We start from the raw sequence: 57,671 nt of genomic DNA, 5'->3' as shown, positions 1-57,671 counted from the left end.
GACTGCTCATCGGTGCCGTCGCGCTGACGGCCGTCGCCAGCCCCTGGAACCTCGACTGGTCGGTGCTCGCGGGGCGCGCGGACATGCATGGTGCGCGGATTCCCGCCATCCTGCTCCTCGCCTGGGTGGTCCTGGTCGCGACGGTTGTCGCCTATCTCACCGGCGTGCTCTCCATCCGCCGCCTCTCGCCACAGGTCGCGGGGGTCGTGGCGTGCCTGGAAGCGGTCATCGCCACCGTGCTCGCCTGGGTGCTGCTCGGCGAACACCTGGGCACGGCGCAGATCGTCGGCGGTGCGGTGGTGCTCGGCGGCGCGTTCATCGCCCAGACCTCGGCGCCGAAGGCCGCCCCGGACGAGCCGGTGGCCACCTCCGTGCCCGCCGCGGCGGACACGGACGCGCGGGCCTTGGGCGGGCCCCGGCGCGGGTGATCCCGGCGCCGGTGGACCCGGCGGTCGGAAGCCGGGCGTGCGGGCTGGACGGTTGAGCGTACGGACTGGACGACTGAGCGTACGGGTCGGACAGTTGAGCGTGCGGGCCGGACATGCGAGGCCGAAGAGCCCCGCTCAGCGGTGGGGTAATGTGATCACCATGCCGATGACCGTTCTTCCGCCTCCCGCTGCCTGACGCGGGCAGTCACCGCCGTCACCCGGCCTTCAGTGGCCCGGTGACGAGATCCCGGTCCCGGACGGCGCTCCGGCGAACCGTCACTTCAGCGACCGCTGTTCCCGGCCGCTGCCCGCACACGGATGACGCGAACCCTTCATGTCTTCCCGCGGGAGAACACTCGTGCTCACTTCCCTTTCCCCGGCGCTGTCCGTCGGCCGGGGCCTGCTCTACGTCACCGTCGCGGCCACTGCCTGGGGCACCGCGGGCGCGGTGGCCGCACTGCTCTACGGCGGCAGCGGTCTCGGCCCGCTGGCCCTGACCTTCTGGCGCATCGTCGGCGGGCTCGTCCTGCTGCTCGCCGCGCGCGCCGTCCGCCGCGGCACCGCCCCCCGTGTCGCCGCCCGTGCGACCGTCCCGCGCCCGTACGAGTCGCCACTGCGGCGCGCGGAACGGATCCTGGTCACCGGGGTGGGGCTGATGGTCTTTCAGGCCGCGTACTTCGGCGCGGTCGAGGCGACCGGGCTCGCGGTCGGCACCATCGTCACGCTGGGCGCGGCGCCGGTGATGGTCGCCCTGTGCGGGCGGCTGTTCCTGGGAGAGCGGCTCGGCGCGGGCGGTGTGCTCGCGGTCGCGGGCGCGCTGACCGGGCTGGCGGTGCTGGTCCTGGGCAGCGACGGCGCCGGCACCGTACGGCCGGCGGGCCTGGCCCTGGCGCTGCTCTCCGCGGTCGGCTACTCCACCGTCACCGTCTACGGCCGCCATCTGGAGCGGACCGGCCGCGCGACCGACCCGTACACCACCACGCTGACGGCCTTCGCCGTGTGCGCGGCCGGTCTGCTGCCGCTCGCCGCCGCCGAGGGGCTGTGGCCCCACGCGCACGATCTCGGCCGCACGCTGGTGCTGCTGGGCTACATCGCGTCGGTGCCCACCGCGCTCGCGTACGCCCTGTACTTCGCGGGCCTGGCGGTCGTACGCGGTACCACGGTCACCGTCATCACGCTCATCGAGCCGGTCACGGCCGCGGTCATCGCGGTCGCGCTGCTCGGCGAGCACCTGACCGCGGCGACGGTGCTGGGCACCGCGGTGCTGCTGGGCGCGGTCGCGGCCCTGGCCGCGACCGAGGCGCGCGCCGCCGCTCCCGCGGGCTAGGCCCCGGCTACGTCCTCAGAGTTATGTCCTCAGGGGCGGACGGGTGCGCTGCCGGGCCCGTCCGCCCCTGAGAGCCGGGCCTGTCCCCCCTCTTGGGGTGCCGGGCCTGTCCCGGTCCTGAGGCGTTGGGCCCGTCCAGCCCCCGGGGTGTGAGGCCCGGGATGGCGGGAGGTCAGCCGAGCTCTGTGACGTACTCGGGCACGGAGGTGCCCGGGGCCAGGTCGTCGGAGGGGACCGGTGCGCCGTAGCGGCGGGCGACCGGCACCACGCCGCTCCAGTAGGGCAGGGCGAGGTCTTCCGGATCGTCGTTCGGCCCGCCGGTGCGCAGCTTGGCCGAGACCTCGTCCAGGTCGAGCCGGAGGACGGCGGTGGCGGCCAGTTCCTTGGCGTTGGCCGGCCGGGAGTCGGCGGAGCGGCCCGGTACGACGTGATCCACCAAAGTGTCGAGAGCGGCGCGCTTCTCGGCCTCGTCGGTCACCTGGCGGGCCGTGCCGTGCACCACCACGGACCGGTAGTTCATGGAGTGGTGGAACGCCGAGCGCGCCAGCACCAGCCCGTCGACATGGGTGACGGTCACGCACACCGGCAGCCCCGGGTCGCTCTGGCCGGCCGCGCGCAGCGGACGGGAACCGGTGGACCCGTGCAGATAGAGGCGCTCGCCGATCCGGCCGTACAGCGTGGGCAGGACGACGGGCGCGCCGTCGCGGACGAATCCGAGGTGGCAGACGTAGTCGGCGTCGAGTATCGCGTGCACCAGCTCGCGGTCGTAGGAGGCGCGGTCCCGGGACCGGGTGGGGATGGTCCGCTCGGTCGGCTGGTACGCGGCGGCCGGGGACTCGTGCGCGGCAGTCGACGACTCGTGCGCGGCGGGCGGAGGCGATGCGGTCACTGGCCATCTCCATTGCACTAGTGCATACTTTTGTTTGTGCTAGGAGAATATCGGATCGAAGGGCGTCGCGCAGCCGAAATCGCGGCGAGCGTGGAGCGCGCGGTCGGCTCCGGTGCGCTGCTCCCCGGCCAACTGCTGCCGCCTATGAGGGAGTTGGCGGGCGGCCTGGGAGTCAACGCCAATACCGTCGCCGCCGCGTACCGCACGCTGCGCGACCGCGGGGTCATCGAGACGGCTGGCCGCCGGGGCAGCCGGGTGCGGGAGCGGCCGGCCAGTACGTGGCGCGAGCTGATCCGCGTCGAGCCTCCGGAGGGGGGTCGCGACATCGCCACGGGCAATCCCGACCCCGCGCTGCTGCCCCCGTTGGGCGACGCGCTGGCGGCCGCGGCCGCGCGGCACGCCGCTCGGCCCGCGCTGTACGGCGCCCCGGACATCACCCCCGAGCTGGCTCGGCTGGCCCGCGCCGGCTTCGACGCCGAGGGGGTGCCGGACGGCCCCGTGGCCGTCACCTCCGGAGCGCTCGACGCGATCGAGCGGGTGCTCACGGCCCACCTGCGCCCCGGTGACACCGTCGCGGTCGAGGATCCCGGCTGGGGCAGCATCCTGGACCTCGTCCCGGCGCTGGGGCTGCGCGCCGTCCCCGTCGCCGTCGACGACGACGGGCCGCTGCCGGGGCCGGTGGAGGACGCGCTGCGGCGCGGCGCGCGGGCGCTGGCGATCACCACCCGTGGCCAGAACCCGACCGGGGCCGCGGTGAGTGCGGCGCGCGCCGGGGAGCTGCGCGCGGTGCTCGCCGCGCATCCGCGGACGCTGGTGATCGAGGACGATCACCTGCACGGCATCACGGACCTGCCGTTGTGCCCGCTCGCGGGCAGCACCGAGCACTGGGTGCTGATCCGCGCCACAGCCAAGGGGTACGGACCGGATCTGCGGCTCGCGGTGCTCACGGGGGACGCGGTCACCGTGGACCGGGTGCGCGGCCGGCAGCGGCTGGGGCCCGGCTGGGTCAGCCACCTCCTCCAGGACGCGGTGGCGTACCTGTGGCGGACCGGTGCGCTGGACTCCGCGGCGGTCTCCCGCTCTTACGGCGCGCGACGCGACGCGCTGGTACGGGCCCTTCGGGCGCGGGGCATGGCCGCGCACGGCCGCAGTGGGATGAACGTGTGGGTGCCGGTCCCCGACGAGACCGGTGCGGTGGCCCGGATGCTGCGGGCCGGCTGGGCGGTCGCGCCCGGTACGCGCTTCCGGCTGGCCTCGCCGCCGGGGGTGCGGCTGACCGTCTCCCCGCTGACCCTGGACGACATCGAGCCGGTTGCCGACGCCATGGTGTCGGCAACCGGCTCCGCTCCGTCGGGGCGCCTTGACTGAACCGGGCGCGCCCAGGCTGGACCGGGGGCGCCTTGGCTGGGCCGCGTGGGCGGAGCAGGTCGCGTGGGCAGAGGGGCCGCGCGGGTTGGGCTGAACCGCGCGGGCTAGGCCGCCGACCTGCCGCGCGGCCGGCTCTGCGTCAGGGCCGCGCCCACGAGGACGACCAGCGCGCCGACCGGCGTGTTCCAGCTCAGATGCTCGCCGAGGATCGCCACGCCGGCGCCGGTGGCGATGACGGGGATGAAGTACGTGACCATCATCGCGGTCGTCGGGCCGACCTCGGCGACCATCGCGTACTGCAGCAGGAACGCGACCCCCGTGCCCAGCGCGCCCAACGCCACCACCGACAGCACCGGCAGGACGGGGAAGGAATCCGGCGCCGGGGCGAACAGCGGGGCCACGACGGCGAGCTGGGCGGTGCCGAGCAGCAGCTGTGCGCCGGACATCGCCAGGTGCGAGTCGCCGGTGCCGCTGATGTTGCGGCGCACGTACTGCCAGCCGACGGCATAGCTGAGCGAGGCGACCAGCGCCATCACGGTGCCCGCCGGGTCCTGGCCGGAGAAGCCCTCCCACGCTCCGAGCACCATCAGTACGCCGACAAAGCCCAGTCCGAGCCCGGCCACGCGCTGCCGGGTCGGCCGGTCGTCGGAGGCCGCGACCACTGCCAGCACCATGCCCCACAGCGGCGAGGTCGCGTTGCAGATGCCCGCCAGCGTCGAGGAGATGGTCAGCTCCGCGTACGCGAACAGGGAGAATGGGAGCGCGTTGAGGAAGAAGGCCGCGACCATCAGATGCGCCCAGGTGCGCCCGCTGCGCGGCAGCCGCTCCCGCTTCCAGACCAGGACCGCGACCAGGACGGCGGTGCCGAAGGCCATCCGCCCCAGCGCGACGTAGAGCGGGGCGAACGCCTCGTTGCCGACCTTGATGAACAGGAAGCTGAAGCCCCAGACCAGGGCGAGCACGCCGAAGCGGATCCGCCAGTCGAGGCCGGTGCGGCCGCCTGATGGGGTGGGAGGGGAAGTGGTGCGGGCTGTGGTGCCGCGGGAGGCGGTCGCGGTGGTCATGACCATCACTCTGATGGGTGAAACCTCTTAGAACAAGCGAGAATTCGTACGCGTTATCGCGTAGTATCTCTTACATGTTGAACCTGGATCGCCTGCGGACCTTGCACGCCGTGGCCCGGCACGGCTCCGTGAGTGGTGCCGCCGAGGGGCTGCACGTCACGACCTCCGCCGTCTCCCAGCAGCTGTCCAAGCTGGAGCGCGAGACGGGCCAGCAGCTGCTGGCCAAGAACGGCCGGGGGGTGCGCCTCACCGATGCCGGGCGGCTGCTCGCCGAGCACGCGTCGCGGATCCTCTCCCAGGTCGAGCTGGCCTGGTCCGACCTGGAGGCACAGCGTGGCCAGGCCGTCGGTGAGCTGCTGCTGGGCGCGTTCCCCACCGCCGCCCGCGGCCTGGTGCCGGACGCGCTGGCCGTGCTGCGCGCCGAGCACCCCCAGCTGCGCGCCCGGCTGATGGAGATGGAGCCGGACGCGTCCGTGCCCGCGGTGGTGCGCGGTGACGTCGACCTCGCCGTCGTCCTGGACTGGTACAACAAGCCGCTGCCCATGCCCGGCGGGCTGGTCAAGGCCGCTCTGCTGGACGATCCGGCGGATGTGGCCATGCCCGCGGACCACCCGCTCGCCGACCGGGCCGAGGTCGACCTGGAGGACTTCGCCCACGACGAGTGGATCGCCTGGCCGAACGGCTTCTGCTACGACTGGCTGATGTTCACCCTGCGCGGCAAGGGCATCGAGCCGCGGATCGGCCACAGCGCGGAGGAGCATCCGACCCAGATGGCGCTGATCGCCGCCGGGCTCGGCGTCGCCGTCGCGCCACGGCTGGGGCGCGGGCCGGTGCCGGAGGGGGTGCGGGTGGTGCCCGTCCGGCACCAGACCATGCAGCGCCACATCTACGCGATCTGGCGGGCTGACGCCGACCGCAGGCCTTCCATTCGGGCGGCGGTGGACGCGCTGCGCGGCACGGGCGAGCGAATATCGGCGGCGGAGCCCGGCGCGGGCTTGTGAGCGGCTGACGCGTGTGGCGGGCCCCCGCGCCGTACCCCGGTGCGCTTCAGCTGCGCGGGAGTTTGCGGAAGTCCCAGGACGCCGTCGTCGCGGGCGTCAGCCGCAGCCAGGCGTGCCGGCCGTCATGGGGCATGGCGTCCAGGTCGAAGTACTTCGCCGCGAACATCCGCTCCGGCGCGGCGAGTGCCGGGCACGGCTCACCGGTGCGCGGTGCCTCCCCGACCACCTCGACCGCGCCGCAGAGCTCCACGCCGCGCAGTTCGCCGTAGCCGTCACCGTCGTCCACGATCACGGCGACCCGCGGGTCCCGGAGCGTCTGCGCCCATCGGCGGCTGCGTACCAGGGAGTACAGCCACAGCGCGGTGCCGTCCCAGACGAACCACAAGGCGCTGACATGCGGCCGCCCGTCCGCGCCGACCGTGGCCACCCGGCAGGTGCGCCGGCCGGCGAGATAGGCGTCCCGTTCCTCGGGCGTCATCATGATGCGGCGACCCCGCCGCTGGGTGACCGTCATGTCCCGGCGCCTCCCGTACGCTGCCCACTCAATCTGACCATCCGTCAGAGGATGGTGGTTCTTCCCGGCACGCGCAATGGCGCGCTACCCTCGCCCGCCCGGTCCGTCGGCCCGTATGGCACAGGGAGGGAACCATGTCGCCGGACGAGTCCGACCACCTCGCCGGACCGCTGCACCCCGCTGCGTGCGCGCTGCTGACCGTCGAGTGCCAGGACGGCGTCGTCGGCCCGGACAGCGCGCTGCCGGAACTGGCCGCCGAAGCCCGCCGGTCCGGAGCGCTGGCGAATGTCGCCCGGCTGGTCCTGGCCGCACACGAGTCCGGTGTCCAGGTGCTGCACGCGGTCGCCGAGCGGCGCCCCGACGGCCGTGGCCGCAACCGCAACGCACCCTTGTTCTACGCCGCCGAGCGGCTGCCCGTTCGGCAGCTCACCGGCAGCACGGCGGTACGGATCGCCGAGCCGGTACCCGTGTCCGGCGACGACCTGGTGGTGCGGCGGCTGCACGGGCTGTCCCCGCTGGCCGGGACCGGGGTGGACGCGCTGCTGCGCAACCTGGGCTGCCGCACTCTGGTGGTCACCGGCGTCTCGGCGAACGTCGCCATCCCCAACACCGTCTTCGACGCGGTCAACCTCGGCTACAGGGCCGTCGTTCCGGCGGACGCCATCGCCGGGGTGCCCGCCGACTACACCCCGGCGATGGTCCGGCACACCCTCGCCCTCGTCGCCACCGTCACCACCACCGACCGGATACGCGCCCAGTGGAGGCGCGCCCGTCTCAGGCCAGAGTGATGGTGTCCCCCTTCACGGTGACCTTGGCCGGAGGAAGCGGGCGCCGGGCGGGCCCGTCCTGCACGCTGCCGTCCGCGATGGAGAACTTGCTGCCGTGGCACGGGCAGTTGATGGTGCCGCCGGTGACCTCCGTGACCGGGCACTGGGAGTGTGTGCACTCCGCGGAGAACGCCTTGAACTCGCCCTTGGACGGCTGCGTCACCACGACCATCTGATCCTTGAAGATCTTGCCGCCGCCCTCCGGGATCTCACCGGTCCTGCCGAGTTCGCCGCCGGCGTCCTTCGACCCGCCGCCGCCGTCGCCGTCGTCGCCGCAAGCGGCGAGCGCGGCGGCCAGCCCGGCCGCTCCCACCGCGGCGACGACGGTACGCCGGGTGGGGCCCTGCTCGCTCCGAACCTTTTCCGCCATGCTGCTGCCTCCGATCCGGGGACGTCTCTGCTGATCCGGGATCCTCCGGGGACGTCTCTGTGCGCTCCATACGGATCCCGCGGGCGGCCCGTTCAACCGGTCAGCGACCGGTTGAGGAAATCGAGCTGGAAGAGCAGCAGGTTCTCCGCGACGGTCTCGTCGGAGGGCAGATGGGTGGTGCCCGGCAGCGGCAGCACGGTGTGCGGGCGCCCGGCCGCCAGCAGCTCTGCCGAGAAGCGCAGCATGTGCGCCGGGGCCACGTTGTCGTCCGCCAGGCCGTGGATGAGGAGCAGCGGACGGCGCAACTTGTGGGCATGGCCGAGCAGCGACGAGCGGGCGTAGTTCTCCGGCTCCTCGTCGGGGTGGCCCAGGAACCGCTCCTCCCAGTGCGTGTCGTACAGCGTCCGGTCGGTCGGCGCGGCCCCGGCCACGGCCGCGTGGAAGACCTCCGGGTGGTGCAGCACGGCGGCCGCGGCGAGCGCCCCGCCGAACGACCACCCGCGGATCCCCACCCGCGTCAGATCCAGGTCCGGCCACTGCTCGGCGGCCGCGTGCAGGGCGTCGATCTGGTCCTCCAGCGGCGGGCCGAGCCGATCACCGCGGATCTCCTTCTCCCAGGCCGGGCCCCGGCCCGGCGTGCCGCGCCCGTCGGTGACCAGCACGGCGTAACCCTGCTCGGCGAACCACTGGGACAGGCACGTCGTCCAGCCCCGGGCCCGCAGGACGAGCTGGGTGCCCGCGCCGCCGTACGGATCCAGCAGGACCGGCAGCGGCCCCGCCCCCTGCTCGTACCAGGACGGCAGATAGAGCGCGGACCGCAGCTCGCGCGCGCCGAGCCGCAGATGGCGCGGGCGCGGGGTGACCAGCGGGCGCTCCGCGCGGCAGGCGATCCGGGCGGTCTCGGCGCCCGCCCGCACCACCGTCGCCTCCGGGCCGTCCGGGGTGAGGCTGTCCAGGACGACCGTGCCGCCGCCCGCGGCCGAGCGGTGCACCCCCGGCCCGTCGCTGAGCCGCACGAAGCCGCGCTCCGGTTCGTGGCACCACACATGTGCCTCGGTCGGCTCCTCGCTCGCCAGGAACAGCACCCGCTCGCCATCGACGCCCAGCACCTCGCGCACCTGGAGCCCGGCCGGGGTGCGCACCTCGCCGATCCGCAGCCCACGCGTGCCGCCGTCCTCCCACGGGCGCACCAGCGCACCGGACGCGGTGCGCGCCGGGGTGCCGGGGACGATCGCCACCCACGCGGGGTCCGTCCGCTCGGCCACCGGCGTCGTCTCCCCGGTGGCCGGGTCCACCGCCAGGGTGCGCAGCGTGCGCTGGTCGCGGCTCTGGACGTCGATCAGCAGACCGTGCGCGTCCCAGACCGCGGCCACCAGGTACTCGAACGCCGCCCGGTCCCACCGGACCTCGGTGCGCCCGCCGTCGACCGCCACCACGGACAGCGAGACCTCGGCGTTGGCGGTGCCCGCGACCGGATAGCGCAGCCGGCGGGGCGGCTTCGCGGGGTCCGCGGGATCGCTGAGGTACCACAGCCGTATCGGCGTCGGGTCCACCCGTGCGACCAGCAGTGCGCCGCCGTCCGGTGCCCACCAATAGCCGCGCGACCGGCCTATCTCCTCTGCCGCCACGAACTCCGCCAGGCCGTATGTCACCTCCGGCCCCTCCGGCGACGCCAGCCGCCGGTCCGTCCCGCCCAGCTCGGTGACATGCAGCGCGCCACCGGTGACGTACGCGATGCGGCGCCCGTCGGGGGAGGGGCGCGGATCGGTCACCGGTCCCGCCGTCGGGACGGGGAACGGCTCGCCGCCGTCGGTACGCACCGCCCACAGCGCGCCGCCGAGAGCGAACACCGCGAGCCGGGCATCCCGGTCGGTCGCGTACGCCAACACCCCCTCCGAGACCTCACGGGCCCGTTCCCGGCGGTCGAGCTCCGCCTGCGGGGCCGCGCCGCCGCCCGGCAGCCGGTGCGGATCGGCGAGTATCCGCTCGGCGCCGTCCTCGTGAACCCACAGCGCGCTCAGCGGGTCGCCGCCGCCTCCGGTGCGCAGGAACAGGACCCGCGCGCCGTCCCGGGAGACGGTGAAGTGCCGCGGCACGCCCAGCGTGAAACGCCGGGTGCGGGCGAGCTGACGGGGCAGGTCAGGGGCGTGGGGAGCGCTGGCTAAGGTGTCCATGGCGTGACTATGGCAGCCGCGGAGAGCCCACGGGGGGCCTGTGGAAAACCCGCGGGGCGGGGGCGCGGTGTGGGCTGGTTCTGTGCATCGCTGGTCTGCCCTGAACGAACGGCAACGTGCGCTTCTCGATCGGTTTGGAGCCAGGGAGGAGCCCGAAGAGTGGGAGCCGGGTGATTGGTGCTCGGCCTACGCGCTGCGCGACCGTGGACTTCTGACGGTCAGGCGCCGTCGCGGGGACGTGCACGCGGAGGTCACCGAGGCAGGCAGGTTCTACCTTCGGCACGGCCATCATCCGGACGACCCCGCGCACGCGGACGGTAGCCCGAAGGGGGCGGCCGCCGGGCCTTCGGATGAATCGGTAGGCGGCGGTCGGCGCCGCTCCACGAGTGGCGGGTATAGCCCGAGCCGTACAGCGAGCGGCCTGTGGCTCGTGCGCGTCGCGCGAAGGCGACCGAGCTGATCGAGCGGCTCGTCGCCGACGGCCGTGTCGTCATTTCCGAGCCCGGTGACGACGAGGCGGCGGAATGGCGGCGCGTCGTCGATTATGCGAAGCGACACGGTCTGGAACCGCAGGGCAAGCGCACCGAGAAGGCCCGATTCGGCAAGCGCGGCTTGGAGACGATCCTGGTGGAAGGCCCGCACCCCAATACGCGGGCATCGCCCTGTCCAGCAAGCCTGCCGACGCCGGGATCGGTCACAAGCGCGTCGGTTTCATGAGGACGCGCCGCTGGTCGCCCAGCGCCTCGCGCGGCGGGGCTTCGTCACCAGCGTACGCCTGCCGCTGAAGTCGGCCGACGCTCGCTTGGCCGCCGGGGCACAGCTGCGCGAACTCGTGGACTATACAGCCCCGTTCGAGCTGTTCCTCTGATCGCCGGGGTTCTGGGGGCGCGCATACGGTGGACGGCGACGTGCAGGTCCTCACCGGTTCCTCGTCGAACTCGACGGGACGCACTGGGCGTTGCCCGGGTTGCCATAAGTGACCCGAATCACCAGTCAGAATATTCTCCCGGCGGAATGAATCGCTCTGTACTGTCGCCGGGACATTGTGATCCGGCCGGGTCGAACAATTCACGTCGGTTGCCTTGCCGATCTTCTGGGCGCCTTGACCCTGCTGTGCCGCGGATGGAACTGTCGAAGGGTGTGCGCCTGTTTCACTCGTCGAAATTGGGGGTGGTAGCGTGCTGGATTCAGTCGAGCGACGCCGCTTACTGCATGAATTCAATGAGACGGCAGTTGCCGTACCTGATGTGACGATTTATGAATTGTTTGCGAGACAGGCTGCCTGTACTCCGGACGCCGTCGCGGTGGTGGCCGGCGAGACGTCATTGACCTACCGAGAGCTCGACGACGGGGCGGATCGGCTGGCGCGGGAACTGGTCCGGCGCGGCGTGGGTCCCGGAGCGGTGGTAGGGGTGGTCCTGCCCCGCTCGGCCGCACTGGCGACGGTCCTCCTCGCGGTGCTCAGGGCCGGGGGGACGTATCTGCCCCTGGACCCGGATTATCCGGCCGAGCGCGTGGAGTTCATGCTGCGCGACGTGCGGCCGGTGCTGCTGCTCACCACCTCGGCCGCCGCCGCGAGTCTGCCCTCCGTCGCCTGCCCGAGCGTCGTGCTCGACGAGCTGGACACCATGGCCGTACCGGCCCGGCAGGCAGATGGAAGCACTCCGGATCCCGCCGTGGCGGTGCACCCGGATCACCTCGCGTACGTCATCTACACCTCCGGTTCGACCGGGGTGCCCAAGGGCATCGGCATCACCCACCGGGACGTGGTGGGTTTCGCGCTCGACCGCTGCTGGCGCGGTGGCGCCCACGAGAGGGTGCTGCTGCACTCTCCGCTGGCGTTCGACGCCTCGATCTACGAACTGTGGGTGCCGCTGCTGAGCGGAGGCGCGGTCGTCGTGGACCCCTCCGGGGACCTGACCCCGGAGGTGCTGGCCGGCCTGGTGAGCGACTACGGCGTCACCTCCCTCTTCCTGACCACCTCACTGTTCAACCTCCTGGCCGAGGAGGACCCGCGCTGCCTGGCCGGGCTGAAGGCCGTGTGGATCGGCGGCGAGCGCCTTACCTCGCGTGCCGTCCGACGCGCCGTCGAGGCCTGCCCGCACACGCAGTTCGTCAATGGCTACGGGCCCACGGAGGCAACGGTCTTCGCCGTCTGCCATCCGGTGGACCCCGCCGAGCCGGTCGGTGACAACATCCCGATCGGGCGCTCGATGGACAACATGCGCGCCCATGTACTGGACGACCAGTTGCGCCCGGTGCCGACGGGGACGGCCGGTGAGTTGTATCTGGCCGGTGTCGGGGTGGCGCGTGGCTATCTGAACCGGCCCGCGCTGTCCGCGGAGCGCTTCGTGGCCTGCCCGTACGGCGGCGCCGGTGAGCGGATGTACCGGACCGGCGACGTGGTGATGCGGACCCCCGGCGGCGAACTGGTGTACCAGGGGCGAGTCGACACCCAGGTGAAGGTGCGGGGCTTCCGGATCGAGCCCGGCGAGATCGAGGCGGTGCTCCTCTCCCACCCCGGCGTGGCGCACGCGGCGGTGGTCGCCCGTGAGACCTCCGGCGGAGCCGGGAGCAAGCAACTGGTGGCGTACGTCGTCCCGGTCGGCTCCGACGCGGCCGGCTGGGGGCCGGCCGGCGGCAGCATCGCCATCGGCTCCGGCTTCCGGGTCGGGGACCTGCGCGGGTTCGTCGCGAGCCGCCTGCCCGAGTACATGGTGCCGTCGGTCTTCATGGTCCTCGACCAGCTGCCGCTGACCCCGAACGAGAAGCTGGACCGGGCGGCGCTCCCGGAGCCGGAGTTCGGCGGCGGCAGCGAGTACCGGGCGCCGCGCACGCCCGGCGAGGAGCTCCTCGCGGGCCTGTTCGCCGAGGTCCTCGGCCTCGACAGGGTCGGCATCGACGACGACTTCTTCGCGCTGGGCGGCGACAGCATCCAGTCCATCCAGATCGTGTCGCGGGCCCGCGCACAGGGCACGCAGGTCAGCTCGCGCGAGATCTTCGAGCAGCGGACCGTGGCCGCCTTGGCCGAGGCTGCCGCACGCCGCGGGCCCGGCACGGAGCCGGTACTCGCCGAGATGGCGGGCGGCGGCACCGGATGGATGCCGCTGATGCCGGTGGCGCGGTGGATCCTGGAACGCGGCCCCGGTTTCGACCGGCTCATCCAGGCCGTCGTACTCGAACTGCCGGACGGCATCGACCGGGCCGGCCTGGCCGCGACGCTCGGCGCGGTCCTCGACGGGCACGATCTGCTGCGCGCGCGCCTGGTGACCGGCGACGACATCGCGCCCGAGCAGCCGGGCGAGGGCATGGGCCTGCACGTCTCCCCGCCGGGCTCGATGGACGTGGACCCGCTGATCCGGCACGTCGAGTGCTCCGGCCACTGGGACGCGGAGTCCTGGCGCCCCCTGCTGCTGCGCGAACTCGACGCGGCCGCCGGGAGAATGGACCCGGCAGCGGGTGTGGTGGCGCAGTTCGTGTGGTTCGACCCGCGGGCCACCGGCGGGGACGGCGGGCCCGCCGCCTCCGACTCCGCGGCCGCTTCCACCACTTCAGCCTCGACCGCCTCCACGGCGTCCGCCGGTCCTGGCCGGCTCCTGGTCGCGTTCCACCACATAGTGATCGACGGAGTGTCGTGGCGGATCCTCATGCCCGACTTCGCCGCGGCGTGGGCGCAGGTACGGGCCGGGCGCGACCCGGACCCGGCACCGGCGACGACGTCGGTACGGCGCTGGGCACACGCCCTGATGGACGCGGCCACCGCCCCGGAACGGGCGGCGGAACTGCCGCTGTGGCGTTCGGTGGTGGCGGGTCCCGACCCGGTCCTCGGCACCCGGCGCCTGGACCCCGCGGTGGACGTGATGGCCACCGTGGAGAAGGTGCGGGTACTGCTGCCGGTACCGGTCACCGAAGCCGCCCTGACGGCACTGCCCGCGGCCGTCCGCGGCGGGGTCAACGACGGCCTGCTGGCCGCACTTGCCCTGGCCGTCGCGCAGTGGCGCCGCCGGCGCGGCGTCGACGAGCCGTCGACCCTGATCCGGCTCGAAGGTCACGGCCGTGAGGAAGACGTGGCACCGGGCGCGGACCTGTCCCGCACGGTGGGCTGGTTCACCAGCGTGTTCCCGGTGCGCCTGGACCTCGCGGGAGCCGACATCGACGACGCCTTCGCGGGCGGCCCGGCCGCCGGCGACGTGGTCAAGGCGGTCAAGGAGCAGCTCCTCGCCCTCCCCGACAAGGGCATGGGCTACGGCCTGCTGCGGTATCTCAACCCGCAGACCGCCGAGGTGCTCCGCGACCATCCGATGGGCCAGATCGGCTTCAACTACCTCGGCCGGTTCTCCGCCGCCGACATGCCCGACGAACTGCGCGGACTCGGCTTCACCCAGACCGCCGAACTGGCCGAGTTCGCGGAGCTGGCCGAGCTGGACGCCGGGCACGACGCGCGGATGCCCGCGCTGTGCGAAGTGGACATCAACGCGACCGTCACCGACACCCCGGACGGCCCCCGGCTCGGCGCCGTCTTCGGCGCCCCGGCGGGCGTGCTCTCCCCCGACGAGGTGCGCGAGCTCGCCGACCTGTGGTGCGACGCCCTCACCGGCCTCGCCCGGCATGCCGCGAGTGCCGACGCGGGTGGTCTGACGCCGTCGGACGTCCCCCTGGTGACCGTTACCCAGAGGTCCATCGAGACCTGGGAACGCCGCTATCCGGGACTCACCGACATCTGGCCGCCGACCGCGCTCCAGTCGGGACTGCTTTTCCAGTCGCACCTCAACGACTCCACGTTCGACGCGTATCAGGTGCAGTACACGCTGCACCTGTCCGGATCCGTCGACCCGGACCGGATGCGCGCGGCCGGACAGGCCATGCTCGACCGGCACGCCGCCCTGCGGACCGCGTTCGTGTCCGACGACAACGGCGACCAGCTCCAACTGGTGGTCGACGGGGTCGCGCTGCCGTGGCTCCACCACGACCTGTCCGGTCTCGACGGGCCTGGCCAGGACGACGCGTTCGAGCGGTTCCTCGCCGAGGACCTGGACACCCACTTCGACTCCGCGACCCCGCCGATGCTGCGGCTGTCCCTGGTCACGCTCGGCCCGGACCGTTCGGAACTGGTCCTGACCGCCCACCACGTGCTGTTCGACGGCTGGTCGCTGCCGCTCCTGACACAGGATCTCCTGCGGCTCTACGCCACGGGTGGCGACGCGGCAGGGCTGCCGCGCGTTCGCGACTACCGGGACTTTCTGCACTGGCTGGCGCGACAGGACCACGAGGCATCGGCCACCGCCTGGGCCACGGAGCTCGACGGCCTGGACGAGCCCACCCTGCTCGCGCCCCCCGACGGGCCCAGGACGGACCTCACGGGCATCGGCCAGGTGGAGGTGCCGCTGCCCGCCGACATCGCGCGCGCTCTGTCCCGCCGCGCGGCCGAGCTGGGCGTCACGGTGAACGCCGTCGTCCAGGGCACCTGGGCGATCCTCCTCGCCCGGCTCACCGGCCGCCAGGACGTGGTGTTCGGCGCCACCGTCTCCGGCCGCCCGCCCGCCGTGACCGGCGTGGACTCCATGGTCGGCCTGTTCCTCAACACGGTGCCAGTACGGGTGCGGTGCGCCCCGGGGGACACCCTCGCCGAGCTCCTGACCGCGCTCCAGGACCGGCAGGCCGCGCTCCTCGATCACCATCACCACCCCCTCACCGACACACAGCGGGCCACGGGGCTGAGCGCGTTGTTCGACACCTATGTCGCCTTCGAGTCCTTCCCCCTGGACCGATCCGGCATCGGGGAGGCGAGCCGGGCCGCCGACATCACTGTCACCGGCATCCGCCCGTTCGCCACCACGCACTATCCGCTGACCGTGATGGCCCTCGCCGACTCCGACCGGCTGCGCCTGTCGCTGCAGTACCAGCGGAGCGTGTTCGACCGGGACGAGGTCGACCGTATCGGTGCCCGCTTCGGCCGGATCCTGCGTCAGCTGGCGGCGGATCCCGGCCACCGCGTGGGCGCCGTCGACGTGCTGGAGCGCGCCGAACGGGACCGGCTGCTCGGCCGGTTCAACGGCACGACGGCACCGGAACCCGGGCTGACCGTCCCGCAGGTGTTCGAGCGGCAGGCCGCCGCCACGCCGGACGCGGTCGCGGTGGTGTGCGGCGAGGTCTCGCTGACGTACCGCGAACTCGACGAGCGGGCGAACCGTCTCGCGCGCGGCCTGGCCGGGCGCGGAGTCGGGCCGGAGACCGTCGTGGCGGTGGCGCTGCCGCGCTCGGCGGACCTGGTCGTCGCACTCCTGGGCGTGCTGAAGTCCGGCGCCGGCTATCTGCCGATCGACCCGGAGTACCCGAGCCGGCGCCTCGCGCACATTCTCCGCGACGCCCGCCCGGTTCTGGTGCTCACGGACCCCGCCACCGGCACGGCGGTGCTCCCCGACGACGGTACCCCCCGCGCCGGGCTCGACGAGATCACGGCCCGCGAGAGCGGAGCGGGCCACGGCCTCGGTGACGGCGACCAGGTGCGGCCCCTGCGACCGGACCACGTGGCGTACGTGATGTACACCTCCGGGTCCACCGGGACGCCGAAGGGCGTGGTCATCACCCACCGCAACGTGACCAACTGTCTCCCGGGCCTCGCGGCCGCCCTCGGAATCCCCCGGGCGTACCGGATGCTGGCGGGCACATCGGTCAACTTCGACGTGTCGGTGTTCGAGCTGTTCACCACGCTGTCCACCGGCGGCAGCGTCGAGGTGGTCCGGGACGTGCTGGTCCTGGGCGAGGGCGACGGCTGGTCGGGCGGTGTGATCAGCACGGTCCCCTCCGCGTTCACCGAACTCCTCGACCAGCTGGGCGGCAAGATCAGCGCGGACGCGGTGGTGTTCGCCGGTGAGGCGCTGCCCGCCTCCCTGGTGCGGCGGGTGCGGGAGGCGCTGCCCGGAGTGCGCGTCGTCAACGCCTATGGCCAGAGCGAGACCTTCTACGCGACCACGCTTGCCGTCGACGGTACGGACGAGTGGTCGGCCACGGCGAACGCGCCGATCGGCACGCCGCTTCCGGGCATCCGGGTGTACGTCCTGGGCGACGGTCTGCTGCCGGTGCCACCGGGGGCGGCGGGCGAGCTGTACGTCGCCGGAGCGTCGATGGGGCGCGGCTACTGGGGCCGGACCGCGCTGACCGCGGAGCGCTTCGTCGCCGACCCGTACGGGCCGCCGGGCGCGCGGATGTACCGCACCGGTGACCTGGCCCGCTTCAACTCGGCGGGCGAGCTGGAGTACGCCGGGCGCGGCGACGCGCAGGTGAAGATCCGGGGCATCCGGGTCGAGCCTGCCGAGGTCGAGGCGGTGCTGACCGCACATCCCGGGGTCGACCGGGCCGTCGTCATCGCCCGGGACGGCCACGGCACGGGCCGGGCCGAGCAGTTGGTGGCCTATGTCGTGCCGTCCACAGCGGACGGCACCGGACCCGACGAACTGCGCGGTTTCGCCGCCGAGCGGCTGCCCGACTTCATGGTGCCCGCGGCCGTCGTACCGCTGGATGCGATGCCGCTGATGCCGAACGGCAAGCTGGACCGGGCCGCGCTGCCCGAACCCGAGTTCACCGCCGGGCGGTACCGCGCGCCGCGGACACCGCAGGAGGAGACCCTCTGCCGGCTGTACGCCGAGGTCCTCGGCGTGGACCGGGTGGGGATGGACGACGACTTCTTCGCCCTGGGCGGCCATTCGCTCCTGGCGGCCCGCCTGCTCAGCCGGATCCGTTCCGAACTCGGGGCCGAGGTGCCCCTGCGAGCGATTTTCGACACCCCCCGCATCACCGACCTGTCGAGCAAGGTGAAGGACGCCTCCGCGGCCCCTGCGAACGATTCCTCCGCGTCGAGCCGTCCTCGTCTGCGCAAGATGGATAGGAGCAAGTACTAAATGATCCCGTTGTCCTTCGCGCAGCGCCGCCTGTGGTTCATCGACCGTTTCGAGGGCCCGTCCGCGGCCTACAACCTTCCCTTCGTACTCCACCTGAGCGGTTCCCTGGACGTGGCCGCGCTGTCCTTAGCGGTGCGCGACGTCGTCGTCCGGCACGAGAGTCTCCGCACGGTGTTCGGCGAGGACGAGGCGGGCGTGCCGGGGCAGCGGGTGCTGCCCGAGGACCAGATCCGGCTCCCGGTGCCCGTGACCGACGTGGCACCGGCCGACCTGGCCGGTGCGGTCGCCGAAGCGGTGGCCCACCGCTTCGACCTCTCGGCCGAGATCCCGGTGCGGGCCCATCTGCTGCGCCGGGCCGCCGACGAGCACGTGCTGGTCCTGGTGATGCACCACATCGCGAGCGACGGCCAGTCGATGGAGCCGCTGGCACGCGACCTGGCCGCCGCGTACACGGCCCGCCTGACGGGCGACGCCCCGCAGTGGCCGGAACTGTCGGTGCAGTACGTCGACTACACCCTGTGGCAGCGCGAACTCCTGGGCGACGAGTCCGATCCGGGCAGCGTCCTCGCCACCCAGCTGCGCTACTGGCAGGACGAACTCGCGGGCGCCCCCGAGCAGTTGCCGCTGCCGACGGACCGGCCGCGGCCGTCCGCCGCCAGCCACCGCGGCGACAGCGTGGAGTTCACGATCGAGCCGGACCTCCTCGCCGCGGTGCAGAAGCTGGCCGACGACCAGGGCATACCCGGCCTGACCGCGTCGATGGTGATGCAGTCGGCCGTCGCGGTGCTGCTGCACCACCTGGGCGCCGGCGAGGACATCACGATGGGCTCCACCATCGCGGGCCGCACCGACCCGGAGCTGGCGGACCTGGTCGGGTTCTTCGTCAACACCTGGGTGCTGCGTACCGACCTGGCCGCGAACCCGACGCTGGAACAGGTGCTCCAGCGGGTGCGGAACAAGGCGCTGAGCGCGTACGAGAACCAGGACGCCCCCTTTGAGCGGCTGGTGGAGGCGCTGAACCCGGAGCGTTCCACGGCCTACCACCCGCTGTTCCAGGTGATGTTCACCTGGCAGGGAGACTCCCGCGTCGACGTCGCCCTGCCCGAGGTGCGGGCGCGCCTCGAGGCGGTTCCCACCGCGACCGCCAAGTTCGACCTGGAGTTCAACTTCGGCATCGACCCCGACGAGCGGTCCATGCGGTGCACCCTGGAGTACGCCACCGACCTGTTCGACCGGAGCACCGTGGAGGCCGTCGCCGCCCGCTTCGTGCGGGTGGTGCGGGCGTTCGTAGCCGACCCGGGCGTGCGGGTCGGTTCGGTGGACGTGCTGGACGCGGCCGAACGGGCTCTGGTGCTGCGCGAGTTCAACGACACGGCGGAGCCGACGCCCGAGGTGACGGTCCCCGCGCTCTTCGAGCAGCAGGCGGCCGCCACCCCGGACGCGGTGGCGGTGGTGTCGGACGACGTGACGCTGACGTACGGGGAGCTGAACGCGCGGGCGGAGCAGGTCGCGCGTGCCCTGGCGGGGCGTGGAGTGCGTCCCGAGTCGGTGGTCGCGGTGGCGCTGCCGCGCACGGCGGACCTCGTCGTGGGGCTCCTGGGCGTGCTGAAGGCCGGGGCCGCGTATCTGCCGATCGACCCGAAGTACCCGAGTGCGCGCCTGGACCACATCCTGGCGGACGCCCGGCCCGGCCTCGTCCTGACGGCCGCGGAGTCGGCCGACGTGCTGTCCGGGACGGACGTTCCGCGGCTGTTCGTCACCGACATCGGGAGCGAACCCCTCCCGGAGGACACCGGTCCGACGGCGCCGCGGCCGCACAATGCGGCGTACGTGATGTACACGTCCGGGTCGACCGGCACGCCCAAGGGCGTGACGATCACCCATCGCGATGTGGTGAACGGCGTGCTGCGGCTGGCGTCGTCGGTCGGCGTGGACGCGACGACGCGGATGCTGGCGGGCACCTCGGTGAACTTCGACGTGTCGGTCTTCGAGACCTTCACCACGCTGTGCGCGGGCGGCACCGTCGAGGTGGTCCGCGATGTGCTGGTGATCGGGGAACGGAACGGCTGGAGCGGTGGCGTTGTCAGTACCGTGCCGTCCGTCTTCGCCGAGCTCCTCGACCAGATCAGCGGAAAGGTCAGCGTCGACGCGGTGGTGTTCGCGGGCGAGGCGCTGCCCGCCTCGTTGGTGCGGCGGGTGCGCGACGACATCCCGGGCGTGCGGGTGGTCAACGCCTATGGGCAGACGGAGAGTTTCTACGCGACGGCGTTCGTGTTGCCGTCGGGTGAGGAGTGGGACGGGTCGGGCAGTGCGCCGATTGGTTCGCCGTTGGGGAACATGCGGGCGTATGTGCTGGGTCCGGGGCTTGTTCCGGTGCCGCCGGGTGTGGTGGGGGAGTTGTATGTCGCGGGGAATGTGGCGCGTGGTTATCACGGTCGTGCGGGTCTGACGGCGGAGCGGTTCGTCGCGGATCCGTACGGGGCTACGGGTGCACGCATGTACCGCACCGGTGACCTGGCGCGGTGGAACGCCGACGGGCAGTTGGTGTATGCGGGGCGTGATGACGCGCAGGTGAAGGTGCGCGGCTTCCGTATCGAGCCGGGTGAGGTGGAGGCGGCGCTGACCGCGCATCCCGGTGTGTCCCAGGCCGTGGTCGTCACGCGCACGGGCCGCGGCGTCAAGCAGTTGGTGGGCTATGTCGTGCCCGTCGGCATGGGCGAGGGCGGCATCGGCACCGTCGAGAGTCTCGGTCAGCTCGACGTCGACCTGACCGCCGGAGTGTCGCCACGGGAACTGCGGCGTTTTGTGGCGGGGCGGTTGCCGGAGTTCATGGTGCCGTCGGTGTTGGTGATGCTGGATCGGTTGCCGTTGGCGCCGAACGGCAAGCTGGATCGGTCGGCGTTGCCGGAGCCGGAGTTCGGCGGTGGTGAGTACCGGGCTCCGGGTTCGGCGACGGAACGGGTGCTGGCCGGGGTGTATGCGGAGGTTCTGGGTCTGGAGCGGGTGGGGGTCGATGACGACTTCTTCGCTGTGGGCGGGGACAGTATCCGCTCGATTCAGGTGGTGTCGCGGGCCCGGGTGATGGGTGTGGAGGTGTCTCCGCGGCAGATCTTCGAGTGTCGGACGGTGGCTGAGCTGGCGCAGGTCGCGGTGACGGATGGCTCGGATGCGGGTGTGGTGCTGGAGGAGTTCGAGGGTGGTGGTGTGGGCCGGTTGCCGGTGCTGCCGGTGAGCCGGTATCTGCGGGAGTTGGGGGGTGGGTTCGGCCGGTTCTCGATGTCGGCGGTCCTGGAGCTGCCTGCGGGTATCGATGCGGTGGGGCTGTCGGCGACGCTGGCGGCGGTGTTCGACCGGCACGACATTCTGCGCTCTCGGCTGGTCACCGGTGATGAGTGGAGTCTGGAGGTCGGCGCTCCGGGTTCGGTGGAGGTGGCCGGGCTGGTCCATCGGGTGGAGTGTGACGGTGAGTGGGGTGAGGGCTGGCGGGAGTCGGCTTCCAGGGAACTGGATGCGGCCACCGGGCGGCTGGATCCTGCCGGTGGGGTGATGGCGCGGTTCGTGTGGTTCGACGCGGGTGACTCGGTTCCGGGTCGGCTGCTGGTGGTGTTGCACCACTTGGTGGTGGACGGAGTGTCCTGGCGAATCCTGCTGCCCGACCTCGCTGCCGCCTGGGAGCAAGTGAGCTCCGGCGAGGAGCCGGTGCTGCCCGAAGTGGGGACGTCGGTACGGCGCTGGACACACGCCCTCCAGGACGAGGCCGTCAGCGAGGACCGGGTCGCCGAACTCCCCCTGTGGCGTGCGATGGTGGACGGCCCGGACCCCCTCCTCGGCCGCCGTGCACTGGACCCCGCCCTGGACGTGGCCGGCACCGCCGACCACATCTGGGTCCGCCTGCCGGCGCGGGTGACGGAGGCGCTGCTGACGTCGGTGCCGACGGCGTTCCGCGGCCAGGTGAACGACGGTCTGCTGGCCGGGCTGGCGCTGGCGGTGGCGAAGTGGCGGCAGAAGCGCGGCGTCACGGAGTCCTCGGCGCTGATCCGGCTCGAAGGGCACGGCCGTGAGGAAGGCGTCGTGCCGGGTGCCGACCTGTCCCGCACGCTGGGCTGGTTCACCAGCATGTTCCCCGTACGGCTCGACACCACAGGGATCGACCTCAGTGACGCCTTCGCGGGCGGCCCCGCGGCCGCCGGCGCGATCAAGGCCGTCAAGGAGCAGCTGCTCGCCATCCCCGACAAGGGCATCGGCTACGGCCTGCTGCGCCATCTGAACCCGGAGACGGCGACAGTGCTGCGTCGCTACGACACCGGGCAGATCGCCTTCAACTACCTGGGCCACTTCTCCGCCGCCGACATGCCGGAGAACCTGCGCGGCCTCGGCTGGACCCGGGCCGAGAACACCACCGACCTGGTCGCCGCGCCGGACGCGGACATGCCGCTGATGTCGACGCTGGAGATCAACGCGCTGGTCGGCGACACCGAGCAGGGCCCGTGTCTGAACGCCCGCGTGGGATTCCCCACCGGTGTGCTGTCCCGTGAGGACGTGCAGGAGCTGGCCGATCTGTGGTGTGCGGCGCTGGAAGGGCTGGCCCGGCATGTGGAGCGGCCGGGTGCCGGGGGTCTGACGCCGTCGGATGTGCCGTTGGTGTCGGTGGGCCAGCGTGAGCTGGAGGTGTGGGAGAAGAAGTATCCCGGCTTGGTGGATGTGTGGCCGCTGACCGCGTTGCAGTCCGGGCTGCTGTTCCACGCTCTGCTGGCGGACGCGGCGTACGACGCGTATCACATGCAGTTGGTGTTCCATCTGTCCGGTCCGGTGGAGCCGGAGCGGATGCGGGCCGCGGGGCAGGCGGTCCTGGACCGGTACGCCAACCTGCGGACCGCGTTCGTCAGCGACACCGCCGGTGAACGCGTCCAGGTCGTGGTCGAGGGCGTGCGCGTGCCCTGGCAGCAGATCGACCTGAGCGACCACGCCGACGGCGACGACCGCGACGCGGCGCTCGAACGCATCCTCGCCGACGACCGCGCCACCCACTTCGACCTGACCGCACCGCCGCTCCTGCGCATGACCCTGGTGACCATGGGCCCGGGCCGGGCCGAACTGGTCTTCACCGCCCACCACGTCCTGTTCGACGGCTGGTCGGTCCCGCTCCTCATGCAGGACCTGCTCAGGCTGTACGGCTCCGACGGAGACCTCGCGGCCCTGCCGAAGGTGCGCGGCTACCGCGAGTTCCTGTCCTGGCTGGCCCGGCAGGACCACGAAGCGGCCGCCCGCGCCTGGGCCGACGAACTCGACGGACTCGACGAACCCACCCTGCTCGCCCCCGGCGCCGAGTCCGCCGACTCCGAGGACATCGGGCAGGTCGACGTACCGCTGTCACCGGAGACCGCCCGCGAACTGACCCGGTACGCGGCCGAGGCGGGCGTCACCCTGAACACCCTGGTCCAGGGAGCCTGGGCGATCGTCGTCGGAGAGCTGACCGGGCGCGAGGACGTCGTGTTCGGCGCGACGGTGTCCGGCCGTCCGCCCACCGTCACGGGCATCGACACCATGGTCGGCCTGTTCATCAACACCCTTCCCGTACGCGTGACATGCTCTCCCCGGGACACCTTCCGCGAGTTGCTGACGCGGTTGCAGGACCGGCAGGCCGTTCTGCTCGACCACCATCACTACGGTCTCGCGCAGATCCAGCAGGACACCGGCCTGAGCACCCTGTTCGACACCGTCGTCGTCTTCGAGTCCTTCCCGATCGACCACGCGGGGCTCGGCGACGCCAACACCGAGGCGGGCGTGGCGATCACCGGCCTCACCCCGTTCAGCGGCACCCACTACCCGCTGACCGTGACGGCCGACGCCGACCCGCAGCTGCGCATCGCCCTCCAGTACCAGCACCATCTCTTCGACCACGCAACCGTGGAGGCGATCGCCGCCCGCTGCCTGCGGGTGCTGCGCCAGGTCGTCGAGAACCCGGAGATCCGCGTCGCGCAGCTCGACGTCCTGGAGCCCGCCGAACGGACCAAGGTCGTGTCCGAGTGGAACGACACCGCACACCCCACGGCCACCGCGGGCAGCACCCTCGCCGCGGCGTTCGAAGCCCAGGTGGAGCGCGGCCCGGAGCGCACCGCGCTCGTCTTCGAGGGAGACACGCTCTCCTACGCCGACTTCAACGCGCGCGCCAACCGGCTGGCGCACTGGCTGATCGAGCGCGGCGCCGGGCCCGAGCGGCTCGTCGCGATCCGGATACCGCGCTCCTTCGATCTGCTCACCGCGATCTACGGCGTGCTCAAGACAGGAGCCGCCTATCTGCCGATCGAGACCGATCTGCCCGGCGAGCGGGTCGAGCACATGCTCGCCGACAGCACGCCCCTCCTCGTCCTGGACGAACTCCCGGACCTCTCCGGACGCCCGGAGTCGAATCCCGGCGTCGACGTGCACGAGGACCACGCCGCCTACGTGATCTACACCTCGGGGTCGACCGGGAAGCCCAAGGGCGTGGTCGTGTCCCACCGTTCGATCATGAACCGGCTCGCCTGGGGCCACGGCCGGTACGGCATGGGCGAGAGCGACCGGATGCTCCTGAAGACATCCGTCGGCTTCGACGTGTCGGTGCCGGAGCTGTTCTGGCCGCTCCAGGTCGGGGCAGGGCTGGTGATCGTCCGTCCGGACGGGCAGAAGGACCCCGAGTACCTGGCCAGGCTGATCCGGGAACAGCGGGTCACTGACGCCGACTTCGCGCCGTCCATGCTGGCGGCGTTCCTCTCGGAGCCGACCGCGGACCAGTGCACCAGCCTGCGCCGCGTGGAGGCCGCCGGCGAGGCGCTCCCCCTGGAGCTCACCGAGCGCTTCGCGCGCACGCTCCCCGGCACCCGGCTGCACAATCTCTACGGCCCCACCGAGGCCGCGGTGGAGGTCACGGCCTGGGAGTGCCGCGAGGAGCCCGGTGCCACCGGCGTGCCGATCGGCGCACCGGTGTGGAACACCCAGGTCTACGTCCTCGACTCCGCGCTGCGGCCGGTCCCCCCGGGTGTGCCGGGAGAGCTCTACCTCGCGGGCGTCCAGCTCGCCCGCGGCTACCTGAACCGTCCGGACCTGACCGCGGAACGCTTCGTGGCCAGCCCCTTCACCCCCGGGGCGCGCATGTACCGCACCGGTGACCTGGTCAAGTGGCGGCCCGACGGCGTGATCGACTACCTCGGCCGGGTCGACTTCCAGGTCAAGGTGCGCGGATTCCGCATCGAGCCCGGAGACATCGAGGCGGCCCTCGCCTCGCACCCCGGCGTGGACCAAGCCGTGGTGATCACCCGCGAGGACCGGCCCGGCGACCAGCGCATCGTGGGATACGTCGTGCCCGCCCCCACCGGCTCGGCCACCGCCCGCGAGGCGGAGCAGGTCGACGAGTGGCAGCAGGTGTACGACGAGGCCTACGCCGGTTCCGGGACGACCGCCTGGGGCGAGGACTTCACCGGCTGGAACTCCAGCTACACCGGCGAGCCGATCCCGCTGATGGAGATGCGGGCCTGGCGGGACGCGGCCGTCGAGCAGATCCTCGGCGGGGCGCCGCGTCGGGTCCTCGAACTGGGCGTCGGCTCGGGTCTGCTCCTCTCCCAGATCGTGCCCGACGTCGCGGAGTACTGGGGCACGGACTTCTCGGCTCCCGTCATCGAGCAGCTGAAGGACCAGGTCGTAAGGGCCGGCTTCACCGAGCGGGTCCGGCTGCGGGTGCAGCCCGCCGACGACGTGTCGGGCCTGCCCCAGGAGTACTTCGACACCGTCGTCATCAACTCGGTGGCGCAGTACTTCCCCGACGCCGGCTATCTGGACCGGGTGCTGAGCCAGGCCCTCGACCTGCTGGCCCCCGGCGGCCGCATCGTGGTCGGCGACGTGCGCCACGCGGGCTCGCTGAGCCTGTTGAAGACGGCGATCCACCGCGCCCGGCGCCCGGAGGCATCGGCGTCCGTGATCCGCGCCGCCGTCGCCCGGGCCGTCCTGGTGGAGAAGGAACTGGTCCTCGACCCGGAGTGGTTCACGCGCTGGGCCGACGAACACGGCGCCGCCGGCGTGGACGTACTCCTGAAGCCCGGCCGCGCCCACAACGAACTGACCCGGCACCGCTACGAAGTGGTGCTGCACAAGGCACCCGTGGACCCCGTCCCCCTGACCGGGATCCCGGCGCTCGCGTGGGGCCGCCGGGTGGACGACTTCACCGGCCTCGACGACGTGGTCCGGGAGCACGGGACGACACCGGTACGGATCACCCGGATCCCCAACGCCCGGCTCGCCGGCGAGGTCGCCACCGCCACCGCCCTCGCGGCCGTCGACTCACCGGTGGCCGGACTCCCGCCACTGGACCCGCACGACCTGCGGGAATGGGCCGACCGGCGAGGCCTTGGCCTGCTGCTCACCCTGACGGCGGGGGTGCCCGAGTGCTTCGACGCGGTGGTCTTCCCCGCCGGCACCGAAACCGGGCGGACGTACTCCGGAGGGTTCACGCCCACCGGGCGCTCCGAGCGGATGCTGGTGAACGACCCGGCCGGCGCGCGGGAGATCGGCATCCTCGTCTCCGGGCTCCGCGACCACGCGCAGGAACGGCTGCCGGAGTACATGGTGCCCGCGGCTGTGGTCGCGATCGCCGAGGTGCCCCTGACCCCCAACGGGAAGCTGGACCGGCAGGCGCTGCCCGTGCCCGACTACGCCGGTGTGGCGACGGGCCGGCCACCGCGGACACCGCAGGAAGAGGTCCTCTGTGCGCTGTTCGCCGAGGTCCTCGGCATCGACCGGGTGGGCATCGACGACAACTTCTTCGCATTGGGCGGGCACTCGCTCCTCGCCACCCGGCTGATCAGCCGGATCCGCGCCGAGCTGGGCGCCGAGGTCCCGATCCGCGCGGTCTTCGACCGTCCCACCGTCGTGGAACTGGTCGAGCGGGTCGCCCCGGGAGCACGGGTCCGCTCCCCGCTGCGCCGGGTGGCACAGCGGCCGGAGCAGCCGCCGCTGTCCTTCGCGCAGCGCCGCCTGTGGTTCATCGACCGGTTTGAGGGGCCGTCGGCGACGTACAACATCCCGTTCGTGCTGCGGCTCACCGGCGCGCTGGACGTGGTGGCGCTGGAGAACGCGGTACGGGACGTCGTGTCCCGGCACGAGATCCTGCGGACGCTGATCGCCGAGTCCGGTGACGGAGTGCCGTACCAGCGGGTGCTGCCCGCGGAGCCGGCACTGGTGGACTTGCACGTCGTCGAATCCGCCCCGGACGCGGTGGCCGACGCCGTGGCGGCGGCCGCGGCCCGGCCGTTCGACCTGGCCACGGAGATACCGCTGCGGGTGACCGTGGTCCGGAGCGCCGCCGACGAGCACGTGCTGGTCCTCGTGGTCCACCACATCGCCGGGGACGGCGAGTCGATGGGCCCGCTGGCGCGCGACCTGGGCACGGCCTACGCCGCCCGGCTGCGCGGCGAGGTGCCCGACTGGCCCGAGCTGCCGGTGAGTTACGTCGACTACACCCTGTGGCAGCGGGAGCTGCTCGCCGACGAGTCCGATCCCGAGGGCGTCCTTGCCACGCAGCTACGGTACTGGCGGGACGAACTGACGGGCGCGCCGCAGCCGTTGCAGCTGCCGACGGATCGCCCCCGGCCGCCGGTGGCGAGCCGCCGCGGCGACCTGGTGGCGTTCGAGCTCGATCCGGACCTGGTCACCGCCGTGGAAGAACTCGCCCGCGCGCAGGGCGCGACGGTGTCGATGGTCCTCCAGTCGGCGGTGGCGGTGCTGCTGCACCACCTGGGCGGCGGCGAGGACATCACCGTCGGATCCCCGATCGCCGGCCGCACCGACGCCGCGCTCGCGGAGCTGGTGGGCTTCTTCGTCAACACCTGGGTGCTGCGCACCGACCTGTCCGGAAACCCGAGCTTCGAGCAGCTCCTCGGGCAGGTGCGCGAGAAGGCCCTGGGCGCTTATGAGAACCAGGACGCGCCCTTCGAGCGCCTGGTGGAGCTGCTCAAACCCGACCGCTCCACCGCCTACCATCCGCTGTTCCAGGTGATGTTCGCGTGGCAGAACATGGCCCGCGAGGACTTCGCGCTCGACGGCCTGCGCGTGGACCTCGAACACCCGGCCACCGACACCGCGAAGTTCGACCTGTTCTTCAACATGGCGGACATCCCCGGCCTCGGCGTGGTCGGTCACCTCGAGTACGCGACGGACCTCTTCGACCGCGTCACGGTCGAGGCCCTCGCGGCCCGGTTCGCGCGGGTCGTACGGCAACTGGTCTCCAGCCCCGGCCGACCGATCGGGGCGGTCGTGGACACGCTGGACGCGGCCGAACGGGAGCTGGTGATCCACCGGTTCAACGACACGGCGGCGCCGACACCCGAGGTGACGATCCCCGGACTGTTCGAGCGGCAGGCCGCCGCCACCCCGGACGCGGTGGCGGTGATCTCCGGCGCGACGACCCTCACCTACCGCGAGCTCGACGCGCGCGCGGACCGGGTGGCGCGCGAGCTGGCGGCACGCGGGGTGGGCCCGGAGACGGTGGTGGGACTCGCGCTGCCGCGGTCGGCCGACCTGGTCGTGGCGCTGCTCGGCGTGCTGAAGGCGGGCGGCGCGTATCTACCGGTCGACCCGAAGTACCCCAGTACGCGGCTCGACTTCATCCTGTCGGACGCCCGCCCCCGGCTGTTCCTGACGGACGCGGAAACCGAAGAAGTGCTGCCGGACGACGGAACTCCGCGCCTGTTCATCGGCGACGCCGAGAAGACGGGCAGCGACGCCGGGAACGCGGGCGCCGATGCCGGGAGCACGCTGCCGCGGCCGCACAACGCGGCGTTCGTGATGTACACGTCCGGGTCGACCGGCACGCCCAAGGGCGTGACCGTCACGCACCACAACGTGGTCAACGGCGTGCTGCGGCTCGCCGAGCGGGTGGGCGTCGAGCAGGGCTCGCGGGTGCTCGCGGGCACGTCGGTGGCCTTCGACGTGTCCGTGTTCGAGGTGTTCACGACGCTGGCGCGCGGCGGCTGCGTCGAAGTCGTCCGCGACGTCCTGGAGTTGGCCGAGCGTGACGGCTGGCGGGGCAGTGTGATCAGCAGCGTGCCGTCCGTCTTCGCCGAGCTGGTCGACGACATCGCCGGCACCACCGATGTCGACACCGTCGTCTTCGGCGGAGAAGCCCTGCCCGCGTCCCTGGCGGAGCGGGTCCGGGAGGCCTTCCCGGGCGTGCGGGTGGTCAATCCGTACGGGCAGACGGAGAGTTTCTACGCGACGGCGTTCGTGTTGCCGTCGGGTGAGGAGTGGGACGGGTCGGGCAGTGCGCCGATTGGTTCGCCGTTGGGGAACATGCGGGCGTATGTGCTGGGTCCGGGGCTTGTTCCGGTGCCGCCGGGTGTGGTGGGGGAGTTGTATGTCGCGGGGAATGTGGCGCGTGGTTATCACGGTCGTGCGGGTCTGACGGCGGAGCGGTTCGTCGCGGATCCGTACGGGGCTACGGGTGCACGCATGTACCGCACCGGTGACCTGGCGCGGTGGAACGCCGACGGGCAGTTGGTGTATGCGGGGCGTGATGACGCGCAGGTGAAGGTGCGCGGCTTCCGTATCGAGCCGGGTGAGGTGGAGGCGGCGCTGACCGCTCACCCCGGTGTGTCCCAGGCCGTGGTCGTCACGCGCACGGGCCGCGGAGCGAAACAGCTCGTGGGCTATGTCGTCCCCACCGGAGCGAAGGACGCCACCGGAGACACCGAGAGCCTGAGCGACGACGCCATCGACCTCACCAGCGGAGTCGACACCGCCGAGCTGCGGCGTTTTGTGGCGGGGCGGTTGCCGGAGTTCATGGTGCCGTCGGTGTTGGTGATGCTGGATCGGTTGCCGTTGGCGCCGAACGGCAAGCTGGATCGGTCGGCGTTGCCGGAGCCGGAGTTCGGCGGTGGTGAGTACCGGGCTCCGGGTTCGGCGACGGAACGGGTGCTGGCCGGGGTGTATGCGGAGGTTCTGGGTCTGGAGCGGGTGGGGGTCGATGACGACTTCTTCGCTGTGGGCGGGGACAGTATCCGCTCGATTCAGGTGGTGTCGCGGGCCCGGGTGATGGGTGTGGAGGTGTCTCCGCGGCAGATCTTCGAGTGTCGGACGGTGGCTGAGCTGGCGCAGGTCGCGGTGACGGATGGCTCGGATGCGGGTGTGGTGCTGGAGGAGTTCGAGGGTGGTGGTGTGGGCCGGTTGCCGGTGCTGCCGGTGAGCCGGTATCTGCGGGAGTTGGGGGGTGGGCTCGGCCGGTTCTCGATGTCGGCGGTCCTGGAGCTGCCTGCGGGTATCGATGCGGTGGGGCTGTCGGCGACGCTGGCGGCGGTGTTCGACCGGCACGACATTCTGCGCTCTCGGCTGGTCACCGGTGATGAGTGGAGTCTGGAGGTCGGCGCTCCGGGTTCGGTGGAGGTGGCCGGGCTGGTCCATCGGGTGGCGTGTGAAGGCCGGTGGGGTGAGGGCTGGCGGGAGTCGGCTTCCAGGGAACTGGATGCGGCCACCGGGCGGCTGGATCCTGCCGGTGGGGTGATGGGCCAGTTCGTGTGGTTCGACGCGGGTGCGGATGTTCCGGGTCGGCTGCTGGTGGTGCTGCATCACTTGGTGGTGGACGGAGTGTCGTGGCGGATCCTGCTGCCCGACCTCGCTGCCGCCTGGGAGCAGGTGCGCGAGGGCCGGGCGCCGGAACTCGCGCCGGTGGTCACGTCGGTGCGGCGCTGGACACACGCCCTCCAGGACGAGGCCGTCAGCGAGACCCGCGTCGCCGAACTCCCCCTGTGGCGCGGCATTCTGGAGACACCGGACCCCGCCCTCGGGTCGCGAGCCCTGGACCCCGCCGTCGACGTGACGTCCACGGTGGAGCATCTGTCGCTCCGGGTGCCCGCGCGTGTGACGGAGGCGCTGCTGACGTCGGTGCCGACGGCGTTCCGCGGCCAGGTGAACGATGGCTTGCTGGCCGGGCTCGCGCTGGCCGTGGCGAAGTGGCGGCAGAAGCGCGGCGTCACAGAGTCCTCGGCGCTGATCCGGCTCGAAGGCCACGGGCGTGAGGAAGGCGTCGTGCCGGGCGCGGATCTGTCCCGCACAGTGGGCTGGTTCACCAACATGTACCCGGCACGCCTCGACACCGCCGGTGCGGATCTCGACGACGCGCTCGCCGGCGGCCCGGCCGCGGGGAAGCTGGTGAAGGCGGTCAAGGAGCAGCTGCTGGCCATCCCCGACAAGGGCATGGGCTACGGCCTGCTGCGCTACCTGAACGAGGAGACGGCCGCCGTACTGCGCGGGCATCAGGCCGGACAGATCGCCTTCAACTACCTGGGCCGGTTCTCCGCCGCCGACATGCCGGAGAACCTGCGCGGCCTCGGCTGGAACGAGGCACCCGGCGTCGACGACCTTGTCGCCGCGCCGGACGCGGACATGCCGCTGATGTCGACACTGGAGATCAACGCTCATGTCGGCGACACCGAGCAGGGCCCGTGTCTGAACGCTCGCGTGGGATTCGCCACCGGTGTGCTGTCCCGTGAGGACGTGCAGGAGCTGGCTGATCTGTGGTGTGCGGCGCTGGAAGGGCTGGCCCGTCATGTGGAGCGGCCGGGTGCCGGGGGTCTGACGCCGTCGGATGTGCCGTTGGTGTCGGTGGGCCAGCGCGAGATCGAGGCGTGGGAGAAGAAGTACCCCGGCTTGGTGGATGTGTGGCCGCTGACCGCGTTGCAGTCCGGGCTGCTGTTCCACGCTCTGCTGGCCGACGCTGCGTACGACGCGTACCACATGCAGTTGGTGTTCCACCTGTCCGGACCGGTGGAGCCGGAGCGGATGCGGGCCGCGGGTCAGGCGGTCCTGGACCGGTACGCCAACCTGCGGACCGCGTTCGTCAGCGACGCCGCCGGTGAACCCGTCCAGCTCGTCGTCGACGATGTCCGACTGCCCTGGCGGCAGACCGACCTGAGCGACCTCCCCGAGGAGGAGCGGGAGGCGGCCTACGAGCGGATCCTGGCCGAGGACGACCGCACGTACTTCGACCTGGACCGGCCCCCGCTGGTGCGGATGACCCTGGTGACCATGGGCCCGGGCCGGGCCGAACTGGTCTTCACCGCCCACCACGTCCTCGTGGACGGCTGGTCGCTGCCGCTGCTGATGCAGGATCTGCTGCGGCTGTACGGCTCCGACGGGGACCCCTCGGTGCTGCCGCGTACGCGGGGCTACCGCGAGTTCCTGACGTGGCTGGCCCAGCAGGACCACGAAGCGGCCGCCCGCGCCTGGGCCGAGGAACTCGACGGACTCGACGAACCCACCCTGCTGTGCCCGGACAACACGGCCGAGCAGGCGGACGGCGAGGACAGGGAGGACAGCGAAGGCAGGGGCAGCGAGGACAGCGAGGGGATCGGACAGCTCGAAGTGCCGCTGTCCGTAGAGACGTCCCGCGAACTGGAGCGGCAGGCCGCCGAGTTGGGCGTCACCCTGAACACCGTCGTCCAGGCGGCCTGGGCCGTGCTGCTCGGCCGGCTCACCGGGCGCCAGGACGTGGTGATCGGCACCACGGTGTCCGGCCGCCCGCCCGCCGTCACGGACATCGACACCATGGTCGGCCTGTTCATCAACACCCTTCCCGTACGCGTGACATGCGCCCCCAGGGACAGCTTCGCCCAGATCCTGACGCGGCTCCGGGACCGCCAGGCCGTCCTGCTCGACCACCACCACTACGGCCTCGCGCAGATCCAGCAGGACACCGGCCTGAGCACCCTGTTCGACACCATGGTCGCGTTCCAGTCCTATCCGGTCGACCGGGTGGGCCTCACCGAGGCGCACACGACCGCCGGGATCACGTTCACCGGCATCTCCTCGCTCAGCGGCACCCACTACCCGCTCAGCGTGATCGGCAGCTCCGAACCCCGGCTTCGCGTGGCCATGCAGTACCAGCGCCACACCTTCGACCACGCCACCGTCGAGACCATCGCCGACCGGCTCGGACACGTCCTGCGCAGCCTCGCGGCCGACCCGGACCTGGCCGTCGGCACGGTCGAGGTGCTGACACCGGCCGAACGCGAGCGGCTCATCGGTGAGTTCGACGGCACGGCGGCGGCGCTGCCCGAAGCCACCATTCCGGAACTCTTCGCGCACCAGGTGTCGAAGGCTCCGGACGCCGTCGCGGTCATCGACAATGACGAGACGCTGACCTACCGGGAGCTCGACGTCCGGTCGAACCGGCTGGCGCGCCGACTGCTGCGGGCCGGGGTGCGGCCGGAGTCCGTGGTGGCCGTGGCGCTGCCGCGCTCGGCGGCGCTGGTGGTGGCATGGCTGGCCGTGCTCAAGGCGGGCGGCGCGTATCTGCCCGTCGACCCCGGCTACCCGGACGAGCGGATCACGTACATGCTCGGGGACTCCGGGGCCGGCGTGGTCCTCGCGGACGCGACGACGGCCGTGGGCCTGCCCGAACCGTCCGTCCCCGTGCTCCGCCCGGACGATCCCGGGGTCGCCGAGGCATTGACCGGCTCCGACGGCGCCGCGCTGACCGACGCGGAGCGCGGGTGGCCGCTGTCGGGCGCGGGCACCGCGTACGTCATCTACACCTCCGGGTCCACCGGCACCCCGAAGGGCGTCGTGGTGTCGCACCGCGGTCTCGCGGGCTTCGCGGGGGCCGCCGTGGAGCAGTACGCGGTCGGCCCCGGTGACCGGGTCCTGCAGTTCGCCTCGCCCAGCTTCGACGCCTCCGTCCTGGAACTGTGCTGCTCGCTGCTCAGCGGGGCGACGCTGGTGACGGGTGAGGAGGGGCCGCTGGTCGGCGAGCGCCTCGCCGAGGTCCTGGCCGAGCGGCGCATCAGTCACACGCTCATCCCGCCCGCGGCGCTGGCCACCGTGGCGCCCGGGACGGCCGGAGCCCTGCCGGAGTTGCGCACTCTGATCGTCGGGGCCGAGGCCTGTCCGCCCGATCTCGTGGCGCGGTGGGCGCCCGGACGCCGGATGATCAACTCGTACGGGCCGACGGAGGCCACGGTGGTCGCCACCTGGACGGGTCCGCTGAGCCCCGGCGCGGCCGCCCCGCCGATCGGCTGCCCGGCGGGTGCCACTCGCGTGTACGTCCTGGACGCGGCCCTGCGACTCGTCCCGCCGGGAGTGACCGGGGAGTTGTACGTGGCGGGTCCCGGCCTCGCCCGCGGCTATCTGAACCGGCCCGGTCTCACCGCCGAGCGGTTCCTGGCCGACCCGTTCGGCGGGCCGGGGGAGCGGATGTACCGCACCGGTGACCTGGTCCTGTGGGGGGCGGACGGCCAGCTGCGGTTCACCGGACGGGCCGACGACCAGATCAAACTCCGCGGCTTCCGCATCGAACCCGGCGAGATCGAGGCGGCGCTCCTGACGCACCCCGGCGTCGCGCAGGCCGTGGTGGTCGCCGACGGCCCGACGGGCGGCCGGCGCCTCGTGGCGTACGTGGTGCCGGTCGCGGGCCGAACCGGGGAAGCCGACGGCGGACACCCGGCGGACACAGGGACTCTCGCCGCCGGGCTGCGGTCGCATCTGCGCGAACGGCTGCCGGAACACATGGTGCCGTCCGCGATGGTGGCCATCGACGAGGTGCCCCTGACGCCCAACGGCAAGCTGGACCGGCGCGCCCTCCCGGCGCCGGACCAGACTGGGCCGGCCACCGGAAGGGCCCCGCGGAACTCGCGCGAAGAGCTCCTGTGCGGCCTGTTCGCCGAGGTGCTCGGCCTCGACCGGGTCGGAGCCGACGACGACTTCTTCGGCCTCGGCGGACACTCGCTCCTCGCCACCCAACTGGTCAGCCGCATCCGCACGGTGCTCGGCGTCGAGACATCGCTCCGGCGGGTGTTCCAGTCACCCACCGTCGCCGAACTGGCCGCCGAACTGGCCGCCGACGGCGACGCCGCCGAGTCGGGGGACCCGTTCGCGGCCGTACTGCCGATCAGGACGAGTGGGGACAAGGCACCGCTGTGGTGGATCCACCCCGGCAGCGGGCTGTGCTGGATCTACCTCGGATTCGCCGGACGGCTGCCCGCGGACCGACCGGTCTACGGCATCCAGGCGAAGGGCTTCGACGGGGTGACCCGGCCGCCCGAGTCGATCGACGCCATGGTCGCCGACTACGTCGAGGAGATCCTCGCGGTACAGCCTGAGGGCCCCTTCCATCTCCTCGGGCTCTCACTCGGCGGCACCCTCGCCCACGCCATGGCCGCCGAGCTCCAGCGGCGAGGGCACGAGGTGGCGCTTCTCGCCCTCCTCGACAGCGTTCCCAGCACCTTCTTCGAACGCTACGAGCCGCCCCACGCCGACGACATCCGCGCCTACTTCGGCGAGCACCTCATCAGCCCCGGCAGCGCCGGTGACCAAGAGGCGTTCGTGGACAACGCGGTCTCCGTCATCGTCGGCCACACCACGATGCTGCGCAGCTTCACGTCGCCGACGTACCGCGGCGACGCGCTGTTCTTCAACGCGACGGCCGAAGGAGACGGCTCGTACGCGGAGATGTGGCGCAGTCACATCACCGGTGCCATAAGGGAGTACGACATCGACAGCACGCACCAGGACATGTACCTGCCCGAACCCGCCGACGAGATCTGCGGGGTGGTCGGCCGCGCGCTCGACGACGTGGAAGGGGGCTCCGTGACGGAGAGCTGACCCGGCGCCGACGGCGTGGTGCGGGTCACCCCCGCACCACGCCGCACGGGAGTCCGTGGTGACTTTGGCGCGGTGGCTCGGTCACTCCTCGCCGGCTGTCACGCTCGGTTACTATGCTCACTTCATGCCGGAGGCCGGAAGCAAGGGGCGCACCGCCATGTTGCACCGGTTTGGGGTTGGCCGTGGATCGCAAGGCAAAAGAGTCATGGAGCCTGGGATAATGCTGACGGAGGTCGTCGCCACCCGCTATGTCACGCCCCTGCGTGAGGGTGGCTCGCTCCCCGGGATCGTCGAGGCCGACGATCTCGGGACATATGTCATGAAGTTCACCGGCGCGGGTCAGGGCCGCAAGACCCTGGTCGCCGAGGTCGTCTGCGGGCAGCTCGGCCGCCGGCTGGGGCTGCGCGTCCCGGAGCTGGTCGCGATCCAGCTGGATCCGGTCATCGGCCTGTCGGAGCCCGACCAGGAGGTGCAGGAGCTGCTCAAGGCGAGCGGCGGGCTGAACCTGGGGATGGACTACCTCCCCGGATCGATCGGCTTCGACCCGCTCGCCTACCAGGTGGACTCCCAGGAGGCGGGCCGGGTCGTCTGGTTCGACGCGTTGGTCAACAACGTCGACCGCTCGTGGCGCAACCCCAACATGCTGGTCTGGCACGGTGATCCGTGGCTCATCGACCACGGCGCCACCATGATCTGGCACCACAACTGGTCGACGGCGCAGACGTCCGCCGCCAAGCCGTACGACGCCTCGGACCACGTGCTCGCCCCCTTCGCCCCCGACGTCGCCTCGGCCGCGGCCACGCTCGCCCCGCTGGTCACCGAGGAGCTGCTGACCGAGGTCGTGGCCGATGTCCCCGACGAGTGGCTGGTCGACGAGCCCGGCTTCGACTCCGCCGACGCGCTCCGCCGCGCCTACGTGGAGGCGCTGCTGCCGCGTGCCGCGACCATCGGTGAGCGCATCGGTCTCGGCCCGCGGGTGGAGCGCAAGCCCACCCCGGCCGCGGGCTGGCTGACCGAGCATCTGGCCGCCTGGCCCCACCCGACCAAGAACCAGCGCAAGGACGGCGGGGAATGAGCGAGCGCCAGGTCTTCGAGTACGCAGTGCTGCGCGTCGTGCCGCGGGTCGAGCGAGGGGAGTTCTTCAACGCGGGCGTGGTCGTCTACTGCCGGGCCAGCTCCTTCGTGGCCGCCCGCACGTATCTGAGCGAGGAGAAGCTGCGCGCCTTGGACCCGCGGGCCGACGTGGTCGGGGTACGGGCGGCGCTGCACGCCGTCGAGGCGGTCTGCCGGGGCGGCGAGGACGCGGGGCAGGCGGCGCGCGACGACGCCGGCCGGCGCTTCCGCTGGCTGATCGCGCCGCGCTCCACGGTCGTCCAGCCGGGGCCGGTGCACACCGGCCTGACCGCCGACCCCGAGGCCGAGGTCGAGCGGCTGCTGGAGTTGCTGGTGCGCTGACGCCGGACGTACAGCCGCGTCGGCCCGTGCACGCCCCACCCGTCCTGGGGGTGCCTCCCAGGCGGAGCTCTGGGGGAGGGTGGGACGTTGACATGCGGTGGTGGGGCTTCTAGCGTCTCGTCTGCTGAAGCGACTAAGCGGTTGCTCACCACCGCGCCCGCCGGCCGGGCGGTGAGCCGCTACCGAGGCGAGGAGAACCCGCATGTCCACCACCGAGCAGCGCGTCGCCATCGTGACGGGCGCGGCCCGCGGCATCGGCGCGGCCACCGCCGTGCGACTGGCCGCAGAGGGCCGCGCCGTCGCCGTACTGGACCTCGACGAGGGGGCCTGCGCGGACACCGTGGCGCAGATCACCAAGGCGGGTGGCAAGGCCATCGCCGTCGGTGCCGACGTCTCCGACGCCGAGCGGGTCCAGGCGGCCGTCGCCCGGGTCGCCGAGGAGCTCGGCGCGCCGACGATCCTCGTCAACAACGCGGGCGTCCTCCGCGACAACCTGCTGTTCAAGATGAGCGACAGCGACTGGGACACGGTCATGAACGTGCACCTGCGGGGCGCGTTCCTGATGTCGCGGGCGTGCCAGAAGCACATGGTGGACGCCTCGTTCGGGCGGATCGTCAACCTCTCCAGCAGCTCCGCGCTCGGCAACCGGGGCCAGGCCAACTACTCCGCCGCCAAGGCCGGTCTGCAGGGCTTCACCAAGACCCTCGCCATCGAGCTGGGCAAGTTCGGTGTCACGGCCAACGCGGTCGCCCCCGGGTTCATCGCCACCGACATGACCGCCGCCACCGCCGAGCGCGTCGGCATGGGCTTCGAGGACTTCAAGGCGGCGGCCGCCACGCAGATCCCGGTCCAGCGGGTCGGGGTGCCGGACGACATCGCCAACGCCGTCGCCTTCTTCACCGGCGACGCGGCGGGCTTCGTCTCCGGCCAGGTCCTGTACGTGGCCGGCGGCCCGCTCAACTGACGGGAGACGACAGCGACATGACCGCACAGACAGCGGACACCGGAAAGGTCGCGCTCGTCACCGGGGCGAGCCGCGGCATCGGATACGGGGTCGCCGAGGCGCTGGTGGCGCGCGGCGACCGGGTGTGCATCACTGGGCGCAACGAGGACGCGCTGAAGGAGGCCGTGGAGCGGCTCGGCGCGGACCGGGTGATCGGGGTGCCGGGGAAGGCCCATGACGAGGCGCACCAGGCGGTCGCCGTCGAGCGCGCCATGGAGGCGTTCGGCCGAGTCGACTTCCTGATCAACAACGCCGGCACCAACCCGGTCTTCGGGCCGCTGGCCGAACTCGACCTCGGCGTCGCCCGCAAGGTCTTCGAGACCAACGTGGTCTCCGCGCTCGGCTTCGCCCAGCAGACCTGGAAGGCGTGGCAGAAGGAGCACGGCGGCGCGATCGTCAACATCGCCTCGATCGCCGGACTCGCGCCCTCGCCGTTCATCGGCGCGTACGGGGTGAGCAAGGCCGCGATGATCAACCTCACCGCGCAGCTCGCGCACGAGTTCGCGCCGGGCGTCCGGGTCAACGCCATCGCCCCGGCGGTGGTCAAGACCAGGTTCGCCCAGGCGCTGTACGAGAACCGTGAGGAGGAGGCGGCCGCGGCCTACCCGCTCGGACGCCTCGGCGTGCCGGAGGACATCGGGGGCGCCGCCGCGTTCCTCACCTCCGACCAGTCCGCCTGGATCACCGGCCAGACCCTGGTCGTGGACGGCGGCATCTTCCTCAACGCCGGAGTCGGCGCCTGAGCGGTCTCGACGGGCACGCCTCGTCGGGGGCCGGGCGGACGGATGTCGCCCGGCCCTCGACGCGTGCGTTGTCAGTGGTCGCCGGTACGTTCGTCCTGTCACACCATCACGACCGGAGGAACACCCAAGTGAGCGACATGCTGCCCGAGTCCTGGCAGGCCGTGCTCGGCGACGAGCTGGAGAAGCCGTATTTCAAGGAGCTCACCGACTTCGTCGAGGAGGAGCGCGCCAGGGGCCCGGTGTACCCGCCGCGCGAAGAGGTGTTCGCCGCCCTTGACGCCACGCCGTACGACCAGGTCAAGGTGCTGATCCTCGGGCAGGACCCCTACCATGGCGCGGGCCAGGGCCACGGGCTGTGCTTCTCGGTGCGGCCGGGGGTGAAGACCCCGCCGTCGCTGCGGAACATCTACAAGGAGATGAGGGAGGAGCTCGGCCACCCCGTCCCGGACAACGGCTATCTGATGCCGTGGGCCCGGCAGGGGGTGCTGCTGCTCAACGCGGTGCTGACCGTCCGGGCCGGCGAGGCCAACTCCCACAAGGGCAAGGGCTGGGAGAAGTTCACCGACGCGGTGATCCGCGCCGTCGCCTCCCGGCCCGACCCGGCCGTCTTCGTGCTCTGGGGCAACTACGCGCAGAAGAAGCTGCCCTTGATCGACGAGGAGCGGCATGTGGTGGTCAAGGGCGCGCACCCCTCCCCGCTGTCGGCCAAGAAGTTCTTCGGCTCCCGCCCCTTCACCCAGATCAACGAGGCCATCGCGGCCCAGGGCCACCAGCCCGTCGACTGGCGGATCCCGGACCTGGGCGTCTGAACCGGGGGCTTCGGCGTGTCCGGGGCTCCTGACCCGGATTGCCGGCGGCCGCGCGGTTAGCGTCGGGGCACGGCAAGGGAGTGACGGCGCGTACCGGCGACGCACACAAAGACGCACACAGACGGGATGGGGCGATGGCACCAGCGCAGCAGGAGCCGGCGGACGACGCCGTGATGACCCGCATCGGGCAGGCGGTGATGCTGCATCAGGGCGGCGACCGGGAGGAGGCGCGCAACCGGTTCGCCCGGCTGTGGGAGCAGATCGGGGAGGACGGCGATCCGTACCACCGCTGTACCCTCGCCCATTACATGGCCGACACCCAGGACGATCCGGCCGACGAGCTGATGTGGGACCTGCTGGCGCTGGCGGCCGCCGACTCGGTCACCGGTGGCGGTGCCGAGCGCCATCCGGCGCGGGTGGCGGTGCGCGTCTTCTACCCCTCGCTCCATCTCAACCTGGCCGCCGACTACGTGAAGCTGGGCCAGCGGGAGGCGGCCCGCGCCCAGCTGGCGCAGGCCCGGGCCGCCTCCGGCGTGCTGGGCGAGGATCCGTACAGCGACGGGGTCCGGGCCGCCATCGGCCGGATCGCACTGCGGCTGGACGGGGAGGCCGCCCCACCGCAGGGCTGACAGGAACGAGGCCGCTGACAGGACCGAGGGCGGGGGGCCGAGCGGGCGGTCAGAGATCGGTGGCGCCGTCGATCCGCTCGCGTATCAGGTCCGCGTGGCCGTTGTGGCGCGCGTACTCCTCGATCATGTGGACGTAGATCCAGCGCAGGCTGACGTCCGCGTCCTTACGGGTCCAGAACCCGGTGTCGTCCAGCGAGTGGCGGGCCGCATTCTCGCGCGCCACGGCGATCTCCGCGTGCCAGGTCGCGAGCGCCTCCTTCCCGGTGTCCTGGTCGCTCACCCGGAAGTCCCCGTCCAGGTCCTCCTCGGTGTAATAGATCGGCGCGATCTCCTCCCGGGGCAGCACCCGGCGGAACCAGGCTCGCTCCACTTCCGCCATGTGCCGTACGAGCCCGAGCAGCGTCAGCATGGAAGGCGGCGCGGAGGCCTCCCGCAGCTGCTCGTCGGACAGGCCGTCGCAGATCGCCGCGAGCGTCTCCCGGTGGAAGTCCAGCCAGCCCTCCAGCATGGTGCGTTCGTCGGCTTGAAAGGGCGCTTCCGTGCGCTGGTTCGTCGTCATGCCGACCATCATGGTCGCGGCGGCGGCCGGTAGGCCAGACATTATCGTTCGGCCCGCGCCCCCAGCATCCCGCGCAGCAGCTCGGCGCAGCCGGCCCGCAGTTCCTCCCGGGTCGGCGACGACTGGTGGTACGAGCCCGCCGAGCACGAGAACAGGATTCCGTCGCACCACGCGGTGAGGCCCAGCGCGTGCCGTTCCGGCGCTGCGGACCCCGCCGCCCTCGCCGTCGTCGGCCGCCTCGCCCGCGGCCTCGCGCTGCGCGCCCTCGACGGGATCGCCGACTGGTCCCCGCCGACCCGCACGCCGGCCGGGACCAGCTGATCGAGACCAGCTGGCCGGGACCAGCTGACCAGACGACGCGGTCCTCAGCGGCGAAGGCGCCCCGCGAGCACACGGGGCGCGCGGGCGGGCCGCTCGGGCGGCCGCCCCGCCCGCCGCCTGCCCGAACGCGCCGCCGCCATACCGCCGTATAGCGCCAGCGCGGCCATCGCCCCGTACACCGGCCAGTCCCCGAGCCGCACATAGGGGCTGCTGCCGCGGGCGAGCGGCACCGTGTAGACGGCCGCGGTGCTCCGGTCGGTGCCCAGCCGCGCGCCGACCGGCTCACCCCGCGGCCCGTACACGGCGCTCACCCCGGTCAGCGTCGCGTGCGCCATCGGCCGCCAGGTCTCCGCGGCCCGCAGCGCGGCCAGCGAGGCGTGCTGCGACGGGGCCCAGCTGTGCTGGAACGACGACGTCGACGACTGCGCGATCAGCAGCTGTGCCCCGTCCCGCGCCAGCCGCCGGCTCATGTCGGGGAACGCCGACTCGAAACAGACCAGGGGCCCGATCCGCGGGCCCCGCCCGTCCTGAAGGGTCATCACCGCGGGCGCGGCGCCGCGCCTGCGGTCCTCGCCCGCCGCCTTGCCCACCGACGTGGCCCAGCCGAGCACCCCCCGCAGGGGGACGTATTCGCCGAACGGCACCAGACGCATCTTGTCGTAGCGGTCGCCGGTGGGCCCCTGGGCGCCGACGAGCACCGCGCTCTTGAAGATCCCCCGCTGGTCCCGGCGCCGCGCGTCCACGTTCACCAGCAGCTCGGCGTCGACCGTGCGGGACAGCGCGGCCAGCCGCCGCCGCAGGTCCGCACGGCGCGTCAGGTCCTGCCCGACGCTGCTCTCGCCCCAGATGACCAGGTCCACACGCTCCCCGGCGAGCCGCCGGGTCAGCTCCTCGCTGCGGTCGAAGCGCCGCTCGTACCCCGGCACGACCCCCGTCTGCACCACCGCGACCCGCACCGACCCCGCGCGCTCCGGCAGCGGCGCCCACGCCCACACCCCGCCGGCCGCTGCGGCGCATGCCCCCGCACCCGAGACGGCCACCAGCGCCGTACGCGCCCGCGGCAACGCGACCAGTACCACCAGCGCCGTGTTCAGCGCCACGATCAGCCAACTCACCAGCCATACGCCGCCGACCGACGCCAGCCGCAGCGCGGCCGGGACCCGCCACTGGCTCGCCCCCATCAGCCCCCAGGGCCCGCCCAGGTACTCCCACGAGCGCAGCAGCTCCACCATCAGCCACCCGGACGGCACCAGCACCAGAGCCGCCGCCGCTTGGCCAGGCCGCGGCACCCCGCCCAGCAGCCGGTGCGCCAGCCAGCCCCACGGGGCCCAGCACAGCCCCAGCAGCGCGGCCAGCACGAAGAGGAAGACATGCAGACTCGGCAGCAGCCAGTGGTGCACGGCCAGCATGAACCCCGCCCCGCCCAGCCAGCCGTCCAGCGCCGCCCGCCGCCCCGTCCCGGCCGACCGCACCAGCAGCAGCCAGGGCACCAACGCGACGTACGCCAGCCACCACAGGGACGGCGCGGGGAACGCCAGCGCGGGCAGTGCCCCCGCCGCCACCGCCGCGCCCCCGCGCGACCACCGGGAGGCGGCCGCCTCCCGCCACCGACCGCTCCGGCCGACCGACCACGGCATGCCGCGCCTCCCTCGTCGGGGTGAGGCCACCAGTGTGCGCGACGGAGGCGATCATGCACAGGGGGCGCTACGACGCCCGGTGCGCAGCCGGACGTACGTCAGCCGAGGGCCGGACCGAGCGGCTGCTCCGCCCAGATGGTCTTCCCCCGCAGGCCGTAGCGGCTGCCCCAGCGGGTCGTGAGCTGGGCGACGAGGAACAGTCCCCGGCCGCCCTCGTCGGTTGTCTCCGCCCGCCGCAGCCGCGGCTGGGTGTTGCTGGGATCGGTGACCTCGCACACCAGGACGCCCTCCCGGATCAGCCGCAGGCCCACCGGCCCGCCGGCGTACCGGATCGCGTTGGTCACCAGCTCGCTGACGACCAGTTCGGTGGTGAACACCAGGTCCTCCAGCCCCCAGGCGGTCAGCTGCCGGGCGGCGACGTCGCGGGCGTCGGCGACGGCCGCGGGGTCGGCCGGGAACTCCCACGCCGCGACGGACTCCGGCGGCACGACCCGGGTACGGGCCAGCAGCAGCGCGATGTCGTCGTGGTGGCGGCGCTCGTTGAGGCCCACCAGCAGCTCGCGCCGGATGTCTCCCAGCGGCCACCGGGGCCCGTGCTCCGCGAGGGTGTCCCTGAGCCACCGCACGGCCTCGTCCGCGCTGCGGTCCTCGGCCTTGAGCAGCCCGTCGGTGTACATCGCGAGGACGCTGCCCGGCTCCAGCTGGAGGGTGGCGGCCTCGAACGGCGTGTCGCCGACGCCCAGCGGCGGCCCGAGGGACATCTCGATGACCTCCGCCGTGCCGTCGGGCCGGAGCACCACGGGAGGCGGATGCCCGGCACCGGCGAAGGTGCAGCATCCGGAGACCGGGTCGTAGACGGCGTACAGCAGCTCGGAACCGGTGATGTCCTGGACGCCGGGGCCGGTCTCGCCCGACAGCCGCTGGACCAGGTCCTCGATGTGGGTGAGGAGTTCCTTGGGGTCGAGCTCCAGGTCGGCCAGGGTCTGGATGGCCGTGCGCAGCCGGCCCATGGTGGCGGCGGCGTGCAGACCGTGGCCCTCGACGTCCCCGACGACCAGGGCGACCCGCAGCGACGGCAGCGGGATGACGTCGAACCAGTCGCCGCCGACGGCACCCCCCGCCGGCAGGTAGATGCCCGCCGTCTCGGCCGCCGGGGTGTCGGCCATCGCGGGCGGCAGCAGGCTCTGCTGGAGCGCGATGGCCGTACGGCGCTCACGGGTGTACCGGCGGGCGTTGTCCAGGCTGAGCGCCGCCCGCGTCGCCAGTTCCCGCAGCAGCTCGGCGTCCGCGCTGTCGAAGGGCTCGGGCCGCTCCGTACGCCACGCCAGCACGGCACCGAGCAGCAGCCCGCGGGCGAACATCGGCGCCGCGGCCAGGGAGTGCCCGCCGGGCGGGACGAGTTGGTCGGCCACCCCGGCGCCACCGAAGACGGTCAGCGCCCAGGCCCGGTCGGCCACCACCGCCTGCCCTCTTTGTATGAGGTGTTGCTCGGGGTACTCGGGAAACGGCGGGACGATGCCACCCAGGCCGAGGAAGCCGGGCGGCGGGTTCCCGGTCGACGCCGCGCTGGCGACCAGGCGCAGCGGATGCCGGCGCCGGTCCACGACCACAGGCGGCTCGTCGCCCTCGAGAACGGCGTCGGCGACCGCGACCGCCGCCAGGTCCGCGAAGGGGACGAGTACGTCGGCGAGCTCCTGCGCGGCGCGAGTGACGTCGAGCTCCCCGCCGATCCGGGTGGCGGCCTCCAGGACCAGGTCGAGCTGGCGGCGGGCCCGTGCCTGGGCGGTGACGTCGATGAACGCCGAGGCGACGCCGGTCGGGACGCCGCCCGCGTCCTCCAGCCGGAAGGCGGACAGCGACAGGGTGCGCTCCCTGCCGCGGAGCTGCGGCGACCGCAGCCGCCGCTCCTTGCCGAGCACCGGCACCCCCGTCTCCAGGACCTGACGCAGGATCGCCTCGATGTCCTGCGCGCCCATGAGGTCGGCGGGGCCGACGGCGGGCGACCGCGCCCGCCTGCCGAACGTCGCGGTGTCGAAGTTGGTCCGCACGGTGCGCAGATCAGTGTCGTGCAGCCCGAGCCCGATGACGTCCTGGGCGAGCAGGGCCCGCACCAGGGACGCGCCTTGCTGCCACTCGGTGAGGCGGTCGGTGGGCAGGGCGGCGACCAGGAGTTCGGTGCTGCCGTCCAGCGGCAGGACGCGGTAGGTGACGTCGACCGTGCCGCCGGAGCCGCGGCTCAGCAGCGCCCGGCCGCCGCGGGGCACCCGGGAGGCACATGGCGCCGCACCGGCGGCCTCGCCGCTGTGCGCTTCGTCGCCGCCGGTCTCGCCACCGGTGGCGAGCAGCGCGTGCACGGGACGTCCGCGGACCTCTTCAGCCGTCCTCTCCAGCAACCGCGCCGCCGTCTGCGACCACCGCAGCACCGTTCCTCCGCCATCGATGACGGCGGTCGCGACGGCGTCGAGAAGTGCCGCCGCCCCGTCGCCCGGATGATCGGTGTGCACGCCCATCTCGCTCCTGGCTGCTGGCGGACCCTGCCGCCACCTGGGAGATTGCTCCCAGTATCGGCGACGCGGGGCGTTCCTGCCCGGTGAGCGGCCCGACCCCGTCGGCCGTCAGGGCGCGGTGAACAGGTCGTTGATGTCGGGAGGAAGGTGCGGGCGCAACGCGTCCACCAGCTCGGGATCGGAGTCGGCGATCGCCGACAGCACTCTCCTGGTCAGATGGCGGGCCTGATCGGGCTGGAGTTCGCCGTGGCGGGCGACCTCGCGGACGAGGTCCGCGGCCCCTCCCGTGTAGCGGGGGACGGTGGCGTACGCCGCGTCGCGGTCGGCGGCGGGCAGTGCGCGCTGGAGCAGCCGACGTTGCGGAATCTCAAGGTGGAGCGAGAGCTCGGCGAGGACGATTCTGGCGACGTGTCCGGCGTCCGCGCCCCGGCTGACACGCACCTCGTCGGCGGCCTCTGCGACCAGCCGTTCGTGAGTGATCATGGTTCCTCCTGGCGGGAGGTCTGGGTGGCGTACGCCCCTCCTGCTGGGCCACCTCCGAGTACCCAGGGCCGCGGCGCCCATGCCCACCCGTATGTCGCTCATACGTTCGATTATCGGCGTATGCTGGCGCCGTGGACATCACCCTGCAGGCTTCGCTCTTCGACGGGGACGGCGACATCGGGCTGCTCCCGCTCGCGGGCCTGCGGCGCACCGAGCTCGGCCTCGGTGCCTGGATCGACGTCCTGACCGGCTGGCTCACCGGTGCCGACGAGCTGTTCGAGCACCTGGTGGCCCACGTGCCGTGGCACGGCGAACAGCGCAGGATGTACGACCGGGTCGTGGACGTCCCCCGGCTGCTGGCCCACTACGGCGCGGACGACCCGCTTCCGCACCCCGTGCTGACCCGGGCGCGCGCCAGGCTGAGTGAGCACTACGCCGCCGAGCTGGGAGAGGGCTTCCGCACGGCGGGCCTGTGCCTGTACCGGGACGGCTGGGACAGCGTGGCCTGGCACGGCGACAGGATCGGCCGCGGCGCCGCGGAGGACACCATGGTCGCCATCGTCTCCGTCGGCGAGCCGCGGGTGCTGGCCCTGCGCCCTCGGCAGGGCCACGGACGGGCGGTCCGGCGGCTGCTGGGCCACGGCGACCTGCTGGTCATGGGCGGGTCGTGCCAGCGCACCTGGGACCACGCGATACCCAAGACCGCCCGGCCGGTGGGGCCCCGGATCAGCATCCAGTTCCGCCCGTCCGGTGTGGCGTGAGAGCCCCGGCCTACGGGTGGGACGGGCCGTCCGCGGCGCGGGGGACGTAGGCCAGGCCGTGTGCGCCCGGCTCCCCCGCGCGGTCGACTTCGAGGGTGGTGACGACCCTCAGCTCCCGGAGGTCCACCACGGTCACGGTGCTGGACATGACGTTGGCGACGAAGCCCAGGGAGCCGTCCGGCGAGGAGGTGACGGTGAGGGGGAACTTCCCGACCTTGACCTGCCCGATCTGTTCGAGGGTGTCCGGCGCGAAGACCGTCAGGACGCCGTTGTCGTGCGTGCCCAGCGCGCCGCCCGGAGCGGTGGCCATCCGCAGTTCACCGGCGAGCACCAGGCCGGTGGCCGTCGTGTGGACGGGGAAGACCACGCCGTCGGTGTGCAGTACGTGCGCCACCTCGTCCTTGGCGGTGTCGATCACCCGGATCCCCGGCCGCGCCTTGGGGCGGGGCCCGAAGTCGCCCTTCGGCGCCGCGACATAGACGTACCCGCCGTCGGGAGAGACGTCCAGCCCCTCACTTCCGGGGACCTCGATCCGCCCGATCAGCCGATCGTCCTCCAGGTCGACGACCGACACGAACGGCGCCTCCTTGTTGGTCGCGTAGCCGCGACGGCCGTCCGGGGTGATCGCGAACCAGTGCGGTCCGGGTGCCATGGTGGAGATCCTGCCGATCCGGCGCCGGTCCCGGGTGTCGTACACGACCACCCCGCCCGGCTCGGTGTCGGTGGCCTCGACGCTGACGTACAGCCGGTACCGCGCCGGATCGAGGGCGAGACCGTGCGGCGCGTGGTCGGGGGCCGTGCCGATGACGTCGACCACTTCGCGGGTGTCGACGTCGATGACACTGATGTCGTGGGCGCGGCCCCGGTGCGCGTGGTAGTAGCCCGAGAGGTAGGTGCTGGCCGCGTACAGGAGCCGGTGCTCGGGGTCGAAGCACAGCTCGTGCGGCTCCGGCGGGAGCGCCAGCACCTCCTGCCGTTCGAAGGTCGCGGCGTCGAAGAACGTCACCGTCGGGCCGCTCTGGCTGACCACCGCAAGCGTGTCGTGGGAAAGGTGCGTGTCCGTGGTGTTCATGCCGCGATCCTGATCGCCGGCTCGGCCGGTTTCCAATGCCGCTTGGGCAACGAGTAGTTGCACCGGGCGAAGGAAACCTGGTGGGGGCGGACGGACGGGGCGGGCGATGGGACGCGGATCACAGCGTCCTGGCGCCCCGCTCAGGTGTACGCCACCGGGGCCGCGTCGGGATTCCGCCGCCGCCAGTCGGCGTACGCGGGGCTTTCGGCGCAGGTGGCCAGGTAGCCGGCGCCGACGCCGCGCAGGATCTCGTCTCCGTGTGCGGCGAGCGGACCGTCGCGGTGCCAGGCCAGGAGATGCCGGTACCAGAGCGGGTTTCCGCGCAGGGGGCGGACCGTGACACCGGGGACCTCGACGAAGGTGGCCTGGCAGAGGCTGACCGCCAGCCCCGCCCTGACCAGCTCGATCAGTTGGCGCCCTTCGGCCTCGTACGGGGCGTGGGGACGGCGGTCCGCCAGGGCGAAGGCGGATGACCAGTACTCGCAGGTCCGGTCGCGGTCGGGGCGGGGCACGGCCCAGTCCTCGTCGGCGAGCTGCTCCAGGCCCACCTCTTCCTGTGCCGCCAGGGGGTGGGCCGCCGGCAGCAGGGCGAAGACGGGCTCGGTGACCAGCGGGGTGAGTACCACCCCGTCGCGCGGCGGGAGCTGCTGGTCGGGGTGGTCGCCCAGGACCGCCGCCTCCAGTCGCCCCGCGGCCAGGTCGTCCAGCAACGGCGCGGGGGAGTACTGGCAGCGTGAGGTCACCTCGGCATCGGGCAGTGCCGCCCGTATCGCCATGACGAGCCGGCCGAGCAATGGGGCGCCGACCGAGCCGAGCCGGACGCGGTCCGGGGCCGTGCGGCAGCGGGTGGCGCGGGCGGTGTCGGCGAGGAGCGCGTCGACCCCCGGAAGGATGGCCCGCGCCCGCTCCAGGACCAGGTCGCCGAAGGGCGTGGGTGTCGCCCCCGCCTTCCTGCGGTCGAAGAGCACCCCGCCCAGCATGGCCTCGATGCGCCGCAGCTGAGTGCTGAGCCCCGGTTGGGTCATGCCCAGCCGGGCGGCGGCGCGGGTGAGGCTGCCGGCCTCGGCGATCGCGCACACCACTCGCAGGTGCCGTACCTCCAGATCCATGGCGCGGATGTTATGGACCGACGACAGCTTTCGGACAGTGGCCGGAGACCGTCAAGATTATGTGAAATGTCACACGGCACACTGCGGAGGTTGTTGCCCATGAGACGGTCCCATCCCCTGACGGCGGCGCGCGGAGCGGTCCTGGCCGGCCTGGTCGCCGCCTCGATCGTGCTCCTTCCCGGCACGCCTCCCGTCCAGGCGGCACCCAAGGCGCCGGACAGGGTGTCGGACTGCGCCCTGCCCGGCACCACCGGCTGGACGGACGAGGGGCACAACACCGACTCCTCCGTCTTCCAGCGCGCCACCGGGACCAAGAAGGTCGCCATGATCTTCGTGGACTTCCCGGACGCGCCCGCCACGGAGTCCCCGGCCGACGACGCGGCCCAGATCACGCCCGGCGCGAAATGGATGCGGAACGCCTCGTACGGCAAGACCCGGCTGGCCATCAGCCAGCACCAGCGCTGGCTGCGGATGCCGCGCAACTCGACGGACTACGGCTTCGAGCGCGGCTTCACGCACGAGACCCACGAGGCGTACATCAAGGACGCGGTGCGGGCGGCCGACCCGGATGTGGACTTCTCCGCCTACGACATGGTGTACGTCGTGGCGACGAAGAACGCGAAGGCCATCTCCTTCACCCCCACCTACATCTACGACCCGGGCACGGAGGGAGTCGTCGCGGACGGCAACCGGCTCAAGTGGGCGGTCACCTTCGGCCAGGACATGTGGCACTGGGGACCCAAACTGGTCGGCCACGAGACCGCCCACACCTTCGGCCTGCCCGACCTGTACGCCTTCGAGGGCACCGACGGCCACCGCTTCGTCGGCGGCTGGGACGTGATGGGCCTGATAGGCGGCGCGGGACCGCAGTACTTCGCCTGGCACTCCTGGAAGCTCGGCTGGACCGCCGACAGCCAGGTCGTCTGCCGGGCGTCGAAGGGCAGCGACACCGTGCGCCTGACCGCGGTCGAGAACGGCAGCGGCAAGAAGATGGCGGTCATCCGCACCGGCCCCACCTCCGCGTACGTCGTCGAATCGAGGCGTAAGGCAGGGGCGGACACGGGTCTGTGCTCCACCGGAGCGCTGGTCTACAAGGTCGACTCGTCCGTCCAGACCGGCAACGGGCCGATCCGGGTGATGGACGCCAAGCCCGACGCCACTCCGGCGAACGGCTGCCGCCCGCTGGACGACGCCGCGTACGGGGCCGGTGAGTCCTTCACCGACTCCTCCGCGGGGGTACGGATCCAGGTGCTGCGCAGCGGCGCCTCCGGCGACACGGTCCGCATCACCAAGTCGTAGGCCACCGAGCCGTAAGCGGCCGGACAGACAGGTGCCCTGGATCCCGCCCGGGATCCAGGGCACCTGTCGCCGACACCAAGCTCCGCCCCCAGACCCCCCTGCGGTCGGGGGCGGAGCCTTGTGTCAGGCCCCCTCGGGGAAGTGGCAGGCCACCTCCCGGGCCTCGCCCGGGCGGGTGATCTGCAGCAGGGGGGCCTCGCTCCGGCAGATCTCCTGCGCCTTGGAGCAGCGCGGGTGGAAGGTGCAGCCGGGCGGGGGAGCGGCCGGGCTCGGCGGGTCGCCGAGCAGCGTGATCCGCTCCCGGCTCCGCTCGGCCGCCGGGTCCGGCAGGGGGACGGCGGACAGCAGCGCCCGGGTGTACGGATGGGCGGGGGCCGCGTAGACCCGCTCCTTCTCGCCGATCTCGACGATGCGGCCCAGGTACATCACGGCGACCCGGTCGCACACCCGCTTGACCACCGACAGATCGTGGGCGATGAAGAGGTAGGCGAGGCCGAGTTCCTGCTGCAGCCGTTCCATCAGGTTGACGATCTGTGCCTGTACGGAGACGTCGAGGGCCGAGACCGGTTCGTCGGCGACCACGAGCCGGGGGCTGGTGGCCAGCGAGCGGGCGATGCCGATGCGCTGCGCCTGCCCGCCGGAGAACTCGTGCGGATAGCGGTCGATGTGCTCGGGGATGAGCCCGACCAGCTCCATCAGCTCCACCGCGCGCTTGCGGGCGTCGGCCGCCGAGCTGCCCTGCACCATGAGGGGATCCGAGATGATCCGGGCCACGGTCTGGCGGGGGTTGAGGGAGGAGTGCGGGTCCTGGAAGACCATCTGCAGGTCCTTGCGCAGCGGTTTGAGTGCCCGCTGCGACATGTGGCTGATGTCGCGTCCGTCGTAGGTGATCGAGCCCGCGGTGGGTTCGAGGAGGCGGACGATCAGGCGGCCCGTGGTGGACTTGCCGCAGCCGGACTCGCCGACCAGGCCCAGCGTCTCGCCCGCCGCCACGTCGAAGCTGATGCCGTCGACGGCCCGGACCGGGGCCGAGCGCGCCCGCTTGCCGGGGAAGGCCATCGTCACGTTCTGTACGGAGAGCAGGGGTTCGGCGGTGGTGGTCATGAGGCGACGCCTTCGTGCGCGGGGAGATGACAGGCGACCGGGTGACCGGTCGGGCCGCCGAACGACGGACGCTCGGTCTCGCAGCGGGACCGCTCCTCGTCCGAGGCCGTCGCCAGCCGCGGGCAGCGGGGCGCGAACGCGCAGCCGGGGGCGGGGGTGAGCAGGGACGGCGGACTGCCGGGGATCGCCCGCAGCGGCTCGTCGTCCCGGTCGTCCAGGCGCGGGAGGGAGTCGAGCAGACCGCGGGTGTACGGATGGGACGGGGCGGCGAACAGCGGGTCCACGGGCGCCTGTTCGGCGGCTCGGCCGCCGTACATCACCAGCACTTCGTGGGCGACCCGGGCGACCACCCCCAGATCGTGCGTGATCATGACGACCGCGAGCCCCCGGTCCTGCTGGAGCCGGGCGATCAGCTCCAGGATCTGGGCCTGGACGGTGACGTCCAGCGCCGTGGTGGGCTCGTCGGCGATGAGCAGTTCGGGCTCGCAGGCCAGCGCCATGGCGATCATCACGCGCTGCCGCATGCCGCCGGAGAACTGGTGCGGGTACTCTCCCGCGCGGCGGCGCGGCTCGGGGATGCCGACCTCGGCGAGCGCCTCGACGGCCCGTTCCCGGGCCGCCTTGCGGCGGGAGCGGAAGTGGACCCGGTGGTGTTCGGCTATCTGCTCGCCCACGGTGTAGTACGGGTGCAGGCTGGAGAGCGGGTCCTGGAAGACCATGGCCATCTTGCGGCCGCGCAGCCGGTTCATCTCGCGCTCGGGCAGGCCGACCAGCTCCTGCCCGTCGAGGAGCACGGAGCCGGTGGTCCGGGCGCCGGTGTGCAGGCCCATCACCGCCATGGAGGTGACGGACTTGCCGGATCCGGACTCGCCGACGATGCCGAGCGTCCGCCCCCGCTGCACGTCGAAGCCGAGGGAGTCGACGGCCCGGACCGGGCCGTGCTTCGTGGCGAACGTGACGGTCAGGTCCCGTACGGACAGCAGTGGCGCGGAGTCGGCCATCTCGGGGTCGGCCGACACGGGGTCAGCCATCACAGGGTCGGCCATCAGTACCTCACTCGCGGGTCGACGACGGCGTACAGCAGGTCGACGGCCAGGTTGGCGACGACGATGAAGGCGGCGGCCAGGAGCGTGACGCCGAGGATGACCGGCTGGTCGCCGCTGGACAGCGCGCTGTAGAAGAGCCGTCCGATGCCCGGGAGTCCGAAGATGGACTCGGTGATCACCGCGCCGGCGAGCAGCCCGCCCAGGTCCATGCCGAAGATGGTCAGGATCGGGGTCATGCCGGCCCGCAGCCCGTGCTTGACCACGACCTTGTGGCGCGGCAGGCCCTTGGCCCGGGCGGTGCGGATGTACGGCTCCGCCATCGTCTCGATCATCGAACTGCGGCTCTGCCGCGCGTACATGGCGGCGTACAGGATGGCCAGCGCCAGCCAGGGCAGCAGCAGGTTCGACGCCCACTCCACCGGGTCGTCCCCGAACGGCACGTAACTCGGGTAGGGCAGCCAGCCGGCCGTCCGGATCACCCCGTAGATCAGCATCATCGAGGTGAAGTAGACCGGCATCGAGGCGGCGGCCACGGCGCCGACCATCAGCACCTTGTCGGTGAGGGTGTCCTTGCGCAGGGCCGCGACGACCCCCGCGGTCAGCCCGAGGGCCAGCCAGAGCACGGCGGCACCGAAGGCCAGCGAGGCGGAGACCGGCAGGCGGTCCATCAGCAGGTCCCAGACGGCCTCGCTGTTCTCGTAGGAGTAGCCCAAGCACGGGAAGTCGCAGTGCAGCTCGTACTGGCCCGTACCCATGGTGCGGCCGGTGAAGATGCCGGTGACGAAGTCCATGAACTGCCGCCACAGCGGCTCGTCCAGGCCCATGTGCTCGCGGATCGCCGCCAGCCGCTCGGTGCTGCACGACTTGCCGCAGGCCGCGGCCGCCGGGTCGGACGGCAGGACGTAGAAGATGGTGAAGGTGACGGCGGCGATGGCGATCAGCACGCCGATGACACCGAGCAGCCGGCGCCCGATGTAGAGGATCATGTGCGGCTTCCCCTCGGGTCCAGCACGTCCCGCAGCGCGTCGCCGAGCAGCGTGAACGCGAGCACGGTGAGGAAGAGGCAGGTGCTGGGGATGACGAAGTACATGGGGTCGGTGTCGTAGAAGTTGACGCTCTCGGCGATCATCTGGCCCCACGACGGGGTGGGCGGGCGGACGCCGACGCCCAGATAGCTCAGCGCCGCCTCGGTGGCGATCATCCCGGGGATGATCAGGGTGGTGTACGCGATGACGGGCCCGGCGACGCCCGGGAGGATGTCGCGGGTGAGGATCCGCCAGGGCCCGGAGCCGCCGACACGGGCGGCGTCGACGTACTCGCGGTGCTTGAGCGAGAGCGTCTGGCCGCGCACCACGCGGGCGATGCCGGGCCAGCCGAACAGCCCGATGACGGCGATCATCAGCACGATCCGGTTGACGTCCCGCGCCACCGACATCATCGCGATCATGAAGATCAGGGACGGGAAGGACATGGTGAGGTCCATCAGCCGGGAGAGCACCGTGTCGACGCGCCCGCCGAAGTAGCCGGCCGCGATTCCGGCCGCGGTGCCGACGATCACGACGATCGCGGTGGCGGCGAAGGCGATGAGCAGCGAGACCTGGGCGCCGTGCACGACGCGGGCGAACAGGTCGCGGCCGGTGACGGGTTCGACGCCGAGCCAGTGGTCGGCGGAGATCCCGCCGAGCGGGCCGATCGGCTGCCCGCCCAGGTAGGGGTCGACGGCGGTCTTGTCGAACTCCTCGGGCGACCAGCCGCCCAGCCGGCTCAGCAGCGGGGCGGCCACCGCCATGATCGCGAAGAGCGCGATCACGACGAGGGAGATCTTCACGGAGGTGCGCCGGCGCAGCTCCCGGCGGGCGAGCTGCCAGGGGCCGCTGCCCGCCGGGGCCGCCTTGGCGGCCGGAGAGGTCAGGGAAGTGGTGGCCATGGTCGGGGTGCTCCTCAGCCCTCGCTCTTGGCGGGGTCCTTGAGGCCGACGGAGGCGTAGTCGAGCTGCCCGCCGAAGGAGGTCTGCCCGTACGCGCCCGCGATGTTGGTGCCCAGCACCAGCGGCCAGCGCCGGACCAGGACAGGGATGGTCGGGGCCTTGGCGAGGATCTCCCCGTCCAGCGCCCGCCAGGCGTCACGCGCCTTGTCGGCGTCGGTCATGGCGGCGATCTCGTCCATCCGCTTCATGGTCGCCTCGTCGCGGAAGAGCGAGTGGTTGCCGGTGTTGCCCTTCTCCTTGATGTAGCGGCCGTCGAAGACGAAGGGCAGGAAGGTGGAGCCGGACGGGTAGTCGGGGCACCAGCCGGTGTAGACCATGTCGGTGCGGTTGGTGGTGTCGCCGATGGTGCTGTAGAACGCGGCCGGGTCGACCGTCTCGATGGTGACCTTGATGCCGGCCTTGGCGAGCGCCTGCTGGATCGCCTCGGCCCGCCCCTTGTCGCCGTTGGAGACGGTGATCTTCGTGGTGAAGCCGTCCGGCTTCCCGGCCTCCTTCAGCAGCTGCTTGGCCTTGTCCACGTCGCCCGTGGCGGGGATCTTCAGGGTGTCGGGCTGCTTGCCGTCGAAGAGGGTGGCGGGCATGTAGGCGGTGGAGACGTCGTTGAAGGCGGGGCCGCCGGAGGAGGTGACCACCACCTCCTTGTCGAGGGCGTACTGCACGGCCTGACGGACCTTCGCGTTGTCGAACGGCGCCCGCCCGGTGTGCATCTGCACCATGTCGGTGCAGTTGGTCGACTCGGCCAGCAGCCGCTTGCGCACCTCGGCCTTGGGCAGCACCTTGCCCGCGCTCTCCGGCCGCAGCGCGTACCAGGGGACGGCGGAGGCGTCCGCGCCCTGGCTGGCGATCATCCGGTCGTCGATCTGGTTGGGCTTGAGCCCCATCACCATGACCAGCTTGTCCGGGTACGCCTTGCGTATCCCGTCAGACTTGGGGTCCCAGTGAGGGTTGCGGACCAGGATCAGCTTCTTGTTGCGCTGGTAGGTCTCGATCTTGTACGGGCCCGAGGAGAACGGCCGGTTGTCGTACCGGGGGCCGGTGTCCTTGGACTTCGGCACCGGCGCGAAGGTCGGCATGACCGTGGCGTTGGCGAACTCCGCGAAGGGCTTGCGCAGTTCGAAGACGATCGTGTGGTCGTCGGGGGTCTTGATGGAGTCCAGGTGCTTGCCCTCGGCCGGCCCCTTGTACCCCTTGGCGCCCTTGAGGTAGCGGGCCGCGTAGTCGGCGCCGCCGTACAGGTCGGGAGAGAAGGATCGCTCCACGTTGTACTTGATGTCCTGGGCGGTGACCGGGGTCCCGTCCTCGTACTTGACGCCCTTCTTGAGCTTGAACGTCCATGTCTTGGCGCCGTTGGAGGAGGTACCGAGGTCGGTCGCGAGGTCGGGGACCAGCTCGCCGCCCTCGGCCCCCGGAGCCGCCTTGTACGTCACCAGGGTGCGGTACAGCATCCGGGTGCCGAACTCCATGTCGTTCATCTGCCAGTTGCGGGCCGGGTCGAGGTGGGTGAAGTCGGTGTTGGACAGGACTGTGAGGGTGCCGCCCTTCTGCGGGGTGCCGCCGATCACCGCACCGAGGTTGCCGGTGGCCGGGTTCTTGCCGTTCTGGCTGCTGGAACGCTTGCCGCTGGAACAGCCGGTCGCGCCGAGGGTGAGGGCCGCCACGACAGCGGTGGCGAGGACGGTACAGGTGCGCTTGTTCATCAGGGGTCACTCCGTGAACAGTCGGCCAGCCGAGGGGATGGCTGGAATGTGACCTGTAACATAGTAATGTGAAATTGCACTGGCAAGATGTTGGCCGCTTCGTTACGCACCCGTGCCCCGAGGGAGGGCCTCCATGGAGGACTCAGCAACCACCGCGATCCGTACGGTGAGCCATGATCTGCCGGTTCCGGCGGAGCTCGCCGCGTTCATGTCCGGCCACTGGGCCAAGACCCCGCTGCCCGACGGCATCCGGCTCCCGGTCGCGGACCTGACCCCCGCCCGCCGCGCCCGCCTCTCCGCCCGCTTCCCGGGCGAGCGGCTGATCATCCCCGCGGGCGAGCTCAGGGTCCGCTCCAACGACTGCGACCACCGCTTCCGGCCGCACAGCGCCTACGCCTGGCTGACCGGGCTGACCGGCGAGGAGCAGGCGGGCCACGTGCTGGTCCTGGAGCCGGACGGGCCGCGGGGGCACGAGGCGGTGCTGTACGTGCGCCCCCGCTCGCCGCGCGTCGGCGACGAGTTCTACCGGGACCGCCGGTACGGGGAGTTCTGGGTCGGGCGCCGCCCCGACCTGGCCGAGGCGGAGCGGCTGACCGGCATCCGGTGCGTGCACCTGGAGGAGTACGCGGACCTGCCGCCGGGGCGCGTCGCGTCGTCGGACCCCCGACTGGCCGCGGCACTCAGTGAGTTGCGGCTGGTCAAGGACGTCTGGGAGGTGGGGCAGCTCCAGCTGGCCGTCGACCACACCGTCGCCGGCTTCGAGGACGTGGTCCGGGCGCTGCCGCGCGCCCTCGCCCACCCGCGCGGCGAGCGCTGGATCGAAGGGGTCTTCGGGCTGCGCGCCCGCGCCGAGGGCAACGGCACCGGCTACGAGACGATCGCCGCCTCCGGCGCCCACGCGTGCGTCCTCCACTGGATCCGCAACGATGGGCCCCTGGACGCCAGGGAGCTGCTGCTGCTCGACGCGGGCGTGGAGACCGACACCCTCTACACGGCGGACATCACGCGCACGCTTCCGCTGTCCGGCCGCTTCACGTCCGTCCAGCGGCAGGTGTACGACCTCGTCCTCGCCGCGCAGGAGGCGGGCATCGCCGCGCTGAAGCCGGGGGCGAGCTTCCGCGACTTCCACCGGGCGTGCATGCGGGTGATCTCCGAAGGGCTCGCCGAGTGGGGTGTGCTGAAGAGCGCCGAGGGCGACTTCCACCGCCGCTACACCCTGTGCAGCAGCGGGCACATGCTCGGCCTGGACGTCCACGACTGCGCCCAGGCGCGGGCGGATGCCTATCTCGACGGGGTGCTGGAGGAGGGGCAGGTGCTCACGGTCGAGCCCGGGCTCTACCTTCAGCCGGACGACGAGACGCTCCCGGCCGAGCTGCGCGGCATCGGTGTGCGCATCGAGGACGACCTGGTCGTCACGGCGGACGGCGCGCGGCTGATGTCGGGCGCGCTGCCGCGCACGCCGGACGCGATAGAGGCGTGGATGGGTGAACTCATCGGCGATTGATCGCGCCCGCTCTTGGCACGGCCAGTGCAATGTGAAATATTACTGACGTGCTCACGAGAGACGACTCCGCGGATGTCATTGTTGTCGGGGCCGGCGTGGTCGGCGCGGCGTGTGCCTACTACGCCGCCCGCTCCGGCCTCCGCGTCACCGTGCTCGACCGCGGCCCGGTGGCCGGCGGCACCACGGGGGCCGGCGAGGGAAACCTCCTGGTCTCCGACAAGGAGCCGGGCCCCGAGCTCGACCTGGCCATGCTGTCCACCCTCATGTGGCGGGAACTGGCCGAAGAGCTCCCGCCGGGGATCGAATACGAACCCAAGGGCGGCGTGGTCGTCGCCTCCGACGGGACCGGGATGGCCGCGCTGCGGGACTTCGCGGCCGGACAGGGAAAGTCCGGTGTCACGGCGGAGGAGGTCCCGGCCGACCGCCTGCACGACCTGGAGCCCCACCTCGCCCCCGGCCTGGCG

General features: G+C 72.3%; 35 protein-coding genes (2 of these 35 only partly in view). 19 read left to right on the top strand and 16 right to left on the bottom strand.

Annotated elements, in window-relative coordinates; all coding sequences use genetic code 11:
- Positions 1-428, top strand: partial view of an EamA family transporter gene (locus ACQUSR_RS03150; protein WP_431040979.1) — the 3' end only. The gene continues 565 nt to the left of window position 1, outside the view; the window shows 428 of its 993 coding nt (coding positions 566-993); its start codon lies off the left edge, out of view; the stop codon is at positions 426-428.
- 358 nt (positions 429-786) lie between these two features.
- Positions 787-1,755 (top strand): DMT family transporter, encoded by a 969-nt coding sequence (locus ACQUSR_RS03145; protein ID WP_431040978.1) that lies wholly within the window; start codon positions 787-789, stop codon positions 1,753-1,755.
- A 172-nt stretch (positions 1,756-1,927) separates the two neighbouring features.
- Here ACQUSR_RS03145 and ACQUSR_RS03140 read toward each other — a convergent pair whose 3' ends face one another.
- Positions 1,928-2,644: a pyridoxamine 5'-phosphate oxidase family protein gene (locus ACQUSR_RS03140; RefSeq protein WP_431040977.1), complete on the bottom strand. Its 717-nt coding sequence runs from the start codon at positions 2,642-2,644 to the stop codon at positions 1,928-1,930.
- A 36-nt stretch (positions 2,645-2,680) separates the two neighbouring features.
- Here ACQUSR_RS03140 and ACQUSR_RS03135 point away from each other — a divergent pair, with 36 nt between their 5' ends.
- Positions 2,681-4,012, top strand: a complete 1,332-nt coding sequence (locus ACQUSR_RS03135) for an aminotransferase class I/II-fold pyridoxal phosphate-dependent enzyme (RefSeq protein WP_431040976.1) — start codon at positions 2,681-2,683, stop codon at positions 4,010-4,012.
- A 104-nt stretch (positions 4,013-4,116) separates the two neighbouring features.
- On the opposite strand, the gene ACQUSR_RS03130 is transcribed toward ACQUSR_RS03135, so the two are convergent.
- On the bottom strand, positions 4,117-5,076 hold the full coding sequence (locus tag ACQUSR_RS03130) for a DMT family transporter (protein WP_431040975.1): 960 nt from the start codon (positions 5,074-5,076) through the stop codon (positions 4,117-4,119).
- 74 nt (positions 5,077-5,150) lie between these two features.
- Here ACQUSR_RS03130 and ACQUSR_RS03125 point away from each other — a divergent pair, with 74 nt between their 5' ends.
- Positions 5,151-6,077: a LysR family transcriptional regulator gene (locus ACQUSR_RS03125; protein WP_431040974.1), complete on the top strand. Its 927-nt coding sequence runs from the start codon at positions 5,151-5,153 to the stop codon at positions 6,075-6,077.
- A gap of 46 nt (positions 6,078-6,123) precedes the next feature.
- Here the strand turns inward: ACQUSR_RS03125 and ACQUSR_RS03120 are convergent, their stop codons facing one another.
- Positions 6,124-6,591: a pyridoxamine 5'-phosphate oxidase family protein gene (locus tag ACQUSR_RS03120; protein WP_431040973.1), complete on the bottom strand. Its 468-nt coding sequence runs from the start codon at positions 6,589-6,591 to the stop codon at positions 6,124-6,126.
- 134 nt (positions 6,592-6,725) lie between these two features.
- Here ACQUSR_RS03120 and ACQUSR_RS03115 point away from each other — a divergent pair, with 134 nt between their 5' ends.
- Complete coding sequence (locus ACQUSR_RS03115; protein ID WP_431040972.1) at positions 6,726-7,379, top strand: cysteine hydrolase; 654 nt, start codon at positions 6,726-6,728, stop codon at positions 7,377-7,379.
- Here the strand turns inward: ACQUSR_RS03115 and ACQUSR_RS03110 are convergent.
- Both ACQUSR_RS03110 and ACQUSR_RS03105 read right to left on the bottom strand, forming a co-directional pair.
- Complete coding sequence (locus tag ACQUSR_RS03110) at positions 7,366-7,788, bottom strand: Rieske (2Fe-2S) protein (RefSeq protein ID WP_431040971.1); 423 nt, start codon at positions 7,786-7,788, stop codon at positions 7,366-7,368. The genes ACQUSR_RS03115 and ACQUSR_RS03110 overlap by 14 nt on opposite strands.
- A gap of 92 nt (positions 7,789-7,880) precedes the next feature.
- Positions 7,881-9,962: a prolyl oligopeptidase family serine peptidase gene (locus ACQUSR_RS03105; protein WP_431040970.1), complete on the bottom strand. Its 2,082-nt coding sequence runs from the start codon at positions 9,960-9,962 to the stop codon at positions 7,881-7,883.
- A gap of 423 nt (positions 9,963-10,385) precedes the next feature.
- On the opposite strand from ACQUSR_RS03105, the gene ACQUSR_RS03100 reads away from it, so the two are divergent.
- The 9 genes from ACQUSR_RS03100 (at position 10,386) to ACQUSR_RS03060 (ending at position 40,121) form a co-directional block, all read left to right on the top strand.
- Entirely contained in the window at positions 10,386-10,679 is a 294-nt protein-coding gene (locus ACQUSR_RS03100) for a hypothetical protein (protein ID WP_431040969.1), read from the top strand.
- A 545-nt stretch (positions 10,680-11,224) separates the two neighbouring features.
- Positions 11,225-17,860: an amino acid adenylation domain-containing protein gene (locus ACQUSR_RS03095; protein WP_431040968.1), complete on the top strand. Its 6,636-nt coding sequence runs from the start codon at positions 11,225-11,227 to the stop codon at positions 17,858-17,860.
- The gene (locus tag ACQUSR_RS03090) at positions 17,861-35,482 is read left to right on the top strand and encodes an amino acid adenylation domain-containing protein (protein ID WP_431040967.1); all 17,622 of its coding nucleotides are present in this window, start codon (positions 17,861-17,863) and stop codon (positions 35,480-35,482) included.
- A 220-nt stretch (positions 35,483-35,702) separates the two neighbouring features.
- Positions 35,703-36,557: a HipA family kinase gene (locus tag ACQUSR_RS03085; protein ID WP_431047339.1), complete on the top strand. Its 855-nt coding sequence runs from the start codon at positions 35,703-35,705 to the stop codon at positions 36,555-36,557.
- The gene (locus ACQUSR_RS03080) at positions 36,554-36,937 is read left to right on the top strand and encodes a DUF3037 domain-containing protein (protein WP_431040966.1); all 384 of its coding nucleotides are present in this window, start codon (positions 36,554-36,556) and stop codon (positions 36,935-36,937) included. The genes ACQUSR_RS03085 and ACQUSR_RS03080 overlap by 4 nt, the downstream gene beginning before the upstream one ends.
- A 202-nt stretch (positions 36,938-37,139) precedes the next feature.
- Positions 37,140-37,901 carry a 3-oxoacyl-ACP reductase FabG gene (gene fabG / locus ACQUSR_RS03075; RefSeq protein ID WP_431040965.1) on the top strand — a complete coding sequence of 254 codons (762 nt, stop codon included), beginning with the start codon at positions 37,140-37,142 and terminating at the stop codon, positions 37,899-37,901.
- 17 nt (positions 37,902-37,918) lie between these two features.
- Entirely contained in the window at positions 37,919-38,683 is a 765-nt protein-coding gene (locus tag ACQUSR_RS03070; protein WP_431040964.1) for an SDR family oxidoreductase, read from the top strand.
- A 128-nt stretch (positions 38,684-38,811) separates the two neighbouring features.
- A complete protein-coding gene (locus ACQUSR_RS03065) occupies positions 38,812-39,492 on the top strand; it encodes a uracil-DNA glycosylase (protein WP_431040963.1) in 681 nt (226 codons plus the stop codon).
- Positions 39,493-39,626: 134 nt separating this feature from the next.
- Positions 39,627-40,121: a hypothetical protein gene (locus ACQUSR_RS03060; protein WP_431040962.1), complete on the top strand. Its 495-nt coding sequence runs from the start codon at positions 39,627-39,629 to the stop codon at positions 40,119-40,121.
- A 49-nt stretch (positions 40,122-40,170) separates the two neighbouring features.
- On the opposite strand, the gene ACQUSR_RS03055 is transcribed toward ACQUSR_RS03060, so the two are convergent.
- The gene (locus tag ACQUSR_RS03055) at positions 40,171-40,680 is read right to left on the bottom strand and encodes a DinB family protein (RefSeq protein ID WP_431040961.1); all 510 of its coding nucleotides are present in this window, start codon (positions 40,678-40,680) and stop codon (positions 40,171-40,173) included.
- A 174-nt stretch (positions 40,681-40,854) separates the two neighbouring features.
- Between ACQUSR_RS03055 and ACQUSR_RS03050 the strand changes: the two genes are divergently transcribed.
- Positions 40,855-41,001, top strand: a complete 147-nt coding sequence (locus tag ACQUSR_RS03050) for a hypothetical protein (RefSeq protein WP_431040960.1) — start codon at positions 40,855-40,857, stop codon at positions 40,999-41,001.
- Positions 41,002-41,045: 44 nt separating this feature from the next.
- Here ACQUSR_RS03050 and lnt read toward each other — a convergent pair whose 3' ends face one another.
- From lnt to ACQUSR_RS03035, 3 genes are all read right to left on the bottom strand, one after another.
- Positions 41,046-42,638: an apolipoprotein N-acyltransferase gene (gene lnt / locus ACQUSR_RS03045; RefSeq protein ID WP_431040959.1), complete on the bottom strand. Its 1,593-nt coding sequence runs from the start codon at positions 42,636-42,638 to the stop codon at positions 41,046-41,048.
- Between the two features lie 98 nt (positions 42,639-42,736).
- Positions 42,737-45,148, bottom strand: coding sequence for a SpoIIE family protein phosphatase (locus tag ACQUSR_RS03040; RefSeq protein ID WP_431040958.1), 2,412 nt, complete (start codon positions 45,146-45,148; stop codon positions 42,737-42,739).
- 105 nt (positions 45,149-45,253) lie between these two features.
- A complete protein-coding gene (locus tag ACQUSR_RS03035; protein ID WP_431040957.1) occupies positions 45,254-45,628 on the bottom strand; it encodes a DUF2267 domain-containing protein in 375 nt (124 codons plus the stop codon).
- Positions 45,629-45,759: 131 nt separating this feature from the next.
- Between ACQUSR_RS03035 and ACQUSR_RS03030 the strand changes: the two genes are divergently transcribed.
- The gene (locus ACQUSR_RS03030; RefSeq protein WP_431040956.1) at positions 45,760-46,389 is read left to right on the top strand and encodes an alpha-ketoglutarate-dependent dioxygenase AlkB; all 630 of its coding nucleotides are present in this window, start codon (positions 45,760-45,762) and stop codon (positions 46,387-46,389) included.
- A 10-nt stretch (positions 46,390-46,399) separates the two neighbouring features.
- On the opposite strand, the gene ACQUSR_RS03025 is transcribed toward ACQUSR_RS03030, so the two are convergent.
- Positions 46,400-47,461, bottom strand: coding sequence for a YncE family protein (locus tag ACQUSR_RS03025; RefSeq protein ID WP_431040955.1), 1,062 nt, complete (start codon positions 47,459-47,461; stop codon positions 46,400-46,402).
- 140 nt (positions 47,462-47,601) lie between these two features.
- The gene (locus ACQUSR_RS03020; protein WP_431040954.1) at positions 47,602-48,570 is read right to left on the bottom strand and encodes a LysR family transcriptional regulator; all 969 of its coding nucleotides are present in this window, start codon (positions 48,568-48,570) and stop codon (positions 47,602-47,604) included.
- Positions 48,571-48,669: 99 nt separating this feature from the next.
- Here ACQUSR_RS03020 and ACQUSR_RS03015 point away from each other — a divergent pair, with 99 nt between their 5' ends.
- Positions 48,670-49,869 carry a M6 family metalloprotease domain-containing protein gene (locus ACQUSR_RS03015; protein ID WP_431040953.1) on the top strand — a complete coding sequence of 400 codons (1,200 nt, stop codon included), beginning with the start codon at positions 48,670-48,672 and terminating at the stop codon, positions 49,867-49,869.
- A 123-nt stretch (positions 49,870-49,992) separates the two neighbouring features.
- Here ACQUSR_RS03015 and ACQUSR_RS03010 read toward each other — a convergent pair whose 3' ends face one another.
- The 5 genes from ACQUSR_RS03010 to ACQUSR_RS02990 are packed head-to-tail and all read right to left on the bottom strand — an operon-like array spanning position 49,993 to position 55,703.
- Positions 49,993-50,973: an ABC transporter ATP-binding protein gene (locus tag ACQUSR_RS03010; RefSeq protein ID WP_431040952.1), complete on the bottom strand. Its 981-nt coding sequence runs from the start codon at positions 50,971-50,973 to the stop codon at positions 49,993-49,995.
- Positions 50,970-51,974 (bottom strand): ABC transporter ATP-binding protein, encoded by a 1,005-nt coding sequence (locus ACQUSR_RS03005; RefSeq protein WP_431047337.1) that lies wholly within the window; start codon positions 51,972-51,974, stop codon positions 50,970-50,972. The genes ACQUSR_RS03010 and ACQUSR_RS03005 overlap by 4 nt, the downstream gene beginning before the upstream one ends.
- A 44-nt stretch (positions 51,975-52,018) precedes the next feature.
- Entirely contained in the window at positions 52,019-53,005 is a 987-nt protein-coding gene (locus ACQUSR_RS03000; RefSeq protein ID WP_431040951.1) for an ABC transporter permease, read from the bottom strand.
- A complete protein-coding gene (locus ACQUSR_RS02995; RefSeq protein ID WP_431040950.1) occupies positions 53,002-53,946 on the bottom strand; it encodes an ABC transporter permease in 945 nt (314 codons plus the stop codon). The genes ACQUSR_RS03000 and ACQUSR_RS02995 overlap by 4 nt, the downstream gene beginning before the upstream one ends.
- A 14-nt stretch (positions 53,947-53,960) precedes the next feature.
- Entirely contained in the window at positions 53,961-55,703 is a 1,743-nt protein-coding gene (locus ACQUSR_RS02990) for an ABC transporter substrate-binding protein (RefSeq protein ID WP_431040949.1), read from the bottom strand.
- Between the two features lie 133 nt (positions 55,704-55,836).
- Between ACQUSR_RS02990 and ACQUSR_RS02985 the strand changes: the two genes are divergently transcribed.
- Together ACQUSR_RS02985 and ACQUSR_RS02980 are read left to right on the top strand one after the other, a co-directional pair.
- On the top strand, positions 55,837-57,207 hold the full coding sequence (locus ACQUSR_RS02985; protein ID WP_431040948.1) for an aminopeptidase P family protein: 1,371 nt from the start codon (positions 55,837-55,839) through the stop codon (positions 57,205-57,207).
- A gap of 47 nt (positions 57,208-57,254) precedes the next feature.
- A protein-coding gene (locus tag ACQUSR_RS02980; RefSeq protein WP_431040947.1) for an NAD(P)/FAD-dependent oxidoreductase crosses the window boundary here: on the top strand, positions 57,255-57,671 show its 5' portion. 741 nt of this gene lie beyond the right edge of the window; 417 of the gene's 1,158 nt are visible here — the first part of the coding sequence; the start codon lies at positions 57,255-57,257; its stop codon lies off the right edge, out of view.

It is taken from the genome of Streptomyces sp. P1-3 (assembly GCF_050613155.1).
Classification (GTDB): domain Bacteria; phylum Actinomycetota; class Actinomycetes; order Streptomycetales; family Streptomycetaceae; genus Streptomyces.
Note: the sequence above shows the minus strand (reverse complement) of the source record. Positions and strands in the feature narration are given on the sequence as shown.

Coding starts and splice junctions, on each gene's coding strand:
- ACQUSR_RS03130 (WP_431040975.1), bottom strand. CDS start 5,076: ATGACCACCGCGACCGCCTCCCGCGGCACCACAGCCCGCACCACTTCC.
- ACQUSR_RS03125 (WP_431040974.1), top strand. CDS start 5,151: ATGTTGAACCTGGATCGCCTGCGGACCTTGCACGCCGTGGCCCGGCAC.
- ACQUSR_RS03120 (WP_431040973.1), bottom strand. CDS start 6,591: ATGACGGTCACCCAGCGGCGGGGTCGCCGCATCATGATGACGCCCGAG.
- ACQUSR_RS03115 (WP_431040972.1), top strand. CDS start 6,726: ATGTCGCCGGACGAGTCCGACCACCTCGCCGGACCGCTGCACCCCGCT.
- ACQUSR_RS03110 (WP_431040971.1), bottom strand. CDS start 7,788: ATGGCGGAAAAGGTTCGGAGCGAGCAGGGCCCCACCCGGCGTACCGTC.
- ACQUSR_RS03105 (WP_431040970.1), bottom strand. CDS start 9,962: ATGGACACCTTAGCCAGCGCTCCCCACGCCCCTGACCTGCCCCGTCAG.
- ACQUSR_RS03090 (WP_431040967.1), top strand. CDS start 17,861: ATGATCCCGTTGTCCTTCGCGCAGCGCCGCCTGTGGTTCATCGACCGT.
- ACQUSR_RS03085 (WP_431047339.1), top strand. CDS start 35,703: ATGCTGACGGAGGTCGTCGCCACCCGCTATGTCACGCCCCTGCGTGAG.
- ACQUSR_RS03080 (WP_431040966.1), top strand. CDS start 36,554: ATGAGCGAGCGCCAGGTCTTCGAGTACGCAGTGCTGCGCGTCGTGCCG.
- fabG (WP_431040965.1), top strand. CDS start 37,140: ATGTCCACCACCGAGCAGCGCGTCGCCATCGTGACGGGCGCGGCCCGC.
- ACQUSR_RS03070 (WP_431040964.1), top strand. CDS start 37,919: ATGACCGCACAGACAGCGGACACCGGAAAGGTCGCGCTCGTCACCGGG.
- ACQUSR_RS03060 (WP_431040962.1), top strand. CDS start 39,627: ATGGCACCAGCGCAGCAGGAGCCGGCGGACGACGCCGTGATGACCCGC.
- ACQUSR_RS03055 (WP_431040961.1), bottom strand. CDS start 40,680: ATGACGACGAACCAGCGCACGGAAGCGCCCTTTCAAGCCGACGAACGC.
- lnt (WP_431040959.1), bottom strand. CDS start 42,638: ATGCCGTGGTCGGTCGGCCGGAGCGGTCGGTGGCGGGAGGCGGCCGCC.
- ACQUSR_RS03040 (WP_431040958.1), bottom strand. CDS start 45,148: ATGGGCGTGCACACCGATCATCCGGGCGACGGGGCGGCGGCACTTCTC.
- ACQUSR_RS03035 (WP_431040957.1), bottom strand. CDS start 45,628: ATGATCACTCACGAACGGCTGGTCGCAGAGGCCGCCGACGAGGTGCGT.
- ACQUSR_RS03025 (WP_431040955.1), bottom strand. CDS start 47,461: ATGAACACCACGGACACGCACCTTTCCCACGACACGCTTGCGGTGGTC.
- ACQUSR_RS03020 (WP_431040954.1), bottom strand. CDS start 48,570: ATGGATCTGGAGGTACGGCACCTGCGAGTGGTGTGCGCGATCGCCGAG.
- ACQUSR_RS03015 (WP_431040953.1), top strand. CDS start 48,670: ATGAGACGGTCCCATCCCCTGACGGCGGCGCGCGGAGCGGTCCTGGCC.
- ACQUSR_RS03010 (WP_431040952.1), bottom strand. CDS start 50,973: ATGACCACCACCGCCGAACCCCTGCTCTCCGTACAGAACGTGACGATG.
- ACQUSR_RS03005 (WP_431047337.1), bottom strand. CDS start 51,974: ATGGCCGACTCCGCGCCACTGCTGTCCGTACGGGACCTGACCGTCACG.
- ACQUSR_RS03000 (WP_431040951.1), bottom strand. CDS start 53,005: ATGATCCTCTACATCGGGCGCCGGCTGCTCGGTGTCATCGGCGTGCTG.
- ACQUSR_RS02995 (WP_431040950.1), bottom strand. CDS start 53,946: ATGGCCACCACTTCCCTGACCTCTCCGGCCGCCAAGGCGGCCCCGGCG.
- ACQUSR_RS02990 (WP_431040949.1), bottom strand. CDS start 55,703: ATGAACAAGCGCACCTGTACCGTCCTCGCCACCGCTGTCGTGGCGGCC.
- ACQUSR_RS02985 (WP_431040948.1), top strand. CDS start 55,837: ATGGAGGACTCAGCAACCACCGCGATCCGTACGGTGAGCCATGATCTG.